This window comes from Nocardia sp. NPDC050717 (genome assembly GCF_040654275.1).
Lineage (GTDB): Bacteria > Actinomycetota > Actinomycetes > Mycobacteriales > Mycobacteriaceae > Nocardia.
On record NZ_JBFAHR010000007.1, the window covers coordinates 1 to 56,431 of the forward strand.

The 56,431-nt window shown below is 70.3% G+C and carries 53 protein-coding genes and 1 pseudogene (1 of these 54 cut by a window edge); 23 read left to right on the forward strand and 31 right to left on the reverse strand.

Translation table 11 applies throughout. From position 1 onward, the window contains the following. On the forward strand, positions 1–379 hold a 379-nt coding region (locus AB0H56_RS15790), incomplete at its 5' end, for an enoyl-CoA hydratase-related protein (protein ID WP_357162940.1). Between the two features lie 47 nt (positions 380–426). Next, positions 427–2,418 (forward strand): NAD-dependent DNA ligase LigA, encoded by a 1,992-nt coding sequence (gene ligA, locus AB0H56_RS15795; protein ID WP_357162943.1) that lies wholly within the window; start codon positions 427–429, stop codon positions 2,416–2,418. 8 nt (positions 2,419–2,426) lie between these two features. On the opposite strand, the gene AB0H56_RS15800 is transcribed toward ligA, so the two are convergent. Both AB0H56_RS15800 and AB0H56_RS15805 read right to left on the reverse strand, forming a co-directional pair. Continuing rightward, on the reverse strand, positions 2,427–3,275 hold the full coding sequence (locus AB0H56_RS15800; RefSeq protein WP_357162946.1) for an NAD(P)H-binding protein: 849 nt from the start codon (positions 3,273–3,275) through the stop codon (positions 2,427–2,429). A gap of 173 nt (positions 3,276–3,448) precedes the next feature. Continuing rightward, positions 3,449–5,173 carry a GMC family oxidoreductase gene (locus AB0H56_RS15805; protein ID WP_357162949.1) on the reverse strand — a complete coding sequence of 575 codons (1,725 nt, stop codon included), beginning with the start codon at positions 5,171–5,173 and terminating at the stop codon, positions 3,449–3,451. Between the two features lie 99 nt (positions 5,174–5,272). On the opposite strand from AB0H56_RS15805, the gene AB0H56_RS15810 reads away from it, so the two are divergent. From AB0H56_RS15810 to AB0H56_RS15825, 4 genes are all read left to right on the forward strand, one after another. Beyond that, positions 5,273–5,992, forward strand: coding sequence for a MerR family transcriptional regulator (locus tag AB0H56_RS15810; RefSeq protein WP_357162952.1), 720 nt, complete (start codon positions 5,273–5,275; stop codon positions 5,990–5,992). Positions 5,993–5,999: 7 nt separating this feature from the next. Next, entirely contained in the window at positions 6,000–6,707 is a 708-nt protein-coding gene (locus tag AB0H56_RS15815; RefSeq protein ID WP_357162955.1) for a WHG domain-containing protein, read from the forward strand. Positions 6,708–6,858: 151 nt separating this feature from the next. Continuing rightward, complete coding sequence (locus AB0H56_RS15820; RefSeq protein WP_357162957.1) at positions 6,859–7,452, forward strand: hypothetical protein; 594 nt, start codon at positions 6,859–6,861, stop codon at positions 7,450–7,452. Between the two features lie 138 nt (positions 7,453–7,590). Further along, on the forward strand, positions 7,591–8,589 hold the full coding sequence (locus AB0H56_RS15825; protein ID WP_357162960.1) for a diiron oxygenase: 999 nt from the start codon (positions 7,591–7,593) through the stop codon (positions 8,587–8,589). Between the two features lie 2 nt (positions 8,590–8,591). Here the strand turns inward: AB0H56_RS15825 and AB0H56_RS15830 are convergent, their stop codons facing one another. Together AB0H56_RS15830 and AB0H56_RS15835 are read right to left on the reverse strand one after the other, a co-directional pair. After that, positions 8,592–9,308, reverse strand: a complete 717-nt coding sequence (locus AB0H56_RS15830) for a TetR/AcrR family transcriptional regulator (protein ID WP_357162963.1) — start codon at positions 9,306–9,308, stop codon at positions 8,592–8,594. 38 nt (positions 9,309–9,346) lie between these two features. Next, positions 9,347–10,669, reverse strand: a complete 1,323-nt coding sequence (locus AB0H56_RS15835) for a family 1 glycosylhydrolase (protein ID WP_357162965.1) — start codon at positions 10,667–10,669, stop codon at positions 9,347–9,349. A gap of 325 nt (positions 10,670–10,994) precedes the next feature. Here AB0H56_RS15835 and AB0H56_RS15840 point away from each other — a divergent pair, with 325 nt between their 5' ends. After that, positions 10,995–11,480, forward strand: coding sequence for a nitroreductase family deazaflavin-dependent oxidoreductase (locus tag AB0H56_RS15840; RefSeq protein WP_357162968.1), 486 nt, complete (start codon positions 10,995–10,997; stop codon positions 11,478–11,480). 10 nt (positions 11,481–11,490) lie between these two features. On the opposite strand, the gene AB0H56_RS15845 is transcribed toward AB0H56_RS15840, so the two are convergent. The 4 genes from AB0H56_RS15845 to AB0H56_RS15860 all read right to left on the reverse strand — a co-directional run bounded on the left by AB0H56_RS15845 (position 11,491) and on the right by AB0H56_RS15860 (position 14,551). Then, entirely contained in the window at positions 11,491–12,240 is a 750-nt protein-coding gene (locus AB0H56_RS15845; protein WP_357162971.1) for a GNAT family N-acetyltransferase, read from the reverse strand. Between the two features lie 13 nt (positions 12,241–12,253). Beyond that, complete coding sequence (locus AB0H56_RS15850; protein ID WP_357162974.1) at positions 12,254–13,456, reverse strand: site-specific integrase; 1,203 nt, start codon at positions 13,454–13,456, stop codon at positions 12,254–12,256. A gap of 73 nt (positions 13,457–13,529) precedes the next feature. Then, on the reverse strand, positions 13,530–13,733 hold the full coding sequence (locus tag AB0H56_RS15855; protein WP_357162977.1) for a hypothetical protein: 204 nt from the start codon (positions 13,731–13,733) through the stop codon (positions 13,530–13,532). A gap of 119 nt (positions 13,734–13,852) precedes the next feature. Beyond that, positions 13,853–14,551: a helix-turn-helix domain-containing protein gene (locus AB0H56_RS15860; RefSeq protein WP_357162980.1), complete on the reverse strand. Its 699-nt coding sequence runs from the start codon at positions 14,549–14,551 to the stop codon at positions 13,853–13,855. Positions 14,552–14,641: 90 nt separating this feature from the next. Here AB0H56_RS15860 and AB0H56_RS15865 point away from each other — a divergent pair, with 90 nt between their 5' ends. Further along, the gene (locus AB0H56_RS15865) at positions 14,642–15,772 is read left to right on the forward strand and encodes an acyl-CoA dehydrogenase family protein (protein ID WP_357162983.1); all 1,131 of its coding nucleotides are present in this window, start codon (positions 14,642–14,644) and stop codon (positions 15,770–15,772) included. Here the strand turns inward: AB0H56_RS15865 and AB0H56_RS15870 are convergent, their stop codons facing one another. Then, complete coding sequence (locus AB0H56_RS15870; protein WP_357162986.1) at positions 15,773–16,717, reverse strand: aminoglycoside phosphotransferase family protein; 945 nt, start codon at positions 16,715–16,717, stop codon at positions 15,773–15,775. A gap of 200 nt (positions 16,718–16,917) precedes the next feature. Between AB0H56_RS15870 and AB0H56_RS15875 the strand changes: the two genes are divergently transcribed. Then, positions 16,918–18,342: an FAD-dependent monooxygenase gene (locus AB0H56_RS15875; protein ID WP_357162989.1), complete on the forward strand. Its 1,425-nt coding sequence runs from the start codon at positions 16,918–16,920 to the stop codon at positions 18,340–18,342. Between the two features lie 7 nt (positions 18,343–18,349). Here AB0H56_RS15875 and AB0H56_RS15880 read toward each other — a convergent pair whose 3' ends face one another. From AB0H56_RS15880 to AB0H56_RS15890, 3 genes are all read right to left on the reverse strand, one after another. Next, on the reverse strand, positions 18,350–19,828 hold the full coding sequence (locus tag AB0H56_RS15880) for an amidase (RefSeq protein WP_357162992.1): 1,479 nt from the start codon (positions 19,826–19,828) through the stop codon (positions 18,350–18,352). Positions 19,829–19,901: 73 nt separating this feature from the next. Continuing rightward, the gene (locus tag AB0H56_RS15885) at positions 19,902–20,804 is read right to left on the reverse strand and encodes an aminoglycoside phosphotransferase family protein (protein WP_357162995.1); all 903 of its coding nucleotides are present in this window, start codon (positions 20,802–20,804) and stop codon (positions 19,902–19,904) included. A 57-nt stretch (positions 20,805–20,861) separates the two neighbouring features. Continuing rightward, on the reverse strand, positions 20,862–22,022 hold the full coding sequence (locus AB0H56_RS15890; RefSeq protein WP_357162998.1) for an epoxide hydrolase: 1,161 nt from the start codon (positions 22,020–22,022) through the stop codon (positions 20,862–20,864). Positions 22,023–22,104: 82 nt separating this feature from the next. Between AB0H56_RS15890 and AB0H56_RS15895 the strand changes: the two genes are divergently transcribed. Then, positions 22,105–22,689, forward strand: coding sequence for a CGNR zinc finger domain-containing protein (locus tag AB0H56_RS15895; RefSeq protein ID WP_357163001.1), 585 nt, complete (start codon positions 22,105–22,107; stop codon positions 22,687–22,689). Positions 22,690–22,730: 41 nt separating this feature from the next. Here the strand turns inward: AB0H56_RS15895 and AB0H56_RS15900 are convergent, their stop codons facing one another. Continuing rightward, the gene (locus tag AB0H56_RS15900; protein ID WP_357163004.1) at positions 22,731–23,009 is read right to left on the reverse strand and encodes a hypothetical protein; all 279 of its coding nucleotides are present in this window, start codon (positions 23,007–23,009) and stop codon (positions 22,731–22,733) included. A 573-nt stretch (positions 23,010–23,582) separates the two neighbouring features. Between AB0H56_RS15900 and AB0H56_RS15905 the strand changes: the two genes are divergently transcribed. From AB0H56_RS15905 to AB0H56_RS15915, 3 genes are all read left to right on the forward strand, one after another. After that, a complete protein-coding gene (locus tag AB0H56_RS15905; RefSeq protein WP_357163007.1) occupies positions 23,583–24,521 on the forward strand; it encodes a hypothetical protein in 939 nt (312 codons plus the stop codon). A gap of 259 nt (positions 24,522–24,780) precedes the next feature. Then, a complete protein-coding gene (locus AB0H56_RS15910) occupies positions 24,781–25,581 on the forward strand; it encodes an alpha/beta hydrolase (protein ID WP_357163010.1) in 801 nt (266 codons plus the stop codon). A gap of 71 nt (positions 25,582–25,652) precedes the next feature. Then, the gene (locus AB0H56_RS15915; RefSeq protein WP_357163012.1) at positions 25,653–27,101 is read left to right on the forward strand and encodes a S8 family peptidase; all 1,449 of its coding nucleotides are present in this window, start codon (positions 25,653–25,655) and stop codon (positions 27,099–27,101) included. A gap of 7 nt (positions 27,102–27,108) precedes the next feature. On the opposite strand, the gene AB0H56_RS15920 is transcribed toward AB0H56_RS15915, so the two are convergent. Both AB0H56_RS15920 and AB0H56_RS15925 read right to left on the reverse strand, forming a co-directional pair. Continuing rightward, positions 27,109–27,960 (reverse strand): LLM class F420-dependent oxidoreductase, encoded by an 852-nt coding sequence (locus AB0H56_RS15920; protein WP_357163793.1) that lies wholly within the window; start codon positions 27,958–27,960, stop codon positions 27,109–27,111. Between the two features lie 98 nt (positions 27,961–28,058). Then, positions 28,059–28,934 (reverse strand): SDR family NAD(P)-dependent oxidoreductase, encoded by an 876-nt coding sequence (locus AB0H56_RS15925; protein WP_357163015.1) that lies wholly within the window; start codon positions 28,932–28,934, stop codon positions 28,059–28,061. 152 nt (positions 28,935–29,086) lie between these two features. Between AB0H56_RS15925 and AB0H56_RS15930 the strand changes: the two genes are divergently transcribed. The 5 genes from AB0H56_RS15930 to AB0H56_RS15950 all read left to right on the forward strand — a co-directional run bounded on the left by AB0H56_RS15930 (position 29,087) and on the right by AB0H56_RS15950 (position 36,023). Beyond that, positions 29,087–30,289, forward strand: a complete 1,203-nt coding sequence (locus AB0H56_RS15930; RefSeq protein WP_357163018.1) for a GNAT family N-acetyltransferase — start codon at positions 29,087–29,089, stop codon at positions 30,287–30,289. Positions 30,290–30,346: 57 nt separating this feature from the next. Next, positions 30,347–32,746 (forward strand): excinuclease ABC subunit UvrA, encoded by a 2,400-nt coding sequence (locus AB0H56_RS15935; RefSeq protein ID WP_357163021.1) that lies wholly within the window; start codon positions 30,347–30,349, stop codon positions 32,744–32,746. Between the two features lie 61 nt (positions 32,747–32,807). Next, entirely contained in the window at positions 32,808–33,416 is a 609-nt protein-coding gene (locus AB0H56_RS15940) for a DUF308 domain-containing protein (protein WP_357163024.1), read from the forward strand. Between the two features lie 219 nt (positions 33,417–33,635). Next, positions 33,636–35,063, forward strand: a complete 1,428-nt coding sequence (locus AB0H56_RS15945; RefSeq protein WP_357163027.1) for a three-helix bundle dimerization domain-containing protein — start codon at positions 33,636–33,638, stop codon at positions 35,061–35,063. Between the two features lie 132 nt (positions 35,064–35,195). Further along, positions 35,196–36,023 carry an alpha/beta hydrolase gene (locus tag AB0H56_RS15950; RefSeq protein WP_357163030.1) on the forward strand — a complete coding sequence of 276 codons (828 nt, stop codon included), beginning with the start codon at positions 35,196–35,198 and terminating at the stop codon, positions 36,021–36,023. Positions 36,024–36,042: 19 nt separating this feature from the next. Here the strand turns inward: AB0H56_RS15950 and AB0H56_RS15955 are convergent, their stop codons facing one another. Next, on the reverse strand, positions 36,043–37,041 hold the full coding sequence (locus AB0H56_RS15955) for a saccharopine dehydrogenase (protein ID WP_357163033.1): 999 nt from the start codon (positions 37,039–37,041) through the stop codon (positions 36,043–36,045). Positions 37,042–37,123: 82 nt separating this feature from the next. Here AB0H56_RS15955 and AB0H56_RS15960 point away from each other — a divergent pair, with 82 nt between their 5' ends. The 3 genes from AB0H56_RS15960 to AB0H56_RS15970 all read left to right on the forward strand — a co-directional run bounded on the left by AB0H56_RS15960 (position 37,124) and on the right by AB0H56_RS15970 (position 39,100). Next, positions 37,124–37,720 carry a TetR/AcrR family transcriptional regulator gene (locus AB0H56_RS15960; RefSeq protein WP_357163036.1) on the forward strand — a complete coding sequence of 199 codons (597 nt, stop codon included), beginning with the start codon at positions 37,124–37,126 and terminating at the stop codon, positions 37,718–37,720. 67 nt (positions 37,721–37,787) lie between these two features. Next, positions 37,788–38,657, forward strand: coding sequence for an alpha/beta hydrolase (locus AB0H56_RS15965; protein WP_357163039.1), 870 nt, complete (start codon positions 37,788–37,790; stop codon positions 38,655–38,657). A gap of 119 nt (positions 38,658–38,776) precedes the next feature. Then, a complete protein-coding gene (locus tag AB0H56_RS15970; RefSeq protein WP_357163042.1) occupies positions 38,777–39,100 on the forward strand; it encodes a hypothetical protein in 324 nt (107 codons plus the stop codon). Positions 39,101–39,144: 44 nt separating this feature from the next. Here the strand turns inward: AB0H56_RS15970 and AB0H56_RS15975 are convergent, their stop codons facing one another. Next, positions 39,145–39,768, reverse strand: a complete 624-nt coding sequence (locus tag AB0H56_RS15975) for a TetR/AcrR family transcriptional regulator (protein WP_357163045.1) — start codon at positions 39,766–39,768, stop codon at positions 39,145–39,147. A 60-nt stretch (positions 39,769–39,828) separates the two neighbouring features. On the opposite strand from AB0H56_RS15975, the gene AB0H56_RS15980 reads away from it, so the two are divergent. Both AB0H56_RS15980 and AB0H56_RS15985 read left to right on the forward strand, forming a co-directional pair. Beyond that, on the forward strand, positions 39,829–40,257 hold the full coding sequence (locus AB0H56_RS15980; protein WP_357163048.1) for a PaaI family thioesterase: 429 nt from the start codon (positions 39,829–39,831) through the stop codon (positions 40,255–40,257). Next, positions 40,254–40,928, forward strand: a complete 675-nt coding sequence (locus AB0H56_RS15985; RefSeq protein ID WP_357163051.1) for a molybdopterin-dependent oxidoreductase — start codon at positions 40,254–40,256, stop codon at positions 40,926–40,928. Before AB0H56_RS15980 ends, AB0H56_RS15985 begins: the two co-directional genes overlap by 4 nt. A 95-nt stretch (positions 40,929–41,023) precedes the next feature. On the opposite strand, the gene AB0H56_RS15990 is transcribed toward AB0H56_RS15985, so the two are convergent. From AB0H56_RS15990 to AB0H56_RS16055, 14 genes and pseudogenes are all read right to left on the reverse strand, one after another. Beyond that, a complete protein-coding gene (locus AB0H56_RS15990; protein WP_357163054.1) occupies positions 41,024–41,770 on the reverse strand; it encodes a VWA domain-containing protein in 747 nt (248 codons plus the stop codon). A 12-nt stretch (positions 41,771–41,782) separates the two neighbouring features. Next, positions 41,783–42,427, reverse strand: a complete 645-nt coding sequence (locus AB0H56_RS15995) for a class I SAM-dependent methyltransferase (RefSeq protein ID WP_357163057.1) — start codon at positions 42,425–42,427, stop codon at positions 41,783–41,785. Position 42,428: 1 nt separating this feature from the next. Beyond that, entirely contained in the window at positions 42,429–44,051 is a 1,623-nt protein-coding gene (gene nuoN / locus AB0H56_RS16000) for an NADH-quinone oxidoreductase subunit NuoN (RefSeq protein WP_357163060.1), read from the reverse strand. Continuing rightward, positions 44,048–45,670, reverse strand: coding sequence for an NADH-quinone oxidoreductase subunit M (locus AB0H56_RS16005; RefSeq protein WP_357163063.1), 1,623 nt, complete (start codon positions 45,668–45,670; stop codon positions 44,048–44,050). The genes nuoN and AB0H56_RS16005 overlap by 4 nt, the downstream gene beginning before the upstream one ends. Then, positions 45,667–47,553 (reverse strand): NADH-quinone oxidoreductase subunit L, encoded by a 1,887-nt coding sequence (nuoL, locus tag AB0H56_RS16010; protein WP_357163066.1) that lies wholly within the window; start codon positions 47,551–47,553, stop codon positions 45,667–45,669. Before nuoL ends, AB0H56_RS16005 begins: the two co-directional genes overlap by 4 nt. Position 47,554: 1 nt before the next feature. Next, on the reverse strand, positions 47,555–47,854 hold the full coding sequence (gene nuoK / locus AB0H56_RS16015) for an NADH-quinone oxidoreductase subunit NuoK (RefSeq protein WP_110039915.1): 300 nt from the start codon (positions 47,852–47,854) through the stop codon (positions 47,555–47,557). Further along, positions 47,851–48,666, reverse strand: coding sequence for an NADH-quinone oxidoreductase subunit J (locus AB0H56_RS16020; RefSeq protein ID WP_357163070.1), 816 nt, complete (start codon positions 48,664–48,666; stop codon positions 47,851–47,853). The genes nuoK and AB0H56_RS16020 overlap by 4 nt, the downstream gene beginning before the upstream one ends. Further along, on the reverse strand, positions 48,663–49,220 hold the full coding sequence (nuoI, locus tag AB0H56_RS16025; protein WP_357163796.1) for an NADH-quinone oxidoreductase subunit NuoI: 558 nt from the start codon (positions 49,218–49,220) through the stop codon (positions 48,663–48,665). Before nuoI ends, AB0H56_RS16020 begins: the two co-directional genes overlap by 4 nt. Beyond that, positions 49,206–50,414, reverse strand: a pseudogene (gene nuoH / locus AB0H56_RS16030) (NADH-quinone oxidoreductase subunit NuoH); the annotation flags it as partial. The pseudogene nuoH and the gene nuoI, both read right to left, overlap by 15 nt. Beyond that, positions 50,407–52,866, reverse strand: coding sequence for an NADH-quinone oxidoreductase subunit G (locus tag AB0H56_RS16035; protein ID WP_357163073.1), 2,460 nt, complete (start codon positions 52,864–52,866; stop codon positions 50,407–50,409). The pseudogene nuoH and the gene AB0H56_RS16035, both read right to left, overlap by 8 nt. After that, positions 52,863–54,188, reverse strand: a complete 1,326-nt coding sequence (gene nuoF / locus AB0H56_RS16040) for an NADH-quinone oxidoreductase subunit NuoF (protein WP_357163076.1) — start codon at positions 54,186–54,188, stop codon at positions 52,863–52,865. Before nuoF ends, AB0H56_RS16035 begins: the two co-directional genes overlap by 4 nt. Position 54,189: 1 nt before the next feature. Beyond that, on the reverse strand, positions 54,190–54,900 hold the full coding sequence (nuoE, locus tag AB0H56_RS16045; RefSeq protein WP_357163079.1) for an NADH-quinone oxidoreductase subunit NuoE: 711 nt from the start codon (positions 54,898–54,900) through the stop codon (positions 54,190–54,192). Beyond that, positions 54,897–56,210 (reverse strand): NADH dehydrogenase (quinone) subunit D, encoded by a 1,314-nt coding sequence (nuoD, locus tag AB0H56_RS16050; RefSeq protein ID WP_357163082.1) that lies wholly within the window; start codon positions 56,208–56,210, stop codon positions 54,897–54,899. The genes nuoE and nuoD overlap by 4 nt, the downstream gene beginning before the upstream one ends. Further along, positions 56,210–56,431 carry the end of an NADH-quinone oxidoreductase subunit C gene (locus AB0H56_RS16055; protein WP_357163085.1) on the reverse strand. It continues 534 nt past the right edge of the window, so 222 of the gene's 756 nt are visible here — the last part of the coding sequence; its start codon lies beyond the right edge, outside the window; it ends in the stop codon at positions 56,210–56,212. The genes nuoD and AB0H56_RS16055 overlap by 1 nt, the downstream gene beginning before the upstream one ends.

Below are 56,431 nucleotides of genomic sequence, written 5' to 3' on the forward strand. Positions count from 1 at the left end.
CAAGTTGGGGGTGATTCCGGGGATCGGTGGGTCGCAGCGGTTGACGCGGGCGATCGGCAAGGCCAAGGCGATGGATCTGATCCTGACGGGCCGCAATATGGGTGTGGAGGAGGCCGAGCGGGCGGGTTTGGTGTCGCGGATCGTGCCCGCTGATCAGTTGCTGGAGGTGGCGTTGGAGACGGCGCAGACGATCGCGTCGATGTCGTTGCCGGTGGCGATGGTCGCGAAGGAGGCGGTGAACCGGTCGTTCGAGACGACGTTGTCGGAGGGGTTGTTGTTCGAGCGTCGGGTGTTCCATTCGTTGTTCGCGACCGATGATCAGAAGGAAGGGATGGCGGCTTTCATCGAGAAGCGGCCCGCGAACTTCACCAACAGCTAGTTGTGTTTGTGCCGGCGTGTCGGTAGGTGTCGGTAGCGTCGTGACCCGTGGACATCGGAGAACGCATCCAAGAGCTCGCGCACCGGATCACGGAGCTGCGCGGCGCCTACTACGACGGCACGCCACTGGTCGCCGACGCCGAGTACGACGCCGTCGAGGACGAACTGCGCGGCCTGCTGGCCGCGCACCCCGACCTCACGCCCGACCCGAACCCCCTGGAACAGGTCGGGGCGCCGACCGTCCTGCACGCGCCCGTGCGGCACGCGCGCCCGATGCTCTCGCTGGAGAAGGCGACCACGCCCGAGCAGGTCGCTGCGTTCTTCGCCCGCTTTCCCGGCCAATCCGTCGTGGTCATGCCCAAACTCGACGGCTTGTCGCTGTCGCTGGTCTACGAGGACGGGCGGCTCGTCCGTGCCGTCACCCGCGGCGATGGCACCACGGGCGACGATGTCACGATGCTCGTCCGCGCGCTGGTCGACGGCGTTCCTGACCGGATCGAGGCACCGGGCCGCGTCGAGGTCCGCGGCGAAGCGGTCATGCTGCGGTCGACCTTCGTCGCCTACAACACAGCGCATCCGGACAAGCCGCTGATCAACCCGCGCAACGCCGCCGCGGGCACACTGCGGGCGAAGGATCCGGCCACCGTCGCCGAACGTCGCCTGCAGTTCTTCGGCTTCGATCTGGACACCTCCGAGGGCGGCGCCGCCGTCGACCTGGGGGAGGGCCTGCGCGGACTCGGCGTGGAGGGCGCGCGCATGCGGGTGTGCGCCGACGCCGAGCAGGCCCAGGCCGCGATCACCGAGATCGAGCAGGGCCGCAACGATCTCGACTACGACCTCGACGGCGCGGTCCTGCGCCTGGCCGATCGTGAGGCCTACGCGGCGGCCGGGACCCGATCGAACTCCCCGCGTGGCGCGCTGGCGTTCAAGTTCGCCGCCGAGGAGAAGACCACCGTGCTGGTCGAGGTGATCTGGGACGTCGGCAAGACCGGCAAGATCGTCCCCGTCGCCTGGCTCGAGCCGGTGTTCGTCGGCGGGACCACGGTCACCAGGGCCACACTGGCCAACCAGGAGGTGATCCGCGCCCGCGACATCAAGGTCGGCGACACCGTCCTGGTGCGGCGCGCGGGCGACGTGATCCCCTTCGTCGCCGGTGTCCTCGACGCCGCCGCCCGCACGGGCGCCGAACAGGAGATCGTCGCACCCACGGTCTGCCCCTCGTGCGCGCAACCGGTGACCGAACAGGGCAACAGCCGGGAACTGTTCTGCACCAACGTGTCCTGTCCCGCGCAGACCGTGCGCAGGCTCATCCACTGGGCGTCGCGACCGGCCGCCGACATCGATGCCATCGGGCAGGTGTGGATCGAACGCCTCGCCGAGGCGGGCATCCTGGAACGCCCGTCGGACTTCTACACACTGACCAAGGAACGCCTGCTCGAGTTCGACCGCATCGGTGAGATCTCCGCCGCCCGCATGATCGAGTCGATCGACGCCAGCCGCAAGGTGGGCCTGCGTCGCGCGCTGATCGGCCTGGCCATCCCGATGGCGTCCGAGGGCACCGCCGCCCGCCTGGCCCGCGCGGGCTTCGGCTCGCTGGAAGAGGTCGCCGACGCGGGCGAGGAACGGCTCGTCGCCGTGGACGACATCGGCCCGAAGGTGGCCGCCTCGCTGGTCGAGCACCTCACCCGCCTGCGTCCGGAACTCGAGCGCCTGCGCGAAGCCGGCGTCGACCTCGATGTCCGCGCCGAAGACCTCCCGCCGGTGATCGCGGCGGGCGCGCCCCTGGCCGGCAAGACCGTGGTCATCACCGGCGCCATCAGCGACCCGCGCTCCGGCGAGAAGGTCGCCCGCCCGACCTTCCAGCGCCTCTGTGAACAGGCGGGCGCGACCGCGGCCTCGTCGGTGTCGGCGAACACCGACCTGCTCATCACGGGCGCGGGCGTCGGTGACAGCAAGCTGGCCAAGGCCGAGAAACTCGGGGTCGAGGTCGTCGACCAGGGCGAGATCTGGACGATGCTCATCGCGGCCAAGATCGTCTAGATCACGGCTCAGGGCTTGCCGGCCAGCGTGGCGAGGTAGTCGGTGAAGTCGGTGGCCGGGTGGCCGCTGAGGACCGCGACCGAGTCGGTGACGGTCTCGAGGTCGCCCTGGGCGATCGCGGTGTAGGTGCTCACCCAGCCGTCGACCTCCCACCGCGGCGCCTGGTAGCTCGCCCGGCTGGCGTAGGCCTCGTCGACCGTCTCCTCGGCGAAACGGTAGGGGCGGCCGAGGATTCGGGTCATCTCGGCGGCCGCGGTGGTGAGGGTGAACGCCCGCGGCCCGGTGAGGTCGAAGGTCGCGCCGTGGTGATCCGGCGAGGTGAGAACGGCGGCCGCGCAGTCGGCGACGTCGGCCCGCGTCACCGCGGCGACCTTGCCGTCGCCCGCGGGGCCGCGGATCACGCCGTCGGCGTCCGCGAAATGCGGAATGATGTCCTGATACTGGTTGTCGCGCAGGAACGTGAAGTCCAGTCCGGACGCGCGGATGGCCTGCTCGGTGTGCCAGTGGTCGCGGCCGAAGGTGAACGTGCAGTCCGGCGCGGCACCGACGAACGACAGGTAGACGATCCGCGCCACCCCGGCGTCGACCGCGGCGCGCACCACCGCCGCCTGCTGTTCGGCCCTGTTCGCGCTCTCGGTGGCCGAGACGAAGAAGAACGTCCCCACCCCGCGCAGGGCCGTCGCGACCGTCCCCGCGTCGGCGAAATCGGCGACCGCCGCGGTCGACCCCGGCAGCTCTGGCAGCCGACCGGGATCACGGCCGAGCAACCGCAGGCCGACCCCCGCGTCCGCGAGGGTGCGCGCCACCCGCCCGCCGATGTGTCCACTGGCCCCAGAGATCGCGATGGTGTCCGGCATCGTCCCAGGCTAGGCCACATCACCGGCGAATCACCGCCACCGCGGACTGCGTGTGTGTGGCGTCCGGAGCACCGGGGCGCCCGTGCCGGTCGGTCGGGTGTACGAACGACGAGAACGGCCCCGGACGAACGGTTCGAAACCGTCTGTCCGGGGCCGTGATCGGCGAAGGTGTGTCAGCCCGCGGTCTGCTCGGTGGCGCGGATCTCCACGATCGGCAGCACCAGCGCCGCGGGCGCACCGGCGGGCACGGCCGGGTGCTGCGGCGCGACCGGCTCGATACGGGTGTACCCGGCGCCCTGCTCCGGGCGGGTGTCGACCTCGCCCTTGTTCGGCCAGTACGCGGCGGCGCGCTCGGCCTGCGCGGTGATGGTGAGCGACGGGTTCACGCCGAGGTTCGCCGACACGGCGGCGCCGTCGACCACGCTCAGGGTCGGATAGCCGAACACCCGGTGGTACGGGTCGATCACGCCGTGCGCGCGGTCGGCGCCGATCGCGGCACCGCCGAGGAAGTGCGCGGTGAGCGGGATGTTGAACACCTCGCCCCAGGTGCCGCCCGCGACGCCACCGATCTTGTCCGCGACCCGGCGGGTCACCTCGTTGCCGGCGGGGATCCAGGTCGGATTCGGTTGCCCGTGACCCTGTTTCGACGTCAGCTTGCGACCGAACAGGCCTCGCTTGGTGTAGGTGGTGATGGAGTTGTCGAGGTGCTGCATCACCAGTGAGATGATGGTGCGCTCACTCCAGTTCTTCACACTGAGGAACCCGAGCAGCAGCAGCGGATGCATGATCGCGATGCCGAGGAAGCGCAGCCAGCGCGGGATCTTGCCGCCACCGTCGACCATGAGGGTCTGCAGCAAGCCCATCGAGTTGGAGCCCTTGCCGTAGCGCACCGGCTCGATGTGGGTGTCGGGCGTCGGGTGGATCGAGGACGTGATCGCGACGCCCTTGGTGAAGTCCTGGCCGGGCGCGAGCTTCTTCGTCGCCGCGCCGACGATGGACTCGGAGTTGGTGCGGGTCAGCAGGCCCAGCTTGTCGGACAGGTTCGGCAGCACACCCTGGTCACGCATCGAATGCAGCAGCTTCTGGGTGCCGAGTGTGCCCGCGGCCAGGACGACCTGCCCCGCGGTGTAGGTCTTGGGCTGCTTGCGCACCCAGGCGCCGGTGCGCTCGGTCGCCACGTCCCAGCTGCCGTCGGGCAGCGGACGCAGCGCGGTGACGGTGGTCATCGGAACGACCTGCGCCCCCGCCTTCTCCGCGAGATACAGGTAGTTCTTCACGAGGGTGTTCTTGGCGCCGAACTTGCAGCCGACCATGCAGTCGCCGCACTCCACGCAGCCGGTGCGCTCGGGACCGGCGCCACCGAAGTACGGGTCGGCCACGGTCTGGCCCGGCTCGCCGAAGAAGACGCCGACCGGTGTCTGCACGAAGGTGTCACCGACGCCCATGTCCTCGGCGACGGACTTGAAGATCTCGTCGGCGGGCGTCATGTGCGGGTTCTGCACCACGCCGAGCATCTTCTTCGCGCGCTCGTAGTACGGGGTGAGTTCGTCGCGCCAGTCGGTGATGTCGCGCCACTGCGGGTCCTGGAAGAACGGCTCCGGCGGCACGTACAGCGTGTTCGCGTAGTTCAGGGAGCCGCCGCCGACACCGGCACCGCCCAGGATCAGGACATCGCGCAGCGGGTGGATGCGCTGGATACCGAAGCAGCCGAGCTTGGGCGCCCACAGGAATTTGCGCAGGTCCCAGCTGGTCTTGGGCAACTCGTCGTCGGCGAAGCGGCGACCGGCCTCGAGAATCCCGACCCGGTACCCCTTCTCCACCAGGCGCAGCGCGGTGACACTGCCACCGAAGCCGGAGCCGACGATCAAGACGTCGAAGTCGGTGTTGCGTTCGGACATACGAGGACTCCTGGATGGGTGTCGACAGTGACCTGGGTAACGCTAACGTCGACAGTCGGTACTGTCAAAGTTCGTCGTCGGGCGTCCTATGCTGGTCCGGTGCCCCGATACACCCGCGCGGAGCTCGCCGACGTCAGTGGCGTCGCGGCGCGCACGATCCGCTACTACCACTCGCTCGGCGTGCTGCCGAAGCCCGGCCGCGCAGGCAAAGAGGTGGTGTACTCCGACGCGCATCTGGACCGGCTGCGCGACATCGTCGCCATGCAGGCGCGCGGGCTGCGCCTGGACGCGATCCGCGAGGTGTTCGACGCCGAACCGGCGCCCGGCGCGGGGGACTGGCGGACACTGTTCGACCCGCGAGCCGCGCAGTCCGGTGAGCGCGCGGTCCTGCTCGACGACGCCGAACTGGCGACCCTGCTCGGCGACCGCGGCGCCGATGTGCTCGCCGAACTGATCGCCGCGGGCTATCTCGAACGGCGCGACGAGTGCTGGTTCGTGCCGGACCGGCCCATGCTCAAGGGCGCGCTGGTGCTCTACGACACCGGCACCGACATCACACTCAGCGGCGTGCTGCGCACCCTGATCAGGGAACGGATCGCCGCGCTCGCGGACGAGGTGGTGCACACCGTGCGCGCCGCCGCCGGGACGGGATACGGCGGCGAGGACATCGGCGTCGACCTGAGCCGCTTCCGCGACCAGTTCCTCGCGATGGCCTGGGAGGTCGGCGGCGCGACCTTCGCGGCGGAGATCCAGCGCGCCGCGGGCGCGGCCGACGACACGGCACCGGCTCGGGTGCGCGGCGCGGCGAGTGCGCGATGATCGGTCGATGAGCACCGACCGACCAGGACCGCGGGCACTGGCCCGCGCCCAGACGCTCGCCGACATCAAGCGGATCGGCCGCGAGCATCTCGCGTCCCAGGGTGCCGCCGCGCTGTCGCTGCGCGCGGTCGCCCGCGATCTCGGCGTGGTCTCCTCGGCGGTGTACCGCTATGTGCGCAGCCGCGACGAGTTGCTGACCCTGCTGGTGGTCGACGGCTACAACGCCCTGGGCGACGCCGTCGACGCCGCGCTGGCCGCGGCGCCCGCCGATCCGGCCACCCGCTTCCGGGTGGTGGCCCGCGCGGTCCGGGCGTGGGCCCTGGCCGAACCCGCGTGGTACGGACTGCTGTTCGGCACCCCGGTGCCCGGCTACGCGGCGCCCGCCGAGGTCACCGAGACACCGGGCATCCGGGTGATCGCGACGCTGCTCGGCATCGTCGACAGCGCCTACCGTGCCGAACGCCTCACGGCCGCGGACCGCAGCCCGGTCGTGTCCGCGCCCACAGCCGCCGACCTCTCGGCAATCCGCGCGCAATTCGATCTCGCCGCGCCCGACTGGGTGCTCGCGGCCGCGCTCACCGCGTGGACGACGCTGTTCGGCGCGGTGAACTTCGATGTCTTCGACATGTACGGCCGCGACACGTTCGCCGATCGCGCGGAGATCTTCGAGTTGCAGATCGATCAGATGCTGCGCATGCTCGGATTCGGTGAATAGCCGAAAAGTAGCCATTGGGCTCGGTGTGGTCGACCGGATACGGTGGACCGGTCGGTACCGTAGCGATCGAGGTGTTTCCCGCGGTATGTGGGGTGAGAGAAGTGTGAACGGCGATGCCGGGGTGGCGTCGCCAACGAACGGGAGTGCCCGAGTGAATTCTCGCGAGGAGATCTTGCGCCGAGTCCGTGACGGGCTGCTCGACCTGCCCGACGACGAGCGTCGGGTTCCCATGCGTCGTTCCGGGGGCGCCGGTGTCGAGGTGGATCCGGCCGAGCGGGCCGACATGCTCGCCCGGTTCGCCGAACGGTTGCGCGCGCAGGGTTCGCTGGTCCGCACGGTCGACCTCGCGGATCTGCCCGCCGCGGTCGCCGAGGTGCTGTACGGCATGAGCGTGTCCTCGGTCCTGGCCGCGGTCGAGCCCGGCCCGGCCTGGCTGGATCACTGGGCAAGCGCACCGGGCCACGAGGTCGTGCACGGCGGTGCGGGGACGACGGGGACGGGTGAGGCGGTGGTCCGTGACGCCGTCGCCGGCGATGCCTCGACCGGGTCGCTGGCCCTCGACGTCGACGGGGGCCCCGTGGTCTCCGAGGTCGTGCCGCAGGTCTGTGTCGTGCGCGCGGACCGGGTCTTCGGCTCGCTGCCCGACGCGCTGGACCGGCTCGACCCGCGTCGCCCGCTGGTCTGGCTCGGCGGTCCCGGGGACACCGCCATGGCCCGTCAGCTCGTCGTTCTGCTCGTCGAGTAGCCGCCGCCCCGGGGTCCGCGCGCGGGTCACAGGTCGGCGTGGCGGGTTGTGTGGGACTTGCGGTCTCAGTTATTCTCGGATCAACCGGTGTGACCGCGCTTACAGGGCGATCACCGGACGCGAACCGAGGAGGCACCGATGACGCTGACCGAATCGAGCCGTGGCGAACTCATCACCGAGGAGTACCGAGAGGCGTTGGCGACCCTGTCCCAGGGGTCCGTCGACCGGCATTTCGATCCGTACCTCGACATCGACTGGGATTCGCCCGAGCTCGCCCTTGATCCCGACGACGTGCGCTGGGTGCTCTCACCCGAGGTGGACCCGCTGGGCGCGACCCAGTGGTACCGCGACCAGCCACTCGACAAGCAGATCGCGATCGGCAAGTGGCGGACCGCCAATGTCGTCAAGGTCGGCGCGGCGTTCGAGAGCATCCTGATTCGCGGGATGATGCAGTACATCATGAAGCTGCCCAACGGGTCGCCCGAGTTCCGGTACTGCTTGCACGAGATGACCGAAGAGTGCAACCACATCCAGATGTTCCAGGAACTGGTGAACCGCATCGGCGTCGACGTGCCCGGCATGCGGCCGATGTTCAAGGCACTGTCCCCCCTGATCGGCGTCGCGGGCGGCTACGCCCACGCGATCCTGTTCATCGGCATCCTCGGGGGCGAGGAACCGATCGACCATTACCAGAAGGCGGTCATCCGCGAGGGTTCCTCGATGCCGCCGATGGTGTTGCGCACCATGGAGATCCACATCGCCGAGGAGGCGCGCCACATCTCCTTCGCGGGCGAATTCCTCGCCGCGCACATCGGGCGGATGGGCAAGTTCAACCGCGGCGCGTGCTCGGTGGCGTTCCCGATCGCCATGCGCTGGCTCGCGGGGGAGATCATGGCGCCGCCGCGCTCGTTCGAGCGGGAGTTCGACATTCCGCACGAGGTGATCGAGCAGGCGTTCTGGAAGTCGGAGCACTCCAGGAAGATCCTGTCCGGGTATTTCGGTGACATGCGCAAACTCGCCGACGATCTCGGGCTGATGAATCCGGTGGCGCGCCGGCTGTGGCGGGCGCTCGGCGTCGACGGTCCCGCGTCGCGGTATCGCAGCGAGCCGGAGCGTGGTCTGCGCCGGGTCGCCTGAGGTCAGGCGCCGCGCGCCGCGAGCTGGGTGATGATCTCGGTCAGTTGCTGATCGGGGTCGAGGGTCAGCCCGTGTCTGCGGGCGACACCGTCGACCACGTGCCAGGCGTAGGAGGCGACCTCGGCGATCAACTGGTCTCGGGTGAGGACCCGGTCCGGGTCGTTGGCCCAGCGGGTGACCGTGGCCTCCGTCATCGAGACGATGGCGAAGGTCATGGTGTCGGCCGAGCCGTCGTCGGCGACGCCGACCGCACCCGCCAGGCCGGTGACCAGCATGCGCGTCGAGGCGGCGATGGTGGCGATGAGCGCGCTCATCGCATCGATGTCGGAGCCGTCGTCGGGTGGTCCGGTCCGCAGGAATTCGTGCAGGCGCGGATGGTCCTCGATCCAGGTGACCACCCCGCCGACGGTGCGCACCAGGATCTCGTTGATCGATCCGTCCGCGATGTCGAGCGCGTCCTCGATGTCGGCGACGAACCGGTCGGTGATCTCGCTCCTGATCCGGCGGTCGAGCTCGTCGCGGCCGGCGAACTGCCGGTACACCACCGATTTCGCCAGACCGGCGTGCTCGGCGATCTGCACGATGGGTACCTCGACCCCGGCCGGCGCTTCCTCGAGCAGTTCGACCGCCGACAGCACGATCCGCTCCCGACGGCTGTCGTTGTGCGGCTGCCATCGGGCCTGTCTGCCGCTCACGGGGCGTGAGGTTGTGCTCGACACCCGCCCGAGTGTAGAGCACCGGGCGGGCGTCGAATCCGCTACCGAGGCACCGTCACCGGATCGGTGCAGCTGTCGGGCAGGTCGACCAGCGAGCACGGCGCCGGCGCCCTGGTGGGCCGGTAGCCGGCCGGGACGCCGCCTTCGGCGGTGATGGCCCGGTAGGCCGCGACGGCGTCGGTGGGCTTGCGGGTCAGCGTGGGGTCGGTCAGGACGTCGACCGTGTAGAGGCCGAATCGTGCTGCGTAGGAACCCCATTCGTAGTTGTCGGTGAGACTCCAGTAGTTGTAGCCGATGACCGGGATCCCGTCGGCGACGGCGCGCTGCAACCAGTAGGTGGTGTCGCGGAGCGCGTCGGCGCGGGTGTATCCGTCCGCGCGGGGGAGCCCGTTCTCGGTGGGGATGCCGTTCTCGACGATGTAGAGCGGCTTGCCGGGGAAACGCCGCGCGAAATGGTCGAGTGCGTAGTAGATGCCTTCGGCCTGCAGGGGCAGCGTCCACAGCTTGTCCGGATCCGGCACCGTGAGTTCGGTGGGGGACAGGCCGTAGTAGTAGTCGATGCCGACGTAGTCGAGCCGGGCCGCGATGCGGTCGAGCAGCGGTCCGCTGATCGCGTCGTCGACGGCGGGGATGAAGGCGACGTTGCTGGTGACCTGGGCGCCGGGGTGGACGGTGTGGATGTGGTCGTAGATCTCGTTGTGCGCCTGGGTGATCCGGCCCGCCATCGTCGGCACGTCGGTCGCCGGAATCCCGCCGTGGCGCACCTCGTTCAGCAGGTAGACCGTCGGCTCGTTGAAGGTGACCCACAGCGGGTCGGCGCCGGCGTAACGGTCGACGACGTGGCGAGCGTTGGCCAGCCAGTTGGTCACCATCTCGGGATCGCGCCAGCCGCCGCGATCAGCCGCCCATCCCGGATAGACCCAGTGGTCGAGGGTCAGCATCGGGCGCATGCCCGCGTCGGTGATGGCGCCGATGACCTCGTCGTAGAAGGCGAGGCCGTTCTCGTCCCAGACGCCGGGTCGCGGCTGCACCCTGGCCCACTCGATGCCGATGCGGTACACCCGCACGCCGAGGTCCGCGGCGAGCGCGATGTCGGACCGGAAGCGGCTGCGGAAATCCACCGAGTTCAGGTAGGGGTCCTTCGTCGACCCGGACTCGGCGTACCGCCGCCAGTTGCTGTCCGGGGCATCGCCTTCGGCCTGGAAGCCGGAAGCGGCTACGCCCCAGAGGAATTCGGGACTCATCGGTGCGAGCTCGACGGGCGCGGGTGGTCGAGCGACAGCGGGGGAGAGGCTGCCGGGGAGCAGGGTGACCGCGGTCAGTGCCAGCGTCAGGAGGAATCGGCGACCGGTGGGGGAGGGCATGGCACTGACTCCTGGAACGTCGGGGTGGGGGAGATGGGATCCAGTGTGCGACATGGGTGTTGTGAATTCGGTGAACTGACTCGGAGTGCCACTGGTGTCGAATATAACATACTGATACGTAGATATGCGCATCTACTAATATACTGTACCCTCTTCACCCAACCGCCACACCTCACGTCACAACATGTCCACACCTTCAGATTCACCCCAGAACAAGGAGAGGAGAGGGCCGAGGAGTCGCGAACACTCGCGGAGACGAGTGAGTTGCCTCTCAGGGAGCCGTTCCGAGTCGGTGGATCGGTGCGGCTCGAGCCAGGATTCGAGGATGGCGTGGAACCCCTTACCTGCCCTCGCTCGCGATTTCGCCACGCATCCCTGGGTGATGCGCGGTGCGGGCATCGTGCTGCCGGCCGAACGTCTGCTGCGCAGGCTCAGTGGTGGGCGGTGGGGCGTGCTGGATCTGGCGGGTCTGCCATCGATCGAGGTCACCGTGGTGGGCCGGAAGTCCGGTCAGCCGCGCACCACCTCGCTGCTGTGTGTCCCCGACGGCGACGGCTTTTATCTCGTCGGATCCAATTGGGGCAAACCGCAGCACCCCGCGTGGTCGGCCAACCTGCGGGCGGCGCGTACCGCGTCGGTCCGCTACAACAGCAGTGCGCCGTTCCCGGTATCGGTCGCCGAGATCACCGGCGTGGAGCGTAAGCGGGTGTGGGATCTGGTCGTCGAGTACTGGCCCGGCTACGAGATGGAGTTCGAACTGTCCGGCGGTCGCGAGTTCCGGATCTTCCGCCTGGATCGGATCCAGCCCTGACGGAGCGGGGTCACGCGTACCGGTCGACGTGTCCGACAGTGACGAATCCGAGTCGCCGGTAGATCCCCTCGCCGTCGGGCGAAGCGGTGAGCACGACCCGAACCGGGTTCGTGTCGAGCGCGAGCGCGAGTGCGCGCTGGGTGAGCGCGGTGCCGATTCCGCGCCCGCGATGATCTGCCCGCGTGACGATGTGCTCGATCGATGCGCCCGCGGCGCTGGTCACGACGGCGGCGCAACCCAGTACCGCACCCTGGTCGCGCCACAGCAGGTAGCGCGTCGACCCGAGGTCCCGGCCTTGCCGCAAGCCCTCCACCAAGGCCTCCGCACCGTCGGTACCGGACCAGAGCGCGGCCCACTGCGCGAGACCGGTCTCGTCGGTGACTTCCTCGATCCGGGCGAGGGCGTGCCGATCGATTGCCCGGCGCGCCGGCGAGCCTGCGTCGTCGAGAACCATGAGTGGTTCGGTTTCGAACAGCGTGAGGTTCTGCCGCGCCAGCAGTTCGGGAAGTTCTGGAGGGTCGATCTCCCGCCAGTGATGCCAGCACGCGGGGACGCCGTCGAAGTGGTCGCGCATCCGCTCGATTTCGCGGGGTAGATCGCCGCCGAGCCGCAATACCGCGTTCAGTTCGTCGGTGGGAGCGCCGGTGCGAAACCAGCTCGATGCCGCGCGGGCGCCGGATTCCCGCGCGCGCACCACATGGGTGGCGACGTAGGTGGTCACGGCGTCGACCACGCTGTGCCGGATGTTCGGTCGGTTCATCGTCGTCTCCGCGTCAGAGGCCGAGTTTGGTGACCGCGTTGTCCTCGAGCGGATTCGCTGTGCGGATGTAGCCGTGGACGGTGCGCGGGTTCGCCCAGCGACCCTGGCGCATGATCTCGCGGTCGCTCGCGCCGCCGAGGGCGGCCTGGGTGGCGAATCCCGCGCGCAGGGAGTGCCCGGAGAAGAGGTCGGGGTCGAGCCCGGCACGGGCGGCATAACGTTTGACGAGCTCGGCGACCGCGCGGCCGGACAGGGCGTTGGCGCCGATGGATCCGTGCCGATTGACGGTGGGGAACAGAGGGCGGTCGGTCTGGGTGCTGAGCGGGGTTCCGGAGAAGCCGTGGCAGCGGTGGATCGTGGTGTCGGGAATCGGGTGCTCGGTCGCCCACTTCCGGGTGCCCGCGTCGCCGGTGTCGGCGTGGACCTCCAGCAGGCGGATCCAATCGGCGTACGCGCAGATCGGGCAGGTACGCGGATGTTTGCCGCGGGGCAGGGCGATGCGCTGTTCGGCGACACCGGTCGGGTCGGTCTTGGTGGTGGGCAGGTGGACGACGAGCAGCGGTTCGCCCGTGGTGTGGTCGGTGCGGACGTGCACGTCGGCGACCCGCAGTCCGGCGAGTTCGCTGCGGCGCAGCGCGCCGGCGAAGCCGACGAGCAGGGCGAGCGCGTCGCGGCGCCGGGCCGGTTCGGTGGGCCAGCCGGGGGCGGGGAGCTCGGCCAGCAGCTGGTCGAGGGTGTGCAGCAGGACCGGGCGCTTCCGGGTCGGCGGGGTCCGCCGCGTGCGCCGGATGCCGCGCAATGTCAGTCGCACGACATCGGAGCGGGTGGGTGAGGGCAGCCCGTTGGCGGCGTGGACGGCCGCGATCGCCGCGGACTTGCGCTCCAGCGTCGCGGGACTGAATGCCCAGGCGCCGTTGTCACGGCGTGCGTCGGCGGCCGCGGCCAGGTAGACGGCCACATCGAGGGGGTCGGCGGGCAGGGCTTGCCGCTGTTCGGTGGCGCACCATCCGGCCCAGGCGATCCAGTCGGTGCGGTAGGCGCGCAGGGTGTTGGCCGACTGGGAGGCCTCGAGGTAGCGGCGCAGGGCGTCGGCCTGCCCGTCGTCGAAGCGTTCGCGGACCATCCGCAGGGCGGCGGTGTCCACGAGAACGCTGCGGACACCGCGCCGGAGTTCGGTGCGTACCTGTTCGGGAAGGACGACCGCTGCCTCGGGCACCGCGTTCCTCCTCGCGTGAATCGTTCTGTCGCCGATGACCTCTGGCTTCGGAGCCTAGGTCATCGGCGCGCGATCACGGCATCTCCGCCAGCTCGGCGAGCTTGGTGTGGATGTAGGCGGCGAGCCGGTGCCGCGACGCGGTGGTGAGGAAACTCGTGTCGCCCAGACGCGGGAAGGAGTCGTCGACGTGGTCAGACGAGGTTCCGGTGTCGTCGCCGGGCGGGTCGGCGAGTGCGAGAGGTGCCGGATGTTGCTGGGGGAGAGGAACATTCGGCACGTCAGGTTCTGCGATCGATGCTGCGTGACGTACCATTCCTGAACCTTAACGTTTTGATTACGGCCGTTGCCAACACGCTGGGTCCGGTAGTGATAACCGCCACGTTTTCTGATCAGCCGTCACGACGCGCGCGCGGGCTCCTCTGCCGTGGCCGATTCCCGGACATAGCCGGCGACGGGGCTCAGGCGCAGGACCGCGGGCATCCTGCGGGTGAGTGCGGGCTGGCCGAGGAAGGCGACCCGTCCGGTCCGCTGGGCGTGCGCGAGCGGCATCCGGCCCAGCCACACCTCGTAGAGTGCCGCGACCTCGGCCACGATGGTGACATCGACCGGGTAGCCGGGGTCGGAGTCGCAGACCGAGGGCGTCCCGCGTTCGACGACGATCCAGAAGCGCCGCACGTCGTCGGTGAACCGGACGTGCAGGACGTGGCGCCTGCCGGGGAAGCCGGAGGTGTCCACGCGGGTGTGCATCCACCAGACGAGCAGGGCGGGGTCGAGCTCGTCCTCGCGCGGTTCGCCGAACGTCCAGCGCGCACCCCATTCGCCGAGGCCGAACAGGATCGGTCGCAGGTGGGTGCCCGCGTCGGTGAGCAGGTGGTCGGCGCCGATCTTCTCGATCAGTCCGGCGCGTTCGAACTGGCGCAGCCGCTTGGCGAGCAGGCTGCGCGACAGGCCAGGCAGGCCGCGGGCGAGGTCGTTGAACCGGGTGGTGCCGAGTGAGAGATCCCGCAGGATCAGCAGTGACCAGCGCTCGCCGAGCAGGTCGAGCGCGCGCGAGATCGGGCAGTACTGGCCGTAGGCCGCTGTCGTGTTCGTCATGGTCACCTCGCCGACGGGGTCCAGTTTCTGGACCGGGGGAGTCCACTTTCTGGACTATCCGGTTATCGCGGCGATTCCTACCTTCGAAACATGACTCAGACAATTTCCGACACCACAGTCCGCACCGATCGGGTCGCGCTGGCCCGCGCCCTCGGTGAATCCCTGCGTTCGGAGGTCCCCGAGCGGGACCGCACCGGCGAGATCTCCGTCGCCGCTTTCGACCGGTTGCGGGCCGACGGGCTCGTCGCCGCGCTCGTCCCGGTCGAGTTCGGCGGTGGCGGTGCGTCGCATCAGGAGATGGGGGAGATCCTGCGGGAGCTCGGCCGCCACGATCCGTCGACCGCGGTCGCCTTCGCGATGCATTCGCATCTGGTCGCCGCGCAGGTCTGGCGGCACAATCACGGCATCGACGCCTCGGGAGTGTTCGCCAAGGTGGTGGCCGGGGCGATCCTGGTGAGCACCGGGGCTTCGGACTGGGTGGATTCCACCGGGTCCGCGATCCGGGTCGACGGCGGGTACGTGGTGAATGCCCGCAAGGCGCCGGCCAGTGGCTGCGAGGTCGGCGACATCCTGGTCACCAGCGTCGCGTTCGAGGACGGTGGCCCGAAGGTGCTGCACTGCGCGATCCCGCTGAGCGCGACGGGTGTCCGGATCGAACCGACCTGGGACACGCTGGGATTGCGCGCGAGCGGCTCGCACACCGTGGTGCTGGAGGAGGTGTTCGTGCCCGACGCCGCGGTGTCGTTGATCCGGCCCGCGGGCGAGTGGCCGACGGTGCTCAATGTCGTTGTCGGCGCGGCCCTTCCGTTGGTACTGGCCGCTTATCTGGGCATCGCCGACACGGCGGTGGCGCGCGCGACGACCCTGCTGGCCGGTCGGAACGAGGCCCATGTGGTGCAGTCGGTCGGCGAGATGCTCAACGCGTACACGACCGGCGCGGACCTGATCGCGGCCATGTTCCTCGATGCGGCGAATCTGACCTTCGACGCCACCGATGCCTACGCGGCACGCACCCTGAGCCGCAAGACGGTCGCCACCGACGCGCTGATCGCCACGGTGCGGCTGGCGATCGAAGCCACCGGCGGCCTCGGCTATTCGCGCTCCTGCGATCTCGAGCGCCTCTACCGGGATGTGCACGGCTGCCACTTCCATCCGTTGCCACGCGCGAAGCAGACCCGGTTCAGCGGCCTGGTGCAGCTCGGGCACTCCCCGGTGGGCTGATCAGTCGAACAGCCCGTTCGCGAACGGTTGCGCCCGCCACACGTCGAGGGCGGGCGCGAGGGCGTCGGCGAGCATCGGCTGCTGGTCGACGAGGGTGAGGCAGGTGATGACCCGGGCCATGCCGACCGCCTCGGCGAACCGCGCGACGCGGGGGTCGAGGGGTCGTAATCCGTTGTCCCGGGCGGCGGCGTCGTAGGCGGCGGCCGCCTCGGGACCCATGGCGGCCAGATCCCATTCGACGGGGCCGAGACAGGCGAGCTCGAAGTCGGCGTACAGGTGGCCGGTGCGGGTAGTGACGATATTGACCGCGGGCGCGTCGCCGTGGATGGGTTGTGCCGCGATGCCGGGGAATTCGGCGTCGAAGGCGCCGCGGGCGGAGACCAGCGGTTCCAGCAGTGCCCATTCGCGGTGGATTCGGTCGAGATCGGCCGGTGCGAGGAGATCGGGCCGCTCGGCGAGCGCGGTGAGGCTCGCGGTGACGGTGTGCGGTTCGGCCGCCGCGAGAAACGGCAGGTCGCCGGGATAGTCGCGCAGGGCCAGGTGCAGGTCGGCGACGCAGGCGGAGTTGCGCACGTAGTCGGGTTCGACGTCGGGGTCCTGGTCGACGTACTGCCAGAACGTCATCGAGAAGCCGTCGCGGCGGACGGGTTCGGCCGGAACCAGCGGGCTCGGCGGGATCACGGGGACGTGCTGGGTGTGCAGCCACGACACCACGTCGAGTTCGATGCGCTGGCGCGCGGACTGCTCGGCGAGGGGAAGGGTCACCACCGTCGGGACCCGGACCACGACCGGGGCGGGGGCGAGGTGCACGACGACGGAGAACACATCGTGCAGGACGGCCGGCTCGGTCACGGTGAGCCCGTGGGCGCGGCCGGCGGCGACGGCGGCATCGACGGCCCGCGCGGTGCGGTCGGCGAGTTCGGCGGTACTCATGGCGGTGGACATGGGCTCCGATGGTGCCATGGTGACAGTGGCCGAGCCCGATGGCGGCGCGGTGTTCGTAGTGGGGGTCGTGGGCTGTGGCGGCGGCGCGGCCGGAAATTCGCTTGCGGCGCTGTGCGCGGGTGCCAACAATGAGCAGCCGGTCAACCTGCGGAATTCGCCAGGCGCACCGGCCCGGGATGCAGGCGAGGAACGGGTGGTTCATGTTCGATGTGATCATCGCCGGGTGCGGGCCGACCGGCGCCATGCTGGCCGCCGAACTGCGGTTGCACGGTGTCCGGGTTCTCGTCGTCGAGCGGGAGACCGCACCCGCGGCCATGGTCCGGATCGTCAGCCTGCACATGCGCAGCCTCGAGCTGATGGCGATGCGCGGGCTGCTGGACTCCCTGCTGGAACGGGGGCGGCAGCGTCCGGTGGGCGGCATTTTCGCCGGGATTCCCACATCGGTGCCCGAAGGCCTCGATTCCACCCACCCGTATCTGCTGGGTATCCCGCAGCCGGTGATCGAGCAGGTGCTCGAGGCACACGCCGTCGATCTGGGTGCGCAGGTGCGGCGGGGATGCGCGGTCGCCGGGTTCGAGAAGGATGCGGACGGGGTGACCGTCGAGTTGGCGGACGGGCAGCGGCTGCGGTCGCGCTATCTGGTCGGCTGTGACGGCGCGCGCAGCACGGTACGCAGACTGCTCGGCGTCGGCTTCCCCGGCGAGCCTTCACGCAACGACACCCTCATGGGCGAGATGGCGATCGGCCTGCCTGCGGCCGAGGTCGCCGCGAAGGTTCGCGAAATCCAGGCCACGCACAGATCATTCAGCATCATGCCCTTCGGCGCGGACAGTGGCCGGATCGTGGTGCCTGCCGTGGACGTCAGCGACGACCGCGCCGCGCCGCCCACCCTGGAGGACTTCCGGCGAGCGCTGCGCGCCGTCGCCGGAACGGATTTCGGTGTGCATTCCCCGCGGTGGATGTCGCGCTTCGGCGACGCCACCCGCCTTGTCGAGCGGTATCGGGTGGGCCGTGTCCTGCTCGCGGGCGATGCCGCGCACATCCATCCCCCCGCCGGCGGGCAAGGCCTCAACCTCGGTGTGCAGGACGCGGTGAACCTCGGGTGGAAGCTGGCCGCGCGGATCCACGGGTGGGCGCCGGAGCACCTGCTCGACACGTATCAGGCCGAACGTCATCCCGTCGCCGCGGCCGTACTGGACAACACGCGCGCCCAGATCGCGCTGTCCTCGCCCGAACCCGGCGGGCAGGCGATGCGCAGGCTGCTCACCGAACTCCTGGAGTTCGACGCCGTCAACCGCCATCTGATCGAGAAGATCGCCGCGACCGACATCCGCTACGACTTCGGCCCCGGCCCGGATCTGCTCGGCCGCCGGCTCCGTGACATCGACCTCGCCGACGGCCGCCTCTACGAACGGCTGCGCGGCGGCCGTGGCCTGGTCCTCGACCGCACCGGCTGCCTCTCTGTCGACGGCTGGTCCGACCGGGTCGATGTGGTGACCGATCCCGCTGCGGCACTGGATGTTCCGGCGCTGCTGGTGCGCCCCGACGGCCATGTCGCCTGGATCGGCGACGAGCAGGACGGTCTCACCGACCGGCTTCGCCACTGGTTCGGTGAGACCGCCTGACTTTCGCTCAGGCCGGGGCGATCGCCCGTCGGGCCGATTCCGGTGGCTGGAAACCGCCGATCCGCTGCTCGAGGAGTTCGGCCAGCCGCAGCGGGGTGCGGTCCTCGAACATCGGACCGATGAGCTGCACGCCCACCGGCAGCCCTTCCGGGGACCGACCCGCCGGGATGGCGGTCGCGGGGAGACCGGGCATGGTGGCGACCGCGGCGAGCACGAGCTGATCGAAGTACGGGTACGCGACGCCGTCGATGTCGAGGTGTCTGCTCTCGAGGTCGCCGGTGTGGTCGTGGGGGAAGGCGGGAGTGGGCGTGATGGGGCACACCACCGCGTCGAATTCGGTGAACAGCTGCCGCCAGCCGTGGCGGTGGAGCTCGCGCCGGTTGTTCGCGGCGACCCAGTCCCGGTGGCTGAGCACCATCGCGCGCAGGCGTGTCGCCGCGAGATCGGGGTCGTCCGCGCGCAGTGCGGCAGCACTGGTCCGCAGCTGGTCGTACACCTCGCCGGGGAGACCCGCGGCGGCGTTGGCGAGCATCAGCAGCAGGTAGATCCTGGCCGCTTCGGCCAGATCGGGGAGCAGCGAGCTGTGGTGTTCGACGTGGGCGCCCGCGTCGGTGAGTGCGTCCGCGACCCGGCGCACGCCCGCCCGCACCGCGGAGCCGGTCGGGATGAGCGGATGGTCCTCGATGATCAGGACCCGGAAGTCCGAGAGGTGTTCGTGGCGCGCGGGTGGCAGGGCGAGGCCGTAGGCGCGGCCGCGGGTGAGCGGGTCCGGTCCGGCCAGCACATCGAGCAGGACCGAGAGGTCGCGGGCGGTGCGCGCCATCGGGCCGGCGACGGCCAGGTCGAGGTCGACCGGCATCGCCGGGGCCGGTGGTGCGGCCATGCCGCGGGTCGGTACGAGTCCGAGTGTCGGTTTGTGCGCGTACACGCCGCAGAAATGCGCGGGTGTGCGCAGGGAGCCTGCGAGGTCGGAACCGAGGGAGAGCGCGCCGAGGCCAGCCGCCAGCGCCGCCGCCGATCCGCCGGATGACCCGCCCGCCGTGCGCCCGTGATCCCACGGATTGTTGGTGGTGCCGTAGATCTCGTTGAAGCTCTGGATGTCTCGCAACATCACCGGCACATTGGTCTTGCCGAGGATCACCGCGCCCGCGGCCTTCAACCGCGAGACCACGACCGCGTCGTCGGCGGGCACATGGTTCGCGTGCTGCGGCATGCCCCACGTCGTCGGCAGGCCGGCCATGTCGAAGGACTCCTTGACGGTCACCGGGATGCCGAGCAGCGGCTGATGCTCGCCGAGGGCGCGTGCCTGGTCGGCCCTGCGCGCCGCGTCCCGTGCCCGTTCGAAGTCGTGGACACAGATCGCGTTGAGCGCCGCGTCCTCGCGCTCGATGCGCGCGATCGCCGCCTCGGTCACTGCCACCGAGGTGACCGCACCGCCCCGCAGGGCCGCTGTGAGCTGTTCCGCCGATTGAAAGTCCCACTCCATGACCGCGACGGTATTGGTCGTGGCCGACGGGCATAAAAGGTCTTCTCGCACAACGGGGCTCGGCGGTATCCGGTCACCGCTCGTCGCCGAGGAACCCCGACCGCAGGTCAGGGCGTCCGCCGCGGCGGTTTGGGCCGGCGCGGGCACGCGTCGCGGCTGCGCACAACGGGAGAGATGTCTCAGTTTCCGCCGGGATCTCGCGCCGGACCTGGTTCCGCAGCACGTCGATCTCACAGCCTGGGGCGTTCGGGTCGAAGCCGTGTTCGATCAGCCAGCGGACCCCGCGCAGGCTCCGCAGTGACCACCACGCGTGGATCACCGTCTGGTCGACGTCGCGGCCGTAGCCGGCGAGGACATCGTCGAGATGCTCGGGGTGGCCGAGGGTTACGGTGGCCAGGTCGAACAGGGGGTCGCCCTGTGCCGCTTCGGACCAGTCGATGACGCCGGTGACATCGTCGCCGTCGACGAAGACGTGCGCGACCTGCAGATCGCCGTGGGTGAAGACCGGGGTCCAGGGCCGCAGTGCCGCGTCGGCGAGGCGGCGGTTGTGGACGATCAGGTCGGCGGGCAGCACACGGTGGGCCAGCAGCCACGCGCATTCCCGGTCGAGTTCCCGCGCGATGTCGTCGATGCCGCGCCCTGGTCTGGCGGGCAAGGGCGCGTCGTGCAGAGCCCGGATGGCGGCCCCCGTCGCGACCCAGGCCGCTCGCGATGCCGATGACGGCTCACCCAAGCGGCCGAGCGCCGTCCCGGGCAGCGCGGCGAGCGCGAGCACAGGCGGCTTGCGCCACAACACTGCCGGCGTCGGAATCGGCGCCGACGCCATTGCCGCCACCTCGACATCGGTGTTGCGCTGGTCGACGTCGATCTTCAGGAACACCTCGCCAACGCGCAAGGTCGCCCGCTCCTGATGGGCGACGACGACCTCTACCGTTTCCACAACGGTCATTGTCTCGAACGGGTCCAGCCGCGTCATCGATTTTTCCGCCTGAACGGCATGGCGGCTCCTGGACAGATCAGTTGCAGATCGGTGCTATCGGCGCGCGGCGAGCACTGCGGTGAGGCCGGCTCGGAGGTCCTTGACGAAGTAGCCGGGGACCTCGAGCGAGGGGAAGTGGCCGCCGGTTTCGGGGGCATTCCATCGGACGATGCGCCGGAACCGCTGCTGGGCCCAGGGGCGCGGGGTCTTCTCGATGTCGCGGGGGTACATGGTGATCGCCGTGGGGACGTCGACGCGCAGGTCGGGGTCGAGGGAGTTGTGGCTCTCGTAGTAGAGGCGGGCCGCTGAGGCGCCGGAGCGGGTGAGCCAGTACAGGGTGACGTCGTCGAGGACGCGGTCGCGGGAGATCCGCTCGAACGGGCTGTCCTCGGTGTCGCTCCATTCGGCGAACTTGTCGAGGATCCAGGCGAGCAGCCCGACCGGTGAGTCGACCAGTGAATAGCCGATCGTCTGTGGGCGGGTCGCCTGCTGCTTGGCGTATGCCGCGCGCTGACGCCAGAAATGGTGGGTCTGCTCGGTCCACCGGCGTTCGGTGGCGGTCAGGCCCTCGGTCGAGAGCCCGGGCGGCGCTTCGGCGAACAGCGTGTGGATCCCGAGCACGTGCGCCGGGAACCTGCCTGCGAGCACGGTGGTGATGTTGCCGCCCCAGTCGCCGCCGTGGGCCAGGAACCGGTCATAGCCGAGGCGTCGCATCAGTTCGACCCAGGTGGCGGCGATCTTTTCGGTGCCCCACCCGGTGGCCGACGGCTTGTCGCTGTAGCCGAAACCGGGTAGTGACGGGGCGACGACGTGGAACGCCGGCATGTCGGGGCTGTCCGGCTCCGCCAGTTCGTCGACGACATCGACGAATTCGGCGACGCTGCCCGGCCAGCCGTGCGTCATGAGCAGCGGGGTGGCATCGGCCCGCGGGGATCGGCGGTGCAGGAAATGAATTCCCAGGTCGTCGATGGTCGTACGGAACTGACCGATCCGGTCGAGCCGCTCTTCGAAGGACCGCCAGTCGTAGCCGGTGCGCCAATAGTTCACGACGTCCACGAGGTCGGCGAGGGGCACCCCCTGTTCCCAGCGGCGTGGGTGGGCGACGGTCTCGGCTTCCGGAAGTCGTGCCGCCGCGAGGCGTGCCCGCAGGTCGTCGAGGTCGCTGTCACTGGCGACGGCACGAAACTCCCGCACCTCGGTGGTCGAACAGGTCATGAGAACCTCCTGGCTGTCGCGAACCGGCTAAGACGGTTCTAACACGGGGCTCGCTGAAGCCGCAACCGGCTAAGGTGGTTCCATGCCCGCTGAGTTCCCTGAGTTTCGCCTCGGTAGCGTCCTGGCGACGAGCTTCACGGCCACGTTGACCGAACGGTGTGGCGAGCCCGTGGAGCGCATTCCGACACCGCAGCGCCTCGTCGACTGGCTGGCGGTCAACGGCCTGTCCGTGGCGTCGTGCACCGTTGCCCAGCTCGAATCGGCGCGTGAGCTCAGGGAAGCCATTCACGCCGCCGCGAGTGCGGCCGCGGTCGGTGCGACTCTCCCGAGCGCCGCGATCCAGGTCATCAACGACCGCAGTATCCGCAGCCGGGCCGCGGCGGTACTGACACCCGAGGGCACCCGTGTGTGGCGCCTCGGGTCGGCCGCCGGCGTGGACGACGCGCTGGGCGTGATCGCCGCCGACGCGATCAGCATCCTGGCCGGCGAACGGGACGGCCGGTTGGCCCTGTGCGCGTCGCCCACCTGCCGGGCCGCCTTCTTCGACACCAGCCAGAGCCGAAGCCGGAAGTGGTGCGAGATGAACACGTGCGGGAACCGTCAGAAGAAGGCGCGCTTCCAGGCGAATCAGCGCAAGAAGCGGGCGACCCCGGCAGCGGGGCGCTGAGCGGGCTCGTCGGGTTCAGGTAGGGGAGTGCGGTCCCCGAGTCAGCGGACACCCGAGCCGGTGGCGGCGTTGCTGTAGATCTGCGCCATCAGGCAGGTGGGCTGAGGGGCGGGGCCGCAGAAGGCGAGGACCAGGAAGCCCAGGGGGAACAGCACCGGCGCGACCAGGATGTCGGTGAGCGCTGAGCCGGTCGTGGCCACCGGGGTGGCGGCAGCGGGCTGAGCGGGGGCCGGTGCGGCCGCTGCCGTGGCGGCGGGCACGGCCGTCGCGAGTGCGACCGAAACGATGGTTGCCGCACCAAAACGCTTGGCGATGTTCACTTGTGGTCCTCCTGGGGGAGTCGATCTGCTGTGTCCGCACAGTAATTCATGCGCCCAAAATATGAAGTGCAATCGCTTCAAATTAGTGGAGTCGACACGGGCGCCGATCTTGTCGATTGCCAAGGATGTCGCACGCATTCGGTACGGACGTACAACCGGGCACAGTTTTGACGTAGTTGTGTCGCATTTTCATTGCGTTTGCAGCAACGCAACGGAAACGAAAATCTCGTCAGGTTGATCGAAAGGATCACCCAGGCTGACCGCCGATAATGTTCACTTATCGGCGGTCAGGGCCACGAAGAGGAGAAACGGATCACGAAGGGGCGACACGGTTTTCGTTTCGTGCGATTCGTAATCAGATGACGAAACAAACGTTACGATTCTCCCGTGTCGAGCGTCTGCAACTTCCCCGGATGTGCCCGCCCCATCACCCGCGGTGGTGGGCCCGGCCGTCCCTCCGAGTACTGCGATCACCCGGACCACACGCGGTGGCGGGCGTGGCGGGAACGGCAACGGCAACAGCAGGAGTCGGAGAGTGCCGAGAAAACCGTCACTGTGACACCACAGGGTCCGGTGACCGTGGCGCGACTGCGGGCCGATGAGCTGCTCGGGCAGTTCCGTGGGCTGGCCGAGCAATTGGGAACCACGCTCACGGCGGCCGTCGCCGAGTTGCAGACACTCGGGGATCCGTCCGTCGCCGAAGCGCAGGTCCAGGCCGTCCAGGCCGATGCCGCACGCCGGATCGCCGACGCCGAAATGGCTACTGTCGTGGCCGAACAGGCGCGGCGCGAGGCCGAGGAGGCGCGGGCGCTGGCCGAATCGGTGGCCCAGGACGCTGTCGCGGCGGCCGAGGATGCGGAGAAGGCGGTGTCCGAGGCGCGCGGCGCCCGCGACGAAGTGCTGGCCTCCGTGGAACAGCTGACCAAACAGGCCGCCGACGACGTGTTCGCCGCGCGCAGTGCGGCCGAGGCCGAAGTCCGTGCGGCGGAACGCAAAGCCGCCGAGGCGATCGCGGCGGCCCAGACCGAGGCCACCGAGTCGATCGACCGAGCGCAACAGCGGGCCGAGGCCGACATCGCCCACCACCGCCGCGACGCCGAGGCACGCATCGCCGCCGCCACCGCCGAACGCGACCTCGCGATCCAGCGGGCCGCCGACGCCGACCGCGCCACCGAACGCGCCGAACAGGCCACCGCCGAACGGGTGGAGGCCGCCGCCGAGGCACGCGCGGAATGGCGCCGGGCACGCACCGAACTCGACGCCACCCGAACCGAACTCGACCAGACCCGCGCCGAACTGGCCGCACTGCGCCGCACCACAGCCGCGGCGGCCGAGCAGCAGCGCGCGGACGCGGCAGCCGCCCTCGACCAGGTCCGCGCGGAGGCCGCCGAACGTCTCGCCGCTCTCGACGACGCCCGCCGCCAAACGCTGGCCCGCGCCGAACGCGCGGAACGCCAACTGGACGAACACCTCGCGGCCCGCCCACCTCGGACCGCCGATTCGGCGTCATGACCGACAGAGCGACTCGACGACCCCGGGGCCGAGTCCGCCCGAAGTCACGACGGCTGCCGAGAGGATCGGCAGCGGGCAGGATCTCGAATTCGGCGGCGCCATCTCGGGCCATCCGACGCTTCGTGCGCAGCCGCCCGAATTGACGCGCGTCGAGTCCGAAACCACGCCGGCCCCGCGTCCACCTGCGCGGAGTCGGTATCAGTGGTGATGTCAGCGGGGTGTCAGGCCGGTGTCAGGGCGGCCGCCGAAAGTAGTTGTCATGACGAACAACACGAAGAACAGCTCGACCACCTGGACCGGCATGGTGCCCGTCGACGACACCGCCCTCGCCGTCACCGATACCGGCGGCACCGGTCGCACCGTGCTCTACCTCAACGGCGCCTACGCCGACCAGAAGCACTGGCGTCGGGTGATCGGTGAGCTGGGACCCGGCTTCCGGCACATCACCTTCGACGAGCGGGCCAGGGGGCGCTCGGGTAGGTCGGCGGACTACTCCTTCGAGGCCTGCCTGCGCGATATCGACGCCGTGCTCGCTGCGCGCGGCGTGACGGACCAGCCGATCGTGGTCGGGTGGTCCTACGGCGGCGTGCTGGGCTGGCACTGGGCGGACCGGAATCCGGCGCGCCCGCTCGGGCTGGTGACGGTCGACTCCGCGCCGTACGGGCTGACCGGTGCGGAAGGCGCCGAGCGGATCCGGGCGCTGTTCCACAAGATGCGGTTTCTGCTGCCGCTGACCCGCCCGTTCGGTCTGGCCGCGCGGATGAGCGCCGCCCAGCACGCCGAGACCAACATCGAGCTCAACGAGATCGCCGCCGCCAGCGTGCCGGTGCTGAGCAGGCTCACCTGCCCGGTGCGGTTCGTGCTGGCCACGGGCAACAGCCTCGGCAGCGAGGACGGCGAGATGGAACAGGCGCGCGCCGCTCTCGACCCGGTGCTGGCCGCGAACCCGATGGTCACCGTGAGCGCGAAGGTCGCGAGCAACCACTCCCACATCCTGCGCAAGGACTTCCGTGCCGTCGCCGAGGCCGTCCGCGCCACCGCCGCCGCGGCGACCCACTGATCCGGCGTGTCGCGAATCCGGTTGTGGCGCAAAGCTGGCGAGCGCGCCCAGTACGCGGTTCACTGGTAGCCATGGCTTCCAGCGCTCGATCGAGCAGGCAGCGACGGCCGGGGGTACCCGGGCCCTCGGCCGCACCCGCCGAACTGGTGGTCGTCACCGCCTCGACAGGGGCAGAGATCACGCCGATCGCGTTGCGGGAGAACCGTTCCGTACGCACCCACGTCGACGACCTGCTCCCGGTCGACGCGCACCTGGTGCCGATCTTCGGGCCCGACAACCGGCTGGCCGCGCGGCTGGCGCACACCCCGCAGGCCCCCGTGGCCGGCGAGTACCTGAGCTACTACGCCGTGCGGGGAGCCGTCGGTGATCTCGGGGAACTCGCGGGACGGCTGCGTCAGGACGACACGATCGCCGCCGCCTACGTGAAGCCGGCGGCCGAGCCGCCGCTCGCGCCGCGCGCACACCCTGTCGCCGCGCCCGACGCGCCTGCGGTGACGCCCGATTTCCGGGTCAGGCAGGGGTATCTCGATGCCGCCCCGACCGGGATCGACGCGGTCTGGGCGCACACGCGACCGGGCGGGTTGGGCACCGGGGTGCGGGTGATCGATGTGGAGGGCGCGTGGCGGTTCACCCATGAGGACCTGCGCCAGAATCAAGGCGGGATGATCGGTGGCACGGCCTCGCCCGACCTGGGCTGGCGCAATCACGGCACGGCGGTGGCGGGGGAGATCAGCGGTGACCTCAACGCCGTCGGTGTCACCGGGATCGCGCCCGAGGCCCACATCCGGGCGGTCTCGGTGTTCGGGATCGGGTCGGCGACGGCGATCCGATCCGCGGCCGACGCGCTCGACCCCGGCGATGTGCTGCTGATCGAACTGCACCGGCCCGGACCGCGATTCGACTACCGGGGGCAGCCGGACCAGCGCGGCTACATCGCGGTCGAATGGTGGCCCGACGATTTCGCCGCCATCCGGTACGCGGTGGGTCGCGGTGTCGTCGTCGTCGAGGCGGCGGGCAACGGCAACGAGAACCTCGACGACCCGGTCTACGACGCGCGTCCCGGTGATTTTCCGGCGACGTGGCACAACCCGTTCCGTGGCGGTGCCAGCGATTCCGGCGCGGTGCTCGTCGGCGCGGGCGCCCCGCCGCCGGGGCTGCACGGGCGCGACCACGGTCCGGCCCGCTCGCGGTTGCCGTTCTCCAATCACGGTGCGCGCCTGGATGTCCAGGGCTGGGGCAGGGAGGTGACCACGACCGCCTACGGCGATCTGCAAGGCGGCCCCGACGAGGACCTCTGGTACACCGACGAGTTCAGCGGCACCTCGAGCGCGTCGCCGATCGTGGTCGGCGCCATCGCCGCCTACCAGGGCATCCGTGGCGCGCGACGAGCGACGCCGGACCAGATCAGGACGTTGCTGCGGACCACGGGGTCGCCGCAGGCCGCCGCGCCGGGGCGCCCCGTGAGCGAACGGATCGGCGCACTGCCCGATCTGCGGGCGATGCTCGAGGCGCACCCGTAGCGGCGGCTCAGCGGGGCAGCGCGAGCCGGTCGCCGAGCCGTTCGATGAAGGCGCGGACCTCGGCGGTGTCGGCGTCGGGCAGCGAGTAGACCACCTCGGTGACGCCGATTTCGGCCCAGTGGTCCAGGGTTTCGCGGTCGGGGTCCTCGGCCAGGACCACGACTTGCGGTTCTCCCGCGCGCCCGGCCTCGCGCCACATCGTCCGCAGCTGCTCGACGCCGCCGTCGATGTTCGTTTCGATGGGCGTGGTGATCCAGCCGTCGGCCGAGCGGACGATCCACGCGAAGTTCTTCTCGGTACCGCCCGCGCCGACCAGGATCGGCGGGCGTGGCCGCTGGATCGGTTTGGGCCACGCCCAGCTGGCACCGAACCGGACGTAGGTGCCCTCGTAGGCGGCTTCCTCCTGGGTCCACAGCGCGGTCATCGCCTCGAGATACTCGCGCAGGACGGTGCGGCGCCGGTTCGCGGGCACGCCGTGGTCGGCGAGTTCTTCGAGGTTCCAGCCGTATCCGACGCCTAAGACGATGCGGCCGCCGGAGAGGTGGTCGGCGGTGGCGATGGTCTTGGCGAGGGCGATGGGATCGTGCGCGGCCGGGAGTGCCACCGAGGTGCCCAAGCTGATGCGGGTGGTCACGGCGGCGGCCGTGCCGAGGGCGACCCAGGGGTCGAGGGTGCGTAGGTAGCGGTCGTCGGGCAGGGTCTCGTCGCCGGTGGCGGGATGATCCGAGCTGCGCACGACCGGGATGTGGGTGTGCTCGGGCACGTAGAAGGTGTCGAAGCCGTTCTCCTCGGCGGCTTTCGCCGCGTCGGCGGGGCTGATGCCGCGGTCGCTGGTGAACAGCGAGAGGCCGAACTTCAGCCTCGGTCCCCGGGTGGGCTGGGTGGAATCCATGGTGGTGCTCCTGTCGGGCTGGTGCGGGTTCGTGCGGTCGAGGTCCGGCTCCACGACGGGCCGGCTCAGTCGATGACCGCGGCAGAGAACACCGGGGGATCTCCGAGGAACGGGCGGTGCGACGGCGGCTGACGGTCGTCGATGTCCTTCACACCGAGCTCCTCGGCCACCTCGGCGCCGATGAGCACCCGGCCGCTGCGCCGCATCAGGTCCGGATCCTTGGCCAGGGCGTCGATGACCCGGCCGGTGAATTCGGGGGATTCGGCGGTCGCGGTCAGCTCGGCGTAGGCGTCGGGGTTGGCGGCGAGCCCGGCGAGGGTGCGTTCGGTCTTGAGCAGACCCATCCAGATCGAGACGACGGCGACGTTGTACGGGCGGAAGTCGACGGCCATGTCGTGGGCCATCTTGTCCACCGCCGCCTTGCCCGAACCGTAGGCCGGGCCGTGCATGTAGCAGGCGCCGCCGAACGAGGAGGTGTTCACGACGAGTCCCGAGCCGTTGGCGGCCAGCAGCGGCGCCGCGTAGTAGCTCGACACGTAGCTCGAGCGCATCCCGACGTCCAGCAGGTCGAGCAGCGTCAGCGGCTTCTCCCAGAACGGGCCCTTGTCGGTGAGGCCGTCGGGGATCGTGAGCGCGTTGTTGACGAGAATGTCGAGGCGGCCGTGCTTTTCGGCGAGCTCGGCGAAGAACGCCGCGACCTGGCTGTCGTCGCCGTGGTCGAGGACGGCCGGGATGCCGGTGCCGCCCCGGCGGGTGATCTCGTCGGCCGTGGCGAACACCGTGCCGGGCAGGGGCGCGTCGCCCTCGGCGCGGGTGCGTCCGGTGACGTACACCGTGGCCCCGGTGTCGCCGAGCGCCAGCGCGATGCCCTTGCCCGCGCCGCGGCTCGCGCCGGTGACCACCACGATTCGATCCGAACTCAGACCCACGGTCCACTCCATCCCTCGTCGGAACCACGCCAGTGGCGTGGCCTGCGTCACGCCCACTGAATCAACCGGGACCGCGCGACCGGGGGCCGCTTCCCGCTGGATGGAACATGGGCGGGACCGAAATTGAGGTGTGCGCGCGGGTGGGGCCGTGGGATCGTACGGGCATGGCATCGACGAAGAGCGTGACGGTTCGGTCGGCGACGGACGCGGACGAGGACGCGATCATCGGCTTGAAGGAATCCGGGTTCGGGATGCGGTACGGGGAGGACGAGAAGGTGATCGCCCGTGACCTGTTCCCGGTGCGACGGTCGCTGGTCGCGGTCGACGGTGACCGGATCGTCGGGCACACCGTCGACCGGACGATGACGGTCACGGTGCCGGGGCAGCGGAGCGTGCGCGCGTGCGGCATCTCCGGGGTGGCGGTCGCGCCGACCCATCGCCGCCGGGGCATCCTGCGCGATCTCTATGCCGCGCAGCACGAACGCGCCGAGGCCGACGGCCTGCCGCTGGCGATCCTCACCGCCAGCGAGGGCACGATCTACGGCCGCTTCGGCTACGACCAGGCGATCATGGCGACCATGGTCTCGATCGATCGCCGCCGGGCCGAATTCCGCCCCACCACACCGGATCCCGGTGGCGTGACCATGGTGACGGCTGCCGAGGGCGCAGCCCACATCCGGGAGGTGTACGCGCGGTGGCAGCGCAGCGTCCCGGGTGCGCAGGCGCGTCCCGACGTCCGCTGGGATCTGGTGTTCGCCGACGTCGAACGGCACCGCCGCGGCGCCACCTCGCTGTTCGCGCTGATCCACGCCGACGGGTACGTCCTCTACCGCCGCCGCTGGGACGACCGCTCGGTCGCGATCGTCTCCGAGATCCACGCGGTGACTCCCGACGCGCACGCCGCGCTGTGGCGGGTGCTGCTCGGCATGGACCTCGTCGACACGGTCGAGGTCGAGCTCGCCGACGACGATCCGCTGCCGTATCTGCTCGCCGACCCGCGGGCGGCCCGCGTCACCGAACGCTACGACACCCTGTGGGCGCGGGTCATGGATGTGCCCGCGGCACTGACCGCACGCACGTACCAGGCCGACGTCGACACCGTGCTCGCCGTACACGACCCGTTCCGTTCGGCGGGCGGCACGTTCGCGCTGCGGGTCCGGGACGGGATCGCCGAATGCGAACCCACCACGCGAGCGGCCGAGCTGGCCGTCGACATCACCGTGCTCGGCGCGCTCTACTTCGGCGCGCAACGCGCGAAGAGCCTGGCCGCGGCGAACCGGATCCGCGTCGAGGACACCGGCGCGCTGCGGGACTTCGACCAGGCGTTCACCACCGAGCGGTCGCCCGAACTCGGCTGGTTCTTCTAGCGGACCCGGGTGTCGCGCAAGCTCGGTGCGGACGACGGCCGCGTAATCTCGGTAGCTGTGGATTCGCACGAGGTCGACCATCTGGTTCGGGTGCGGGGCGCCCGGGTCCACAATCTGCGTGACGTCGACGCCGACATGCCAAGGAACGCGCTGGTCGCGTTCACCGGGGTGTCGGGGTCGGGGAAGTCGTCGCTGGCGTTCGGCACCCTCTACGCCGAGTCGCAGCGCCGCTACCTGGAGTCGGTCGCGCCCTATGCCCGGCGGTTGCTGCACCAGGTCGAGGCGCCCGATGTCGACGATGTCACCGGGTTGCCGCCGACGGTGGCGCTGGCGCAGCGACGGTCGTCGCCGTCGTCGCGCTCGACCGTCGGCACGGTCACCGCGATCTCGAACTCGCTGCGGCTGCTGATGTCGCGGGAGGGCGACTATCCCGCCGGTCCGGCCAGGACCGGGCCCGGTCACTATCCGGCCGGGACGAATCGCCTGTATTCCGACGCGTTCTCACCCAACACCGTCGAAGGCGCGTGCCCGCGCTGTCACGGGCAGGGCGTTGTGCACGAGGCCACCGAGGCGTCGATGGTGCCCGATCCGTCCCTGAGCATCCGCGCGGGGGCGATCGCGTCGTGGCCGGGTGCGTGGCAGGGCAAGAATCTGCGCGATGTCCTCGCCGCGCTCGGCTACGACATCGACCGGCCGTGGCGCGAACTGGCACCCGCCGCGCGCGAGTGGATCCTGTTCACCGACGAGAAGCCGGTGGTCACCGTCGAACCCGAGCGGGAGCCGCATCGGATCCACCGCCCGTATCAGGGCACCTACACCAGTGCCGAACGGCTGCTGCTGCGCGCGCACGCCGAATCCAAGAGCGCCGCCACCCGCGAGCGGGCGGCGCGGTTCCTGCACACCGCGACCTGCCCGCTGTGTGCCGGGCGCCGCCTCAAACCCGAGGCGCTGGCGGTGACCTTCGCGGGACGCGACATCACCGAGCTGGCCGAACTGCCGCTCAGCCAGCTGGCCGAGGTGTTGCGCCCGTACACCGCGGGCACCGGCGCGGCGGCGGTACTGACCCAGGATCTGGTCTCCCGGATCGAGGTGCTGATCGAACTGGGCCTGGGCTACCTGAGCGTCGACCGGGAAAGCCCGACACTGTCCGGCGGTGAGCTGCAACGACTCCGGCTGGCCGGGCAGCTGCGCTCGGGACTGTTCGGGGTGGTCTACATTCTCGACGAGCCCTCGGCGGGCCTGCATCCCGCCGACACCGCCGCGCTGACCACGGTGCTCGGCAGGTTGAAGGACTCGGGCAACAGTGTGTTCCTCGTCGAGCACGACCTCGACGTGGTGCGCCACGCCGACTGGCTGATCGATATCGGGCCGGGCGCCGGCGTGCACGGTGGCCGGGTGCTCTACAGCGGCGAGGTCGAGGGGCTGCGCGGAGTCGCCGAATCGATCACCCGCCCGTACCTTTTCGGCGAGGTCACCCGGCCGGCGCGCCCCGGGCGCACTCCGCGCGGCACCCTCGCGGTGCGCGGCGTCACCAGGCACAACCTGCGGGATCTGGACGCCGACATCCCGCTCGGGGTGTTCACTGCCATCACCGGTGTGTCGGGTTCGGGGAAATCGACGCTGCTGCACGCGATCTCGACGACCGCGGCGGACGATCCGCGGGTCGTGCGGGTGGTCGAGGTGGATCAGGCGCCGATCGGGCGCACCCCACGCTCGAACCTGGCCACCTACACGGGCCTGTTCGACACCGTGCGGAAACTGTTCGCCGACACCGACGCGGCCCGCGCGCGCGGGTACGGCGTCGGCCGGTTCTCGTTCAATGTGGCCGAAGGGCGCTGCCCCACCTGCCAGGGCGAGGGTTACATCACGGTGGAACTGCTGTTCCTGCCCAGCACCTACAGCCCGTGCCCGGACTGTCATGGTGCCCGCTACAACCCGGAGACCCTCGAGATCCGCTACCGCGGCACCACCATCGCCGAGGTGCTCGATCTGACGGTCGACCGTGCGGCGGAATTCCTGGCCGACGTCGCGGTGATCGCGCGGGCGTTGCGGACGCTCGCCGACGTCGGCCTCGGGTATCTGCGGCTGGGTCAGCCTGCGACCGAACTGTCCGGCGGCGAGGCGCAGCGGGTGAAGCTCGCGACCGAGCTGCAGCGTGCCCGGCGCGACGACACCGTCTATCTGCTCGACGAGCCGACCACCGGCCTGCATCCGGCCGACACCGATGTCCTGCTGACCCAGCTCGATTCGCTCGTCGGCGCGGGGGCGACGGTGGTCGTGGTCGAACACGACATGTCCGTCGTCGCGCGCGCCGATCACGTCCTGGACATGGGTCCCGGCGGTGGCGCGCGGGGTGGCCGAATCGTGGCGTCGGGGACACCGGAACAGGTGGCGGCCGACCAGGACAGCGTCACCGCCCGCTATCTGCGCGAGCGGCTCGCCGGGCCGCGGCGATGACCGGCGCGGCGCGCCAAGGCAAATCTGCGGCTATCGCCCGGCGGGGGCCTATCGTGGGTGCATGCCCGTGGATGACGGGGAGGGGACAGCGGACGGTGACAGAACCCGGCAGGCGATGCTGATCGCCGGCGGGTGCTCGGTCGTCCTCGGCCTCGCCGCCCTGCTGTGGCCGGGGCGCGACGAAGCCACGCTGGCGGTGCTGTTCGGGACGGCGCTGCTGCTCAGTGCCGTGGTGCAGGGATACCTGGCGATGGTCGCGCGGATCGCGATGGTGTTGCGGCTGCTGGTGCTGGCCAGTACGGCGTTGACGGTCGTGCTGGCGGTGCTGGCGTTCAGCGGCGGCAACATCGAGCTGCTCGCGCTGTGGATCGGCATCGGCTGGGCGGTACGCGGCATCGTGCAGGCGCTGGTCGCGGCCTGGGACGAGCACCGCGCCGACAGCTGGCTGCACGAGATCTGCGGCCTGTGCACGACCGCGGCCGGACTCACGGTGATCGCGATGAAGTTCCAGACCGTCACCGGCCTGGCCAATGTCGCCGGCGGTGCGTTGCTCGTCATCGGCGTGCTGGAACTGCTCAGTGGTGGGATGCTACGTAGCGTGCAGGGCGCCGCGCGCCGTACCCGGGCGCCCTCGACCGCGCTGCCGGACTCCGCCGCGACCGGACAGTAGTAGCGAATCCCACACGGGCAGTGTGTGATTCGAGGTTTACGCGAACATCCGGACAACGTCACGTTGCGGGCGGTGAAGCGGGTGCTGAACTCTGCGTGCCAGGCCGTTCACCGCTGGGGTATCTGTGCTTCGCGCCGGTAGCGTGGCCCGCGGCGTGCGCACGGGAGGACCGGTCCGCGCGCCGCGTCCGCAGCCCGATGTGAGCCCAGGAGAAATGTGGTGTCGCGCGTTACCCCCGGCGAATCCGCCGATACCGTCCAGCGAGAAGAGCTGGCCATGCGGCGCATGACCGAGAGTCTGGTCGAGGACCTCTCCGAGAACGTGCCCGCCGATCAGGTGACCTCGGCGGTCGGCGCCGCGCACGATCGGTTCGCGGGCAAGCCGATCCGGGAGTTCGTGCCGATCCTGGTCGAGCGGATCGTGCGCACCGAGCTGGCCGACTCCGACCCGACGGTGCGGGTGCCCGCCCCGTCGACCACGATCGTGCGCGCGTCCACCACCGGTCCCGCGCACGCGGCGGAGGAGCCGTCGGTGGCCAAGCGGATGGTCAGCCGTCGGGGTGTGCTGCCGCTGTCGATCGGCGCGGTGACCGTGGTCGCCGCGGTGGCGGCCGGGGTGATCCTGCTCCCCGGTGGTGCCGAGACCCCGGCGGCGGCGCCCGCGGGCGCGCCGCTGACGGTGGTGCGTGGCGTGGTCGGGTCGGAGAAGGTGGCGTTCTTCCGGGACGAGGCGGTCGTGCGGATCCTCGCCGAGCACGGGGCGCGGGTCGAGGTGGAACCGGCCGGGTCCCGCCAGATCGCGACCACCGTCGACCTCGGCCGCTACGACTTCGCGTTCCCGTCGAGCAGCCCCGCCGCCGAACGGATCCAGCGCCAGCGCAACATCACCGTCAAGTACACCCCGTTCGCCTCGCCCATCGCGATCGCCACCTACCGGCCCATCGCCGACCTGCTCACCGCGGCGGGCGTGATCAAGCCGGGGCCGGTCGCCACGTTCGACATGAACCGCTACCTCGAACTCACCGGCACCGGCGTGCAGTGGGACGACCTGCCCGGCAACACCACCTACCCGGTGGCCAAGAACATCCTGGTCTCGACGACCGATCCGCGCAGCTCCAACTCCGCCGCCATGTACCTGTCGATCGCGAGCTACGTCGCCAACGACCACACCATCGTGCGCGGCGCCACCGCCGAACAGCATGTGCTGCCCGCCCTGTCGAAACTGTTCCTCGCCCAGGGCTACACCGACAACAGCAGCGAGGGGCCCTTCACCCAGTACCTGACCAACGGCATGGGCCCCACCCCGTTGGTGTGCATCTACGAGGCCCAGTTCATCGAGGCCGCGGGCGAGGGCAGGATCAAGCCCGACATGGTGCTGGCCTACCCGACGCCGACGGTGCTGTCGAGCCACACCCTGGTCCCGCTCAACGACACCGGCGACAAGATCGGCAAGCTGCTCACCGAGAACGCCGAACTGCGCCGCCTCGCCGCCGAACACGGCTTCCGCACCGGCGACAACGCCCAGTTCACCGCGATCGCCGCCGACCGTGACGTGCCGGTGCCCGCCGACCTGATCGACGTGGTCGACGTGCCCGCCTACGACACCCTCGAACACCTCCTCGACGGAGTCGCGAACTCCTACAACTGATCCGCGCCGCCGCGCACCCTGCTGACCTGCGGAATCGCTGCGCCCGAAAAAGATTTCGGGCGCAGCGATGAGTTCTCGACCGGGCCGTCGTCTCAATGAGTGCTACCTGTAGCCGAGATCCGGGAGAGTCTCATGACCGCCAGTTCCGCCGTCACCACCGGCACCCTCGTGGTGCCCGATGCCCGCCTGTATTACGAGGTGCGGGGGACGGGCCCGCTGCTCGTGCTCGTCGGCGCGCCGATGAACGCCGCCGCGTTCGCGCCGCTGGCCGAGCAGCTCGCCGCCACCAACACCGTGCTCACCACCGATCCGCGCGGCCATTTCGGTAGCCCCCTCGACGATCCGCGCCAGGATTCGACGGTGCTCGCCAGGGCCGACGACCTCGCCCGGCTCATCGCCCACCTCGGCGCGGGTCCCGCGGTGGTGTTCGGCTCCAGTGGCGGTGCGGTCAGCGCGCTGGCGCTGGCGCAGACCAACCCGGATCTGGTCACCACCGTCGTCGCGCACGAGCCGCCGCTGCGCGAACTGCTGCCCGACGCCGACGAGCAACGTGCCCGCACCGCCGATGTCATCGCCACCCACGCCCTCGGCGACACGGTCGGTGCCTGGCGGAAGTTCTTCGCGCAGGCCGACATCCCGATCCCGGAGCAGGTGCTGATCGAGCAGTTCGGTGGCGACCGTGAGCCGCGCCGGGCCGCCAGCGAGAACTACTGGTTCGCGCACGAACTGCGGGCCACCACCGGCTGGGTTCCCGACCCGCCGCTGCTGCGGGAGGTCCCCACCCGGGTCATCGTCGGCATCGGCGCGGAGTCGGCCGGTCAGTTCTGCGACCGCACCGCACGGGAACTGGCTCTCGCTCTCGGCGTCGAGCCGGTGCTGTTCCCCGGCGACCACACCGGCTTCGTCGCCGCGCCCGCCGCGTTCGCCGCGCACCTGCAGGAGGTGCTGGACGCGCCGTGAGCCGCGCCGCGGCGGCGGATCAGCCGGCGAACACCGCTCCCACCTCCGTCATCCGCCGCGCGGCATAGGCAGGCTCGATCAACGCCTCCGGGGTGTAGGGGCCCGCTGGCACCGGGTCGCCCCGCAGGCCGATCAGCCGTTCGACACCGAGGGCGACGCCGAGTGCGGTCAACGGCCGTTGCCCCTGCGGGTGCAGCAGGTGGCGATGCGTGTCCAGGGGTGCGCCGGTGGCGTCGATCCCGCGCAGGTCGATCCGGATCTCGATCGACGCGAGTCCGCCCCGGCGCCTGCCCGGTGACGTCCCGACGGCCAGATCGACGCGCACGTCGGGCGCGCCGGTGGCCATGCCCAGGCTCGGCACATCCAGGATCGGGATGCTCTGGCCGTCGAGGCCGGTGCCGTCGGAGGCGAGCACCACGGTCCGCGCGTCCTCGGCCGCGAGCCACCGGAACACGCCGTCGGCGCGGATCAGGCCCGCCGAGGTGACCTCGGTCCATCGTTCGAGATCGGCGATCCCGGCCGGGCCACCGGTGTCGGTCTCGTCGAGAACGAGGCCGAGCCGGACGCTGTCGACCCGCGCGAACGCGCGCGCCTCGTGCAGCGCGGCGAGCACCGCGACACCGGCCAGGAAATGACTCGCGACGAGAATCGGTGCGGCATGGGCGGGTTGGGCGGCCGCCACCACCTCGGGGCCGATGTCGAGCAGACCGCTCGAGATGCTCAGGTAGGGGAGGCCGTGGTCGCGCGCGAAGCCGAGACCGTGCAGCCGGTCGTCCCACAGCGCCGCCACCACCGCGGCATAGGCGCCGTCCGGCGGTAGGCCCAGGTCGGGACGGCCCAGATCGATGGTGACGGCGTTCGCGTTCCCCAGGGTATCGGCGACGCGGCGCGCGCGGGCTCGGTCGCGGCCCGCGATGGTCAGCGGCAGCGCCGGGTGCCAGCGACGCAGCAGGGCGGCGGTATCGGAACCGGCCTGTCCGGTGCCACCGAGGATCAGGACGGAAGCGGCGTTGTCCATGGGTTTTCCTCTTCCCGAAGTAAGCTACATTTTGTAACCTACTCTTTGTAGCTAAGCTGGAGGTCCGATGCAAGGGAGGACGATGACCACGCGAACACCCCGGCTGTCCAAGGCCGCTCGCCGCCGACAACTGCTCGACACCGCGCTCGCGATGGTCCGCGAGCACGGCACCGACGGTCTGACCCTGGTGACCCTCGCCGAGGCCGCGGGCGTGAGCAGGCCGATCGTCTACGACCACTTCGGCACCCGCCCCGAACTGCTGCTCGCGCTCTACCGCGGGCTCGATGCACGACACCGCCACGCCGCGGAACAGGCAGTGCGCGAGGCAGGCCCGTCCGTCGGCGAGATCGCGAAGGTGATGAGCGCCGCCTACTTCGCGTGCGCCACCGACATGCCCGAATTCGAGGCGATCTCGGCCGCCCTGCAAGGCGATCCCGCCGTCCAGGCGATCCAGCGCGACATGCTCGACAGCTACCGCGACTGGATGGCCACCACCCTGCTGCCGCACTCGCGCCTCCCCGCCGCCGCCCTGCGGTTGCGGTGCGTGGCCGTCCTCGGCGCCGCCGAAACCCTCGGCGCGGAACTGAACCGGGGCGCGACCACCGCCGCTGACGCGATCACCGCCCTGACCGACCTGATCGTCGCCACGGCCGCTGGTCCGCCGGGAGGCGCCGGATGACCTCCCCGCGCGCCGCGGTTCGCGCGCCCACCGATGAGTTCTCGGCGCCGGACACGTCAGAACGGACATGACGACACACAAGCTCGAAGTCCCCGGCGCAACGCTCACCTACGACGTCTACGGTCCACTGCCGACCGCCGACGGGCGGCCCCCGCTGCTCATGACCGGTCTCCCGATGGCCGCCGACGGGTTCGCCGCGCTCGCCGCGCATTTCCCGGACCGGACGGTCGTGACCTACGACCCGCGCGGACTCGGCCGCAGCGTCCGCACCGACGGTGAGGTCGACAACGTCCCCGCCGTGCACGCCGACGACGTGCACGCCGTCATCGAGGCGCTCGATGCGGGCCCGGTCGAACTCTTCGCCAGCAGCGGCGGCGCGATCGTCGCGTTCGCCCTCGTCACCGCCCATCCCGCGGACGTGACGACCCTGGTCGCGCACGAACCGCCCCTGCTCACCGCCCTGCCCGATGCCGAAGCGGCCGCGCGCGCGGCCGACGGATACCGTGCCGCCTACGCGGCGAAGGGCTTCGGCGCCGGCATGGCCGCGTTCATCGCGATGACGTCCTGGCAGGGCGAGTTCACCGACGAGTACTTCGCCGCGCCCACCGCGGACCCGGCGATGTTCGGCCTGCCCGTCGACGACGACGGTTCCCGGGACGATCCGCTGCTGTCGGAGCGGTCGCGGCCGGTCCTGGCCTACGAGCTCGATGTCGCCGCGCTCACCGCGGCGCCGACCCGGATCGTCCTTGGGTTCGGGGAAGAGTCGCGGGGGACGGTCACCGAACGCACCTCGACGGCGGTCGCGGCCCGGCTCGGCCACGAGCCCGCACTGTTCCCCAGCCACCACGGCGGCTTCACCGGACCCGAATCCGGCTACCCGGGCGAGCCCGAGCCCTTCGCCCGCGTCCTGCACGGCATTCTCGACGGGAACGACTGACCCGTCTCGCCAGGAAGCGAGTGATGTCGGCATCGCGCGGGGTGGCGCCGACATCACCGCACCGACGCGGCGAACTCGGCAGACCGCACGGACAACGTGTGCTCGGTAGGATTCGGCGGGTGCCAGCGAGATCCGAGATAGCGCGACTGTTCGATCGTCGGCCCAAGCAATGGGGATCCGACGGCGACCCCGCGGCGTGGGAGGCGTTGCGGGACAGGGTCTGCGCGCTACCGGTGCCTGCCGACGCCACCGAGTTCGGGACGATTCTGCGGCGGGAGTTCGCCGGCCTGGCCGGGGTGGATGTCGAGGATCCCGCGGCACCGGACGCTGTCGATGCCGGTGATCTCCTGATACACCCGGCCACCTGGCGAACGATCCTGCTGCCCCTGCTGACCACACGCGCCCGGCAGTTGTACGGCGAGATTCCCACCGAACGCCCCTGAGATGACGGAAGGTTCGCCCGGCGCCCGACTGTGCCGCGCCGGGTTCAGGTTTCGGCGGGACTGGGCGCGGTCGCGTCGGCAGGCCCTGGAGCCTTCAGAATCCTGGCCGCGAGTTCCCGTACGAGGGTGCGCGCCTTCGGCGGAGGTGTCCGCCCGGCGATCAGGTAGGGCCGCACCACCGCGAGCGGCAGGTCGAACAGGGCGAACTGCGCCTGGTCGGCGGGGAGACCGGCCTGCGTGGCGATCGATGCGACGAGGGCTTTGATCTCGCGCGCCTGCTGTTCCCGTACGGCCTCGAACGCGCCCGTCGACTCCGCAGACCATGATTCGGGTTCGAAGGCGTGCACGCCGGCCTGCAGCACGGCGGCCGAGGCCGGATTCCGGCGGCACCAGTCGACGATCCACTCCGCGGCGCGGACGGCATCGTCGGGCGTGGGCCGCGCTCCGAGTTCCCGCAGGTATTCGTCCTGAAATTTCCGCACGGTGTGCACCCAGACGGCCGCCAGCAGCGCGGGGCGGTCGGGAAACCGGTGGTAGACAGACCCGCTCGGCGCTCCCGCCGTGCGCGCGACCGCGCTCATGGTGAGTGCCCGCGCCCCACCGGAGGCGAACAGGCCCGCCGCGGCGGCCAGGAGCGCTTCGACGGAATGCGTGGCAGTTCTTCCCATAGTTCTAGAGATTATGCTCTACTTTCTTTTTAGGGAGAAGTCTCTAGAAAGAGGGAGTGGATGACCGTGATCGAACTGGACACCGCGCGGCGGGTACTGGCGGCTCAGCCGTTCAACGAGGTGGTGGGTGCGCGACTCGCCGCGTTCGGCGACGGCCAGGCGGTGCTCGAACTCGACATCACCGACCGCCACCGGCAACAGTTCGGGCTGGTCCACGGCGGCGTGCTGGCCTACTGCGCCGACAACGCGCTCACCTTCGCGGCGGGCACCGTGCTCGGGGCGAGCATCCTGACCACGGAGGTGACGGTCAAATACCTGCATGCCGCGCGACATGGCACGCTCCGCACCACTGCGGTCGTCGACCACAAGGACCGTCGCCAGGCGCTGTGCAGCGCCCGGATCGAGGTCGTCGACGCCGACGGCACCGTGACAGTCTGTGCGCTGGCCACCGGAACCGCCCGACTGGCCGAACCCAAGACCTCGGCGTGACCGTGCTCGGCCACGAGGTCCCCCGCGCACACCGGCTACCACCCGGGCAGACGGTGGACGACCTGCGACGCTTCGGGCTGCCCGCGTTCGCGGCACGGCGGCCGACTCTCCCGGCCCACCCGCGCCTGGTCGTGCGCGTCGGTGAGCAAGGCGGCGACGTGCCCGTCACGGAGCTGCTGCGCGGCCACCGCGAAACCAGGGTCGGCGACCTGCACTGCGTGACCACCTGGAGCGCCGTCGATCTGTGGTGGAGCGGGGTGGCGTTCCGGGTCGTCCACGAGTGGGTGCACGGCGTCTTCGAGGTTCCGGCGGCCGCCCGGTGGGTGCGGTTCCGTGGGCTCGACGGCTTCCACTGCTGCCTGAGCATCGACGACGCGGTCGCCGCGGACGTGCTGCTGGCCGATCGGCTCGACGGGCAACCGCTCACCCCCGACCACGGCGCCCCGATCCGCCTGGTCGCACCCGCGCACTACGGCTACAAGAGTGTCAAACACCTGGCTGCCATCGACTACCTCGCCGACTATCACCCCGGGCCCGCCGGCTGGATGGCACATCCGAGAGCACGCGTCGCGCACGAGGAACGCAGCAGATTCCTGCCGGGCCGGGTCTGGCGCCCGATCTGGCGTGCGGCGGTTCCGCTCGTCCGGCGGCGATACGACGCGCACGGGTGAGCGCCGGAATCGAGCGAGCGCGCTGGGGAACCTCACTCGCGGTGGCGCCGACCCGTGGTCACCCGGTGCTGCAGCCGGGCGATCCGATCGCCGGGTCAGCGGGTACAGGTCATCGCGGCGAGGGCCGCGGTGAGCTCGGGCAGCGTTGTCGCGGACCAGAATTCGCCGCCGCCCCGTTGTGCGATCTCGCGTAACGACTCCGGGTCGGCGGGGACCGGGACTCGGTGGGGCGGGCCAGCGGCGTTCGGGATGTCCACCACGCCGTCGGCGGTACCGAGCGAGATCGTCGAGACCGAGACGTCCTTGCGCAGCGCCTCGGCGGCCGCGGTGTAGGCGCCGCGCGGAGCGCCGAGTTCGGCGGGGGTGGTCTGTTTGCCGTCGGAGATCAGAATGATCCGGCGCTTGCCGTTGACCGCGCCGAGTGCGGCGTACATGGCCAGGCTCTGGAGCGCGGTGAAGACGGCTTCGCCGGTGGCGGTGCGCTCGGCGAGTTCGATCGAGTCCATCGCGGCCAGGAACGGGGCGCGGTCGGTGGTCGGCAGCACGAGGACCTGGGCGGTCCCGGCGAAGGTGGTCAGCCCGAGGCCGGTGTCCGGGCGGAGCGCGAGGGCGTATTCGCGCACGGCCTGCTGCGCGACACGGAGCCGGCTGGGCGAGACATCGGTCGCTTCCATCGACAGCGAGACGTCGAGCACGACCATCACGCCGGCGTCACACACCGTGGTGTCGGCCGTGGCCGGGCCCGCCGACCCGGAAATCGTTCGGGCGCATCCTGTTCCGGCAACGGCCAGCATCGCCAGGAACACCGCGACGGCTGATCGCGGCCCGAGACGACGTGGCATCGCGCCAGGCTATCAGCTCGGCCGGCGCCGGACGGTGGCGAACCAGGCGGGGCAGGCGTCGCTGAATCGTGTTCGGAGAGTGTCCGGTTCGATGGCCGCGACCTGCCAATCCACCCCGGAGCCGAACGGTTCCGCCACCGCGGCCCTGCTCAGCGGGTGCGGACCGGGGGCGGGGCCGGAATCGCTGAAGCACAGGATGTGGACGGTGCCGCCGGGCTCGACGACCTCGGCCAGGCTCGTCACATAGTCCGCGCGTTCGGCGGGGTCGAAGGTGTGGAAGAGACCGCAGTCCAGCACCGTCCGGAATGTGCGCGCCAGCGGGCGCAGGTGCAGCGCGTCGCCCACCGCGAACGTGGCGTCGAGCCCGCGGGCGGTGGCACGGCAGTTGGCGGTCGCCACCGCGGTCTCGGCCACGTCGACACCGAACACCGACAGTCCGCGCGAGGCCAGGTAGAGCCCGTTCTCGCCGGTCCCGCACCCCGCGTCGAGCACCGGGCTGGCGAAGCCACCGGCCTCGGCCAGGCGCACGACCGCCGGTTGAGGTTCGTCGATGTCCCACGGCGGCGGCCCGTCCCGGTAGGAGGCATCCCACGGCTGCCCCGACTGCCGTTCGTGGCTGGTCGGTGGCCGGCCCCGGGGTGCTTCGCCGGTGGGCATGTCAGCGCAGGAACGTGGCCGCGTTCTCGGCCAGATCCAGGACCGGCTGCGGGAACAGACCCAACAGCACCGTGGCGCCCGCGGTGAACGCGACCACCAGAGTCGTCGCGAACGGCGCGGTCACGGTCGGGGCATCGGCCGGGGGATCGGTGAAGAACATCAGCACGATCACCCGCACGTAGAAGAACGCGGCGATCGCACTGCACACGACGCCGACGATGACCAGCGGCGTGTAGCCGGCACCGGACGCGGCGGCGAACACCGCGAACTTGCTGACGAACCCGCTCGTCAACGGCAGACCGGCGAAGGAGAGCAGCAGCAGCGCGAACACCGATGCCAGCCACGGGGATCGACGCCCGAGCCCAGCCCACCGCGACAGCGCGGTCGCCTCGTCGCCCGAGGAATCGCGCACCAGGGTGACGACCGCGAACGCGCCGACCGTGCCGAGCCCGTAGGCCAGCAGATAGAACAGCACCGCCGCGACGCCGGCGTCGTCGGCCGCGACCAGACCGACGAGCAGGAACCCGGCATGGGCGATGGAGGAGTACGCCAGCATCCGCTTCACATCGGTCTGGGTGATCGCCATGACCGCGCCGACCACCATCGTCGCCACCGCGACCGCGGCGAGCACCGGCCGCCAGTCGTCGCGCAGCGCGTCGACCCCGACCATGAGCACACGCAGGGTCGCGCCGACCGCGGCGATCTTGGTGGCCGCCGACATGAACGCCGTGACCGGGGTCGGCGCACCCTGGTACACGTCGGGCACCCACGCCTGGAACGGCGCGGCGCCGATCTTGAACAGCAACCCGACCGCGAGCATCGCGATGCCGAGCAGCGCCAGGGTCGCGTTCTCGGGCTGCTTGTCCAGTGCCGCACCGATTCCCGGCAGTGACACGGTGCCGGTCTGCCCGTACAGCAGCGCCACCCCGTAGAGGAAGAAGGCGGAGGAGAACGCGCCGAGCAGGAAGTACTTCAGCGCCGCCTCCTGCGAGAGGAGCCGCCGCCTGCGGGCCAGCCCACACAGCAGATACAGCGGCAGCGACAGCACTTCGAGCGCGACGAACATCGTCAGCAGATCGTTGGCCGCGGGGAACAGCAGCAGACCGCCGAGGGCGAGCATGGTCAGCGGGAACACCTCGGTGGTCGACACCCCCGAGCGCACCGCCGCCAGTTCGTGCGCGCTGCCCGGCACGGCCGAGGCCTGCGGGGTGAACGCGTCGACACCGCGGTCGAGCACGGCCGCCGCCCGGCTCCAGGTGCCGGGGCCGCTGCGCGCGCGGGGGACCGCGCCGCGTTCGGCGATCAACAGCAGACCCAGCAGCGCCACGATCAGGATGGTGCCCTGCAGGAACAGTGCCACCCCGTCGATCGCGACGGCGCCGACCACGGCCGTACCCTCGGTGCCCGCCAGCAGCACGACAGCCACCAGTGCGGCGAGCACGCCGGCCAGGCTTAGGGCCAGCTGGGTGAGGTAGCGCGTCGACCGCGGCACGAACGCCTCGACCAGCACGCCGACGACGCCGACCGCGAACACGATCAACATCGGGGCCAGCAGGTGGTATTCGATGCTCGGCGCGGGCAGGGTGGCCGCGAGGTCGTTGATGATCACGGTGTCCGTCCTCATTTGTGTCCGCCCGCGGGCTGGGTGGCCGCGCCTGCTTCGGGAGCGGGGACCGTCGGAGCGGGATCGTGCTTACCGATCGTCGACAGGGTGTGCCCCACCGCGGGATCCACCATGTCCAGCACCGGTTTCGGGTAGAAGCCGAGGACCAGCAGGGCGACCAGCAGCGGGACCACGACGGCGAGTTCGCGCGGGACCAGATCGCGCAGATTCTCGTTGCCCTGCTTCAGCGGGCCGGTCATCATCCGCTGGTACATCCACAGCACGTAGATCGCGGCCAGCACCAGCGCGCCGGTCGCGATGACCGCGGCGACCTTGTACTTGCCGAAAGTGCCGACCAAGACCAGGAATTCGCTGACGAACGGTGCGAGACCGGGCAGCGAGAGGGTCGCCAGGCCCGCGATGAAGAACGTGCCGGCCAGCACCGGCGCGACCTTCTGTACCCCACCGAAATCGGCGATCATCCTGGTGCCGCGGCGCGAGACGAGGAATCCGGCGATGAGGAACAGCGCGGCCGTGGACAGGCCGTGGTTGACCATGTAGAGCGTCGCCCCGGACTGCGCCTGGGTGGTCATCGCGAAGATGCCCAGGATGATGAAACCGAAGTGCGAGATGGAGGTGTAGGCGATCAGGCGCATCACGTCGGTCTGCCCGATCGCGAGCAGTGCGCCGTAGAGGATGCCGATCACGGCCAGGGTGATCACCAACGGCGCGAACGTGTCCGAGGCCAGCGGGAACAGCAGCAGGCAGTACCGCAGCATGCCGAAGGTGCCGACCTTGTCGACCACCGCCATCATCAGGACCGCGCTCGACGGTGTGGCCGAGACCGCGGCATCGGGCAACCAGGTGTGCAGCGGCCACAGCGGCGCCTTCACGGCGAAGGCGAACAGGAAGCCGAGGAACAGCGCGTTGACGACGGCGGTGCTGCCGCCGAGCTGACCGTTGTTGGCGGCGGCGACCACCGTCCGCAGGTCGAACGTGCCCGCCGAACCCTCGCCGAGCCCGGCCTGCGCGGTGAGCACGTACAGCCCGATCACCGCGGCCAGCATGATCAGTCCGCCGAACAGGTTGTACAGCAGGAACTTCACCGCGGCGCGGGAGCGCTGCGCGCGCACGGCGGCATCGCCGGTGCGTGGCCCGAAGCCGCCGATGAGGAAGTACATCGGGATGAGCATCGCTTCGAAGAACACGTAGAACAGCAGGATGTCCAGAGCCAGGAACGAGATCAGCACCATCGACTCGACCAGCAGCATCAGCGCCAGGTAGATGTGTGCGGTCTTGCGGCCGTCCCCGGCGGCGCGATCATCGTTCCAGCCGGCCAGGATCAGCAACGGCAGCAACACCGCCGTCAGCAGGACCAGCGCGGTGGCGATGCCGTCCAGGCCGAGTGTGTAGCCGACGCCGAAGGCCGGGATCCACTCGTGCTCCTCGACGAACTGGTACTGCGCGCCGCCCGGCTGGAACCGCACCGCCAGGGTGACGGCGAGCGCAAGCACACCGATCGATACCGCGAATGCCAGCGCGCGCGCCACAGTCCGCCGCGCGGCCGGCACGGCGAGTACCGCGACAGCGCCGATCGCGGGCGCGAGCCAGAGCGTCGTCAGCCAGGGAAACGAGTTCACCAGAACCTCACCGCCAGCAGGGCAGCGGCCACCAGGGCCGCGCCGGTGAACATGGACAGGGCATAGGAGCGCACGAAACCGGTCTGGATGCGCCGTACCCGCGCCGACAGTCCGCCGATCCCGGCGGCCGTGCCGTTGACGATGCCGTCGACACCGCGAGCGTCGAGGAACACCAGTGCCCGGGTGAGGTGGCGGCCGGGTCGTTCGAACACGGCCTCGTTGACGGCGTCGCCGTAGAGGTCCCTGCGGGCCGCCGTGGTGAACACGGTGACCGGCTCGGGCGCGGTCTCGGGGACCGGGCTCTCGGCGTACTTGCGGTAGGCGACCGCTACCCCGATCGCGACGGCGGTCAGCGCCATCCCGGTCACCACCCCGGCGGGCACGACCGGTTCGGCGTGATGGGATCCGACCACCGGTTCGAGCCAGTTCTGCAGCGCCGAGCCCCAGACGAACAGCCCGCCGGCGAACACCGAACCGAACGCGAGCAGGATCATCGGGCCGGTCATCACCGCGGGCGCCTCGTGCGGGTGGGTGTCGGGCCGCCAGCGCCGCTCGCCGAAGAATGTCATGAGCATGACGCGGGTCATGTAGAAGGCGGTGAGCGCGGCGCCGACGAGAGTGACCGCGCCCAGCAGGATGCCGACCGCCCCGCCGTGATCGAAGGCGACCTCGATGATCTTGTCCTTGGAGAAGAAGCCCGAGAACGGCGGGACGCCGATGATCGCCAGATAGCCGAGACCGAACGTGACGAACGTGATCGGCAGCAACCTGCGCAGGCCGCCGTAGCGGCGCATGTCGGTCTCGTCGTTCATCGCGTGCATCACCGACCCGGCACCGAGGAACAGCCCGGCCTTGAAGAAGCCGTGGGTGAGCAGGTGCATGATCGCGAAGGCGTACCCGGCGGGTCCGAGGCCGACGGCCAGGATCATGTATCCGATCTGGCTCATGGTCGAGGCGGCCAGCGCCTTCTTGATGTCGTCCTTGGCGCAGCCGACGATCGCGCCGAACAGCAGCGTCACCGCGCCCACGGCCATCACCGCGGCCTGCGCGTTCGGGGCGAGATCGTAGATCGGGTTGGCGCGGGCGATCAGATACACACCGGCGGTGACCATGGTGGCGGCGTGGATGAGCGCCGAGACCGGAGTGGGGCCCTCCATCGCGTCACCGAGCCAGGACTGCAGCGGCACCTGCGCGGACTTGCCGCAGGCCGCGAGCAGCAGCAGCAATCCGATGGCGGTGAGGGTGCCCTCGCTCGCGCCCGGCGCCGCCGCGAACACGGTGCGGAAGTCGAAGGAACCGAAGGTGGCGAACATCGTCATCATGGCGATCGCCAGACCCATGTCACCGACCCGGTTGACGATGAACGCCTTCTTGGCCGCCGTCGCCGCGGACGGCTTCTCGTACCAGAAACCGATCAGCAGGTAGGACGCCAGCCCGACCCCTTCCCAGCCGAGGTAGAGCACCAGGAAGTTGTCGGCCAGCACGAGCACGAGCATGGCCGCCAGGAACAGGTTGAGGTAGCCGAAGAAGCGCCGCCTGCCCGGATCGTGGCTCATGTAGCCGATCGAATAGAGGTGGATGAGCGAGCCGACGCCGGTGATCAGCAGGACGAAGCAGATCGAGAGCTGATCGAGCTGCAGGCCGAACCCGACCTGCAGGTCACCGGTGGGCACCCAGCGGAACAGCTCGTGGTGGATCGCGCGGTCGGCGTCGGCGCGGCCGAGCATGCCGGCGAAGGCGATCGCGGCGACGACGAACGAGGCCAGCGCGGCGGCGGTGCCCAGGTAGGCGCCCCAGCGGTCGGCGCGGTGCCCGAGCAGGAGCAGCAGAATCGCGCCCGCCAGCGGAAGGGCGGGCAGCAGCCACAATGTCGCGGTACCCATGTCAGAACTTCAGCAGGTTGGCGTCGTCGACCGAGGTCGACCGGCGGGCACGGAAGATCGTCATGATGATGGCCAGGCCGACGACGACCTCGGCCGCGGCGACGACCATGGTGAAGAACGCGATCACCTGGCCGTCGAGATTGCTGTGCAGGCGGGCGAAGGTGACGAAGGCCAGATTCACCGCGTTGAGCATCAGCTCGATGCACATGAACACCACGATGGCGTTGCGGCGCAACAGCACTCCCGCGGCGCCGATGGTGAACAACAGCGCGGACAGGAACAGATAGTTCTCGGGGTTCACCGGGTGCCTTCCTCGTCGGCCGTCGGGGTGACGTCGCTGCCCGCGCCGACCGAGAGCGCGGCGGCCTCGGTGTGCGCGCGGGTGCGGCGGTGACGCAGGATCGTGCTCACCGACAGTTCGGCGAAGCTGCCGTCGGGGAGCTGGGCGGGGCTGTCGACGGCGTTGTGCCTGGCGTACACGCCGGGAGTGGGTTGCGGGGTGGCGCGCTCACCCGCGGTGCGGAAGCGATCACGCGACATCTCGCGTTGACCGCGCCGCGGCGTGAACTGCTCACGGTGGGCCAGCACCATCGCGCCGATGGTGGCGGTGATGAGCAGCGCGCCCGTCAGCTCGAAGGCCCAGACGTAGCGCAGGAAGATGAGCTCGGCCAGTTCGGCGATGACGTCGCGACCACCGAAACCGCGTGCGGGATAGGCGATCGCGCTGTCGCGCAGGGCCGCGCCGATCCCGCCGATGAGCAACAACCCGAACCCGACGCCGACGACAGCGGCCGCGATGCGCTGCCCGCGCAACGTCTCCCGCAACGATTCCGCGGAGTCGACGCCGACGAGCATCAGCACGAACAGGAACAGCATCATCACCGCGCCGGTGTAGACGACGATCTGGACGACACCGAGGAACAGCGCGCCCTGGGCGATGTAGAACACGGCGAGCGCGATCATGGTGGCGGCCAGGCACAGTGCCGAGTGCACGGCCTTGGCGGCGGTGACCATGCCGAGTGCGCCGAGGACCGCGATCGGGGCGAGGACCCAGAACAGCACGGCCTCGCCGGTGGCGGTGCTCGGGATGTCGGCAGCGAGCAGGGTGGTCATCGCAGCACCTCCTGCGAGGTGGTGGGCTGGACGCGGCCGAGGTAGTAGTCGGCCTCGTCGGTGCCGGGCGCCATGGCGTGCGGCGGGGGCGTCATGCCCTCGGCCAGCGGGGCGAGCAGGCGGTCCTTCTCGTAGATGAGGTCGGCGCGGTTGTCGTCGGTGAGCTCGTAGTCGTTGGTCATGGTCAGCGCGCGGGTCGGGCACGCCTCGATGCACAGACCGCAGCCGATGCAGCGCAGGTAGTTGATCTGGTAGACGCGGCCGTAGCGCTCACCGGGGGAGAAGCGTTCGTCCTCGGTGTTGTCGGCGCCTTCGACGAAGATCGCGTCGGCGGGGCAGGCCCAGGCGCACAGTTCGCAGCCGATGCACTTCTCGAGCCCGTCGGCGTACCGGTTGAGTTGATGGCGGCCGTGGTAGCGGGGCGCGGTCGGCACCTTCTGCTCGGGATAGAACTCGGTGTTGGGCTTCTTGAACATGGTGGCCGCGGTGACCGCGAATCCGGCGAGCGGGTCGAACAGGCCCAGTTCGGGTTCCGCGTCGGTGCGCGCGGGCATCGGCGGTACCGGGAAGCCGAGGAACACCGGCGATTTCGCGGGTTCGTCCGGCAGCGGCGGCAGGCCCTTCGCCCGGCCCGCGCGCAGGAACATCGCGATCATCGCCGCGGTGATGGCGAGGCCGACGCCCACCAGGATCGCGTTCTTGCCCGGGATCCCTTCGAGATCGAGGACGCGAGCGGTGGCCACGATCATCACCCACACCAGCGAGGTGGGGATGAGCAGTTTCCAGCCCAGGTTCATGAACTGGTCGTAGCGCAGCCGGGGCAGGGTGCCGCGCAGCCAGACGAAGACGAACAGGAACGTCCACACCTTGAGGGTGAACCACAGCAGCGGCCACCAGCCGGAGTTGGCGCCCGCCCAGAGGCTGATCGGGAACGGCGCCCGCCAGCCGCCGAGGAACAGCGTCGTGGCCAGCGCCGACACCGTGGCCATGTTGACGTACTCGGCGAGCATGAACATCGCGAACTTGAGCGAGGAGTACTCGGTGTGGAAGCCGCCGACCAGTTCGCCTTCGGCTTCGGGCAGGTCGAACGGCGCCCGGTTGGTCTCGCCCACCATGGCCACGCAGTAGATGAGGAACGAGGGCAGCAGCAGGAAGACGTACCAGGTGCCCTCCTGCGCGGTGACGATCCCGGAGGTCGCCATCGTGCCCGAGAGCAGGAACACCGTCGCGAAGGTCAGTGCCATCGCGATTTCGTAGGAGATCACCTGCGCTGTCGAGCGCAGCCCGCCCAGTAGCGGGTAGGTCGAGCCCGACGACCAGCCTGCGAGCACGATGCCGTACACGCCGATGGAGGTGATGGCGAGGATGTAGAGCACCGCGACGGGCATGTCGGTGAGCTGCAGTGCGGTGGTGTGGCCCAGGATCGACACCTCGGGACCGAACGGGATCACCGCGAACGCCATGAACGCCGGGATCACCGAGATGATCGGGGCGAGCACGAAGATCGGCTTGTCCACGATCGCCGGGATGATGTCTTCCTTGAGCGCCATCTTCACGCCGTCGGCGATGGACTGGAACATGCCGCCGGGCCCGATGCGGTTGGGGCCGACCCGCATCTGCATCCAGGCGACGACCTTGCGCTCGGCGTAGACCGCGATGAGCGGCACCAGCATCAGGTACACGAACACACCGAGCGCCTTGAGCACCACCAGCCAGAGCGGATCGGTGCCGAATACGGATTCACTCATGGCGGTGTTCCTTCATCCTGTCGTCGGCCCGGCGCAGGCGCACCACGGCGCCGGGCGTCACGCCGAGGGTGGCGGCGACCTCGCAGCCGGTCGAGTGCAGCGGCAGCCACACGACCCGGTCGGGCAGGTCGGTGATCATCAGCGGCACCGTGATCTCGCCGCGGTCGGTGGAGACGACGATGCGGTCGGCGTCGACGGCCTCGATCTCGGCGGCGGTCGCGGCCGAGAGCCGGGCGACCGGCGGGCGCGCGATCCCGGCCAGATGGGGTTCGCCGTCCTGCATGCGGCCCGCGTCGAGCAGCATGCGCCAGCCGGCGAGGATCGCGGTGCCCGGTCCGGCGACGGGCCGTGTCTGGCTGGTGTGTTCGGGCGTCGAGATCGGTTCGCCGGTCCACGCGCCGAGGGTGTCGAGCTCGGCGCGGGCGGCCGCGGCGTCGGGCAGGTTGATCGGTTCGCCCATCTCGGCGGCGAGTGCGTGCAGGACACGCAGGTCCGACAGGGGCGCGGCGACGCGGCGGGTGGTGTCCAGCGGTGCGGCGGCGAACGGGCGGGGCCTGCCCTCCCAGGTGCGGAAGGTGCCGGATTTCTCCGTGACCGGCGCGACGGGGAACACGACGTCGGCGCGTTCGGTGACGGCGCTGTGGCGCAGTTCGAGACTCACCACGAAACGGGCCGCGTCGATGGCGGCGACGGCCGCGGCCGGGTCGGGGAGGTCGGCCGGGTCGACGCCACCGATCACGAGTGCCCCCAGTTGCGCGGCGCTGTTGAGGATGCCCGCGGTGTCGCGGCCGAGGGTCACCGGCAGTTCACCCGACTGCCAGCGGTGGCGAACCTGTTGGCGCGCCGCGGGATCGATGACGGGCCTGCCGCCGGGCAGCAGGCTGGGCAGGGCGCCTGCCTCGAGCGCGCCGCGTTCGCCGGCGCGCCGCGGTATCCAGGCCAGTTCGGCGCCCGTGCGGTCGGCGAGGCGAGCCACGGCCGACAGCGCGCCGGGGCTGCCCGCGAGCCGTTCACCCGCCAGGACGACCGCGCCGGGGGTGCGCAGCAGCGCCCTGAGTTCAGTGGCCTCGGTGGAGTTCTCGGCCGCGATGGCGTCGAGGACATCCGCTTCCCCGCAGGGCGGGGTCTGGACGAGTGTGCCCGAGAGGCGTTCGAGTCCGCGTGAGGCGAACGGCGCCAGCGCGACGACCCGCAGGCCACGCGTGCGCACGGCCTTGCGCAGGCGCAGGTAGACGATCGGCGATTCCTCTTCCGGTTCGAAGCCGACGAGCAGCACGACCGGTGCGGCGGTGAGCGCGGCGTAGTCGACCCGCACGCCGTGGCCCGCGACGCGGGCGGCGAGGAAACGTTCCTCCTCCTCGGAGTGCGGGCGGCTGCGGAAGTCGATGTCGTTGGTGGCCAGCACCATGCGCGCGAACTTGCCGTAGGCGTAGGCCTCTTCCTCGGTGACGCGCCCACCGACGAGCACGCCCGCGTTGCCGATGGCGGCGTGCAGGCCGGTCGCGGCGGCGGCGAGCGCTTCGTTCCAGGAGGCGGGAGCGAGCACGCCGTCCCAGCCGCGCACCAGCGGCGTGGTGAGGCGGTCGCGTTCGGTGGCGTAGGCGAATGCCCAGCGGCCCTTGTCGCAGTTCCACTCCTCGTTGACCTGCGGGTCGTCACCGGCCAAGCGGCGCAGGACCTTTCCGCGCCGGTGGTCGGTGCGCTGGGCGCAGCCGGCGGCGCAGTGCTCGCACACACTCGGCGTGGACACCAGGTCGAAGGGGCGGGCCCGGAACCGGTAGGAGGTGCCGGTGAGCGCGCCGACGGGGCAGATCTGCACGGTGTTGCCGGAGAAATAGGAGTCCAGCGGCTCGGCCTGGGCGGTGCCGACCTGTTGCAGCGCACCGCGATCCATCAGTTCGATGAACGGATCGCCGGCGACCTGCTGGGAGAAGCGGGTGCACCGCGCGCACAGCACGCAGCGTTCCCGGTCGAGCAGGACGGCCGAGGACAGCGGGATCGGTTTCGGGTAGGTGCGCTTCTCGCCGTCGAAGCGGGATTCGGCGCTGCCGGTGGACATCGCCTGGTTCTGCAGCGGGCATTCGCCGCCCTTGTCGCACACCGGACAGTCCAGGGGGTGGTTGATGAGCAGCAGTTCCATCACCCCGCGCTGGGCCTTCTCGGCGACCGGGGAGCTGAGCTGGGTGCGCACGATCATGCCGTCGGTGACCGGAATCGTGCAGGAGGCGACCGGCTTGCGCTGACCTTCCACCTCGACGAGGCATTGGCGGCAGGCGCCCACCGGGTCGAGCAGGGGGTGGTCGCAGAAACGCGGGATCTGCACGCCGATGAGCTCGGCGGCGCGGATGAGCAGGGTGCCCGCGGGGACCTGGACCGTGGTGTCGTCGATGGTGACGCTCACCAGATCCGCGGGCACGACGCCGCTGCTGTTACCTGGAGCGATCGCTGTCATCGGTCCTCTTTCCCTGCGTCGGCCCACACCGTGGCGCGGGACGGATCGAACGGGCAGCCGCCGCGACGCTGATGCTCGAGGTATTCCTCGCGGAAGTACTTCAGCGAGGAGAAGATCGGGCTCGCCGCGCCGTCACCGAGCGCGCAGAACGATTTGCCGTTGATGTTGTCGGCGATGTCGGCGAGCTTGTCGAGGTCGGCCTCGGTGCCCTGACCCGCTTCGAGCCGGCGCAGCAGCTGCACCAGCCAATAGGTGCCCTCGCGGCAGGGTGTGCACTTGCCGCAGGATTCGTGGGCGTAGAACTCGGTCCAGCGCAGCACGGCGCGCACGACACAGGTGGTGTCGTCGAAGATCTGCAGCGCCTTGGTGCCGAGCATGGACCCGGCCGCGGCCACGCCTTCGTAGTCGAGGGCGGTGTCGAGGTGTTCGGCGGTGAAGATCGGCGTGGACGAACCGCCGGGTGTCCAGAACTTGAGGGTGTGGCCCGCCCGTATCCCGCCGGCGTAGCCGAGCAGTTCGCGCAGGGTGATGCCGAGCGGTGCCTCGTACTGGCCGGGCCGGGCGACGTGCCCAGAGAGCGAGTACAGGGTGAAGCCGGGGGACTTCTCGCTGCCCATCGAGCGGAACCATTCGGTGCCGCGGCGCAGGATCGACGGCACGCTGGCGATGGATTCGACATTGTTGACCACCGTCGGGCACGCGTACAGACCGGCGACCGCCGGGAAGGGCGGCCGCAGTCGGGGCTGACCGCGCCTGCCCTCGAGCGAGTCGAGCAGGGCGGTCTCCTCGCCGCAGATGTAGGCGCCCGCGCCCGCGTGCACGATGAGTTCCAGGTCGACACCGGAGCCGAGGATGTTCTTGCCGAGATAGCCCGCCGCGTACGCTTCGGCGACGGCGGCCTGCAGGCGGCGCAGTACGGGCACCACCTCGCCGCGCACGTAGATGAACGCGGTCGCCGCCCGGATCGCGTAGGCCGCGATGACCACGCCCTCGATCAGGGTGTGCGGGGTGGCCAGCATCAGCGGAATGTCTTTGCAGGTACCGGGTTCGGACTCGTCGGCGTTGACGACGAGGTAGTGCGGTTTCGTCGTGCCGTCCGGGCCGGGCCCCTGCGGGATGAACGACCATTTCATGCCGGTCGGGAAGCCCGCGCCGCCGCGGCCGCGCAGGCCCGCGTCCTTGACGGTCTGGATCACGTCGTCGGGGGAAAGGCGCAGCGCGGCGCGCAGTCCTTCGTAGCCGCCGGTGGATCGGTAGCTGTCGAGCGTCCAGGAGCGCGGCTGGGCCCAGTGTTCGCTGAGAACCGGGGTGAGGGTGGTCATCTCAGGCCCCCTGTCCGGCGTCGTCCGCGGCCGCGGCGTCGAGCCCGGCCAGCGTGGCTGGGCCGGGTGCGCCGTCGAGCGCGCCGGGGCGTTCGTCGGGGAAACCGGCCAGGATGCGCGCGGTCTCGCGGAAGGTGCACAGCGGTGCGCCGCGCGTCGGACGCACCTGGTGACCGGCGCGCAGGGCGTCGGTGATGGCGCGGGCCGAGTCGGGGGTCTGATTGTCGAAGAACTCCCAGTTGACCATCATCACCGGCGCGTAGTCGCAGGCCGCGTTGCATTCGACGTGTTCGAGGGTGATGGCGCCGTCGGCGGTGGTCTCCCCGTGGCCGACACCCAGATGCTGTTGCAGCGCTTCGTAGATGGCGTCGCCGCCCAGGACCGCGCACAGCGTGTTGGTGCACACACCGACGTGGTAGTCGCCGGTGGGGGTGCGCCGGTACATCGAATAGAAGGTGGCTACGGCGGTGACCTCGGCGGCGGTGAGTCCGAGCTGGTCGGCGCAGAAGTCGATCCCGGTGCCGGTGACGTACCCGTCCTCGGCCTGCACCAGGTGCAGCAGCGGCAGCAGCGCGGACCGGGGCTGCGGGTAGCGGTTGACGATCTCCTTGGCGTCGACCTCGAGCCGCTGCCGGATGTGCGGCGGGTAGGGCTCGGGACGGGTGGTGAGGTTGAGCAGGATCGTTGTGCTGGAAGGCTTTTCCGTGGTCATCGGTCTACTCCGCCCATGACGGGGTCGATGCTGGCGACCGAGGCGATGACGTCGGCGACCATGCCGCCCTCGCACATCGCGGCCACCGCCTGCAGGTTGGTGAACGAGGGATCGCGGTAGTGCACCCGGTACGGGCGGGTGCTGCCGTCGCTGACCATGTGCACGCCGAGTTCGCCGCGCGGGGACTCCACGGCCGCGTACACCTGGCCCGCGGGGACGCGGATGCCCTCGGTGACGATCTTGAAGTGGTGGATCAGCGATTCCATGGAGGTGCCCATGATCTTGCCGATGTGCTCGGGGGAGTTGCCGAGTCCGTCGGGACCGAGTTGCAGGTCGGCGGGCCAGGCGATCTTCTTGTCGTCGATCATCACCGGCCCGGGACGCAGCCGGTCCAGGCACTGCTCGACGATCTTGAGCGACTCCCGCATCTCCGCCACGCGAATGATGTAGCGGCCGTAGCAGTCACAGCCGGTGGTCGTCGGGATGTCGAATTCGTAGTTCTCGTAGCCGCAGTAGGGTGCGGCCTTGCGCAGATCGTGCGGCAGGCCGGTGGCACGCAGGACCGGACCGGTGATGCCGAGCGCCATGCAGCCGGTGAGGTCGAGGTAGCCGATGTCCTGGGTGCGCTTCTTCCAGATCGGGTTGGCGGTGAGCAGGTGCTCCATGTCGCGCAACCGGCCCGGCATGATGTCGAGCAGTTCGCGGACCTTGGTGACGCCGTCGTCGGGCAGGTCCTGGGCGAGGCCGCCGGGACGGATGAAGGCGTGGTTCATCCGCAGGCCGGTGATGGTCTCGAAGACGTCGAGGATGAGTTCGCGTTCCCGGAAGCCGAACAGCATCGGGGTGAGGGCGCCCAGTTCCATGCCGCCGGTGGCCAGCGCGACCAGGTGCGAGGAGATGCGGTTGAGTTCCATCAGCATGACCCGCACCACGGTGGCGCGTTCGGGGATCTGCTCGGTGATGTCGAGTAGTTTCTCCACGCCGAGGCAGTAGGCGGTCTCGTTGAAGAAGGGGGACAGGTAGTCCATCCGGGTCACGAAGGTGACGCCCTGGGTCCAGGTGCGGAACTCCAGGTTCTTCTCGATGCCGGTGTGCAGGTAGCCGATGCCGCAGCGGGCCTCGGTGACGGTCTCGCCCTCGATCTCGAGGATCAGGCGCAGCACGCCGTGCGTGGACGGGTGCTGCGGGCCCATGTTGACGACGATGCGTTCCTCGGCGCCGCCCTCGATGACCTCGCTGACCTGGTCCCAGTCCTGGCCCGCCACGGTGACGATCTGGGGTTCGTCGCGGCGGAAATCGGTGTCGGTCATCAGCTGTAGGCCCTCCGCTCGTCGGGCGGCGGTATCCGCGCGCCCTTGTACTCCACCGGGATCCCGCCGAGCGGGTAGTCCTTGCGCTGCGGGTGGCCGCGCCAGTCGTCGGGCATGGTGATGCGGGTGAGCGAGGGATGCCCGTCGAAGAGGATGCCGAAGAAGTCGTAGGTCTCGCGCTCGTGCCAGTCGGTGGTCGGGTAGACCGCGAACAGTGACGG

Bases quoted from the DNA above. Each gene is read 5' to 3' on its own strand.
- AB0H56_RS15860 (WP_357162980.1), bottom strand. From the start codon at position 14,551: ATGACGAACACGACAGCGGCCTACGGCCAGTACTGCCCGATCTCGCGC.
- AB0H56_RS15990 (WP_357163054.1), bottom strand. From the start codon at position 41,770: ATGCCACGTCGTCTCGGGCCGCGATCAGCCGTCGCGGTGTTCCTGGCG.
- AB0H56_RS15800 (WP_357162946.1), bottom strand. From the start codon at position 3,275: ATGCCGGACACCATCGCGATCTCTGGGGCCAGTGGACACATCGGCGGG.
- AB0H56_RS15880 (WP_357162992.1), bottom strand. From the start codon at position 19,828: ATGGAGTGGGACTTTCAATCGGCGGAACAGCTCACAGCGGCCCTGCGG.
- AB0H56_RS15825 (WP_357162960.1), top strand. From the start codon at position 7,591: ATGACGCTGACCGAATCGAGCCGTGGCGAACTCATCACCGAGGAGTAC.
- AB0H56_RS15995 (WP_357163057.1), bottom strand. From the start codon at position 42,427: ATGCCCACCGGCGAAGCACCCCGGGGCCGGCCACCGACCAGCCACGAA.
- AB0H56_RS15975 (WP_357163045.1), bottom strand. From the start codon at position 39,768: ATGGGAAGAACTGCCACGCATTCCGTCGAAGCGCTCCTGGCCGCCGCG.
- nuoF (WP_357163076.1), bottom strand. From the start codon at position 54,188: ATGACCACCCTCACCCCGGTTCTCAGCGAACACTGGGCCCAGCCGCGC.
- AB0H56_RS15940 (WP_357163024.1), top strand. From the start codon at position 32,808: ATGCCCGTGGATGACGGGGAGGGGACAGCGGACGGTGACAGAACCCGG.
- AB0H56_RS15910 (WP_357163010.1), top strand. From the start codon at position 24,781: ATGACGAACAACACGAAGAACAGCTCGACCACCTGGACCGGCATGGTG.
- AB0H56_RS15845 (WP_357162971.1), bottom strand. From the start codon at position 12,240: ATGAACCGACCGAACATCCGGCACAGCGTGGTCGACGCCGTGACCACC.
- nuoI (WP_357163796.1), bottom strand. From the start codon at position 49,220: ATGCCCGCGCGCACCGACGCGGAACCCGAACTGGGCCTGTTCGACCCG.
- AB0H56_RS15805 (WP_357162949.1), bottom strand. From the start codon at position 5,173: ATGTCCGAACGCAACACCGACTTCGACGTCTTGATCGTCGGCTCCGGC.
- AB0H56_RS15925 (WP_357163015.1), bottom strand. From the start codon at position 28,934: ATGGAGTGGACCGTGGGTCTGAGTTCGGATCGAATCGTGGTGGTCACC.
- AB0H56_RS15885 (WP_357162995.1), bottom strand. From the start codon at position 20,804: ATGACGCGGCTGGACCCGTTCGAGACAATGACCGTTGTGGAAACGGTA.
- AB0H56_RS15870 (WP_357162986.1), bottom strand. From the start codon at position 16,717: ATGTCCACCGCCATGAGTACCGCCGAACTCGCCGACCGCACCGCGCGG.
- nuoE (WP_357163079.1), bottom strand. From the start codon at position 54,900: ATGACCACGGAAAAGCCTTCCAGCACAACGATCCTGCTCAACCTCACC.
- AB0H56_RS15895 (WP_357163001.1), top strand. From the start codon at position 22,105: ATGCCCGCTGAGTTCCCTGAGTTTCGCCTCGGTAGCGTCCTGGCGACG.
- AB0H56_RS15980 (WP_357163048.1), top strand. From the start codon at position 39,829: ATGACCGTGATCGAACTGGACACCGCGCGGCGGGTACTGGCGGCTCAG.
- AB0H56_RS15890 (WP_357162998.1), bottom strand. From the start codon at position 22,022: ATGACCTGTTCGACCACCGAGGTGCGGGAGTTTCGTGCCGTCGCCAGT.
- AB0H56_RS15835 (WP_357162965.1), bottom strand. From the start codon at position 10,669: ATGCCCTCCCCCACCGGTCGCCGATTCCTCCTGACGCTGGCACTGACC.
- AB0H56_RS15915 (WP_357163012.1), top strand. From the start codon at position 25,653: ATGGCTTCCAGCGCTCGATCGAGCAGGCAGCGACGGCCGGGGGTACCC.
- AB0H56_RS16020 (WP_357163070.1), bottom strand. From the start codon at position 48,666: ATGACCACCCTGCTCGCTGCCGACATCCCGAGCACCGCCACCGGCGAG.
- AB0H56_RS15930 (WP_357163018.1), top strand. From the start codon at position 29,087: ATGGCATCGACGAAGAGCGTGACGGTTCGGTCGGCGACGGACGCGGAC.
- AB0H56_RS15815 (WP_357162955.1), top strand. From the start codon at position 6,000: ATGAGCACCGACCGACCAGGACCGCGGGCACTGGCCCGCGCCCAGACG.
- AB0H56_RS15960 (WP_357163036.1), top strand. From the start codon at position 37,124: ATGACCACGCGAACACCCCGGCTGTCCAAGGCCGCTCGCCGCCGACAA.
- AB0H56_RS15875 (WP_357162989.1), top strand. From the start codon at position 16,918: ATGTTCGATGTGATCATCGCCGGGTGCGGGCCGACCGGCGCCATGCTG.
- AB0H56_RS15955 (WP_357163033.1), bottom strand. From the start codon at position 37,041: ATGGACAACGCCGCTTCCGTCCTGATCCTCGGTGGCACCGGACAGGCC.
- AB0H56_RS16035 (WP_357163073.1), bottom strand. From the start codon at position 52,866: ATGACAGCGATCGCTCCAGGTAACAGCAGCGGCGTCGTGCCCGCGGAT.
- nuoL (WP_357163066.1), bottom strand. From the start codon at position 47,553: ATGGGTACCGCGACATTGTGGCTGCTGCCCGCCCTTCCGCTGGCGGGC.
- AB0H56_RS15865 (WP_357162983.1), top strand. From the start codon at position 14,642: ATGACTCAGACAATTTCCGACACCACAGTCCGCACCGATCGGGTCGCG.
- AB0H56_RS15840 (WP_357162968.1), top strand. From the start codon at position 10,995: ATGGCGTGGAACCCCTTACCTGCCCTCGCTCGCGATTTCGCCACGCAT.
- AB0H56_RS15950 (WP_357163030.1), top strand. From the start codon at position 35,196: ATGACCGCCAGTTCCGCCGTCACCACCGGCACCCTCGTGGTGCCCGAT.
- nuoN (WP_357163060.1), bottom strand. From the start codon at position 44,051: ATGAGGACGGACACCGTGATCATCAACGACCTCGCGGCCACCCTGCCC.
- AB0H56_RS15965 (WP_357163039.1), top strand. From the start codon at position 37,788: ATGACGACACACAAGCTCGAAGTCCCCGGCGCAACGCTCACCTACGAC.
- nuoD (WP_357163082.1), bottom strand. From the start codon at position 56,210: ATGACCGACACCGATTTCCGCCGCGACGAACCCCAGATCGTCACCGTG.